The following is a 51917-nucleotide window of genomic DNA, read 5'->3' as shown; positions in this document are numbered from 1 at the left end:
CCAATTCAGCCTTCTCACCCAGACCTTCGTAAATTTTAATAATGATAATTGACATTCCCATCATAATGGTTGCAATTAAAACTGCATAATAATCACCTGTTGCATTTTCCTGATGTATGTAAATACGATATACTCCCCAATCGACCATAACTGTAGCGAATGCTAAAAGTAATAAAACAATACCACTCCGGATTTTTATATTTTGATATTTTTTGTCAGAAATAATTTTATTAATAAATAATGTCAAAAAAACAAATAAACATTCTGATACTATTTGCGCCATGCTATAATAACCTGGTTTCAATATTGTCTCTTCTGTATAAGATATTGTCATTATAAATAAAATCACATATTCACAAAGGCATCCCATTACTTCCCATAACATACCATGAAAAAATATTTTTCCTATTTTTCCCTGATACATCCAACTCCCACATATCCCCGCTAATAGACTCATTATTATTATATTTCTTATAAGTCCTAGGTTAGGCAAAAAAGAAAGTAAGATATATAGAAATATAAAAATACATTTATTAATCCTTTGATTTTTATATTTTTTCCTTTCAAAAAAACTACCCATATAAAACTTATATGCACAAAACATAAAAACATAGTAACAAATGTTATTTACTTCAATTAACCTTCTCATTTTTTATAATCCCCCATGCTATTTGCATATAATAAGTAAAAATTACATTTTTATCTCTCTTTTTCAAAAATTATTACATTCTTACGTAAAGGAAGCAGTTGCACTTGGGGTTTCCAATATGGATGCTAAAATGATGTGTGCTAATTTCAGACATCAGGGAGGAGCCTCTGCTGTAAAAAGAATTTTGGCAAAAACAACAAAGCCTTACACTCTGGATCATCTCTACGCAGCCTGCCAGACAGATACCGGAAATCAGGTAGGAGCATATAAGAGTCGTCAGAAGATGGTATATAACGCTCTTAAAACTTACATCACCAATTATAAGGTTACCGCTGCCGAGGCCATTCAGGCTGCTGTAAAAATTGCCAAAGCTGAAATCGGATATCTGGAAAAAAAATCTAACGCAAACCTGAACAGCAAAACTGCCAATGCCGGAACTGCTAATTATACAAAATATTGGAGAGATGCAGATCCTGCTAATCAGGCCTCCCCATGGTGTGCATGTTTTATCAGCTGGGTCTTTATGAAAGCTTTTGGAAAAGCCACCGCAACCAAACTGTTAAAACACTGGCCATATATTTATGTTCCAACACTGGCAGGATTATTCACCAATTATGCTTCCCCCAAAGTCGGAGACATTTTCATGTATCATAATGGATCCGAATTTTCACATACAGGACTGGTAATTTCAGTAAGTGGTGATAAATTTGTAACCATTGAAGGTAATACCAATGATGGAAGCGGTGTCGTTGCTGAAGGAATTGGAGTTTACCAGAAAACAAGGTACAACAGCCAGCTTCCAGGCTCAAAATTTGCCCGTCCAAATTACAGCATCGTAACCTCAATTAATGGTTCCGGAGGAGACATCACACCACCATCTACATGGGTAACAACCGGTACCGCTGTATGCACAGGCTCTTCCCCGATAAAAACAGCACAGAATGCGCTGAACAGCAAATTTAATGCTGGTCTGACGGTAGACGGTATTTGGGGATCTGCCTGCAAAACAGCATATATCAAGGCAATACAGTCTGCCCTGAACTCTGTATATGGTGCCGGACTTACAGCTGACGGCATCTGGGGAACAAACATATCCAATGCCTGCGCCGCCCATGTACTTTCTGAAGGAGCTAATAATCTCTATGTGGGTGTATTACAAATTGGCCTTTACGCACATAATATAACACTGAACAGTGGAATTGACAGTTCTTTTGGACCTTCTACAAAACAGGGAGTTATTAAATTCCAGACTTCTCAGGGGTTATCTGCTGACGGAATTGCAGGCCGTGACACTTTTGCCAGACTTGCAGGTGTCTGATTTTCTGTTTCTCAAAAGGAGTCGCTGCATATGCAGCGGCTCCTTTTTAATATCTGTTTTATTCCTCTGTTTTTCCCTCCATAGTCTGCTGTTCATGATTATAAATCCAGCTGGGCGTCATACTTTCGCTTCCATCTCCGTATACAGAAACAGCAATGTACTTTCCGTCTTTCACATAATATCCAATTTCCAGTTTCAGATTCGCTGCCAGTGGTCCACCTTGTTTCCGGCTTTCTCCTATCTGAATATCGGCATTGCTGATATCAAAGGTGGTCTGTGTAAAATTGCCTTCCGAACCACATTCCATCGTTACGCTGTCCTCATCAGATTCTGTAAGGACTCCGTTTATATATATGATTTCCGATTCTGGTTCGTCGGCAGCATTGCTCTCAGAAGAGGAAGTCTCTTTATTATTCGGGAACTGTCCACATCCCGGAAGACCTGCCAGCAATATCCCAAGCATTATGAATCCTGCTGTTATTCTTTTGTATCTCATTTTTCTCTTTCCCCTGTTGTAAATGATGATTTTCCTTTGATTCTGCCCTCCCTGTTAATAATCCTCAGAAGTTTCCTCTTCCTCGTCTATATAATCTGCATCCCCGGATTCTTCATACTCCTGCGTATCCTCTTCTGCCTGGGTATTTCTCTGTTCCATATTATACAGCTGACTGGGTGAAAAATATTCTGTCCCATCGCTGTATACATAAGTAGCAATGTTCACTCCATCTTTCACATAATAATTTACATCTACATTAAGGCTTGTTCTAAGACCACTGACTCCGATCACTTCATCTACCTGAATATCCAGCTCTGCACTGCTGATGTCAAAAGTCATTTCATAGAAATCTCCATCAGAGCCTGTTTCTATTGTCATGGTAGAGTCATCGTTATATCTTACATTTCCGCTGACGGACTTCATTTCATAATTATAAACCCAGCTTGGGGTCATACTTTCACTTCCGTCTCCATATACAGAAACAGCAATGTAATCTCCATTCTCCACATAATATCCAATTTTAAGATTCAGATTTGCCGCTAACGGTCCCCCCTGTTTCTTGTTTTCGCCTATCTGAATATCCGCATTACTGATATCAAAAGTTGTCTGATTAAAATCCCCGTCAGATCCATACTCGATTGTTACACTGTCCTCATCGGAATCTGTTAAAACTCCGTTTATATATGTAATTTCTTTTTCCGCTTCTGAAGATGTGTTTCCTGTATTGCCGGCCTGAGACCCTGAGCCTGTCTGCGCAGCTGCTTTCGTAGGTTTTGGTGCTGCTGTGGCTTTTGGAGTTGGCGTAGCTGTAGCCTTCGGTGCTGCTGTGGCCGCCGCCTTGGTCGGTTCCGAAGCAGATGTTCCTCCATTCCCCTCTGTCAGTCCGCATCCGGAAAAACACGTTGCTGCTATTCCCAATGCCATAAATACTGCTGTCAATTTCTTGTAGTTCATTTTCTCTTCCTCCTGACATAATATTTTTCTTTCATTATACGCCTTTAACTTATCCATTTTGCAGAAACTGTCAAAATCACGTCTCTTATTGGAATAATTTCCTTTTTTTCTTTTTTATTTATTTTATATCTGCAAATTCATATTTTGTAAGACTTATTTTCCTGATATTCTGCTTTTATAAGCTTGTCCGATATGATAAAATATTGATAAGATGTAACTATTCAGAAGGTAGTATCCCGCGAGGTGTTTTGGCATGTTTTTTGCCAAAATCCCGAGACATACAAGGCAAAGTGCCATCACCGAAGGTGATTTGGAATGCATTTTGACTCGTAACTGTGAGGGTACTGAACAGTTACGATAAGATAAAGAAAAAGGAACTACACATTACACCTGGGTGTGACTTTTTTATTCAGGCAAATCTGGGAACTGACCCCTTTAATGTCCTTGTGGCAGGATGTATCATCCTTGCTCTTGGCATGACCATAGTGATCAAATCGGAAGCGGGAACAGGTCCCAATGATCTGGTTGCCATTGTCATCAGCGACAAAAGTCACAAACCTTTCGGTATCGTGCGCATCCTGACAGACTGCTTCTTTGTGATCGCAGGTTTTCTGCTTGGAGGAACCTTTGGACTGGGAACTATTATCTGTGCCTTTATCGTAGGTCCTGTCGCACAGATCTTTATGCCATATTCCCAACGCTTCTGCAAAAAAATAATCAGAAATTAAACTCATACCCGGCTGCCATGTTGTCACGGCTGCCGGGTACGGGTTTTTAAATAATAACTTCTTTAATTATTGATTCCTGCTTACTACAAAGATAAAAAGCTGGTACAACTGAAATCAGTCAAAACTCCAGTGTACCAACTTTTAATTAGTTATGATCATCTATAAATTATTGTTTTACAAACGACTATATAAAGAATTTATTTTAGCGCGTGTTGCCGGTCCGATGATACCATCCACTGACAGTCCATAAGTTCTTTGGAATCTACAAACCGCATCATAGGTTCCTTGTCCAAAAACACCATCTGCACCGGCCGATCCACAGCTATAACCTAAAGCAATAAGCTTCCTCTGCATATCTCTGACGTCAGTTCCGCTGGATCCCATAGATAAATTACCTCCGGTACTTCCACCATCGCTAGAACCATAAGCAGGTCTGCAAAATGACATTTTTCTCCCACCAATAGATCTCTTCGACGTTCTAACTGCATCTCCAGAATTGCCATCTATAGTAATAATTTCACTGCTGGTTACTGTTTTTACAATTCCTACATGCCCATACGTTCCTCCATTATTTGTACTAACTATAGCAAGATCTCCAACTTTCGGAGTATTATAAACGCATCCTAATGAATTATAATATCGCCATACTTCATAAACTGAAGCTGTTTTTGCACCGCCACAAAAAAGAGCAGAAGCTCCGGCATGTTTAAAAACCCACCATACAAATACTGCACACCATGGATAATTTTCACCATTTACAGCTCGTCCATAATATTCCGTATTATATTTGACATTGTTCACCCCCGTTTCTTTTACTCCAATCTCTTTACTTGCCATGTTAATAATCGTACTTGCTGTTGCCATATCTTTTTCTCCACTTTATTTTTTTAATAACCGGTTATCTGCTTTATATAAAGATAAAATGAAGAAAAACAGAAACTAAAATTAAAGAAAAATTTCAACTACATCCTCATGTTCTTATAATGATACAATATTGAAAACAAAGGAAAGCGAGGGAGCGATATGAAAGAAAAATTTTTTAAAGGCGCATGTATTGCATATATTCTGTTGGGAAGTGTATTTTTTCCAAAAAGCGCCTGGGCGGAAGAACCTCTGGGAACCATGGTCTACCATGATATCAAGGATTTCGGAGAATATTACGATTCGGAATCAGCTATTACCTATGCATTTATAAAAGGAACACTTTCTTCCTGTTCAGACAGTACTAATATTTGTACCGTAACCTCTGACAACGGTAAAGAGGTCGACATATCAGTCAAAAATCCGGAAGACATTCAGAAATACTGCGGTTCAGAGGTTCATGTCTGGTATTCCAAAAATAAACAGAATATCAATAAGCTTATTTCCTGCTCCCCGGAAACTTTCTGGAAAAAGCTCATTGATATTGAAGACAAACAATATTTAATCGAAACGGGAAAGCTTTCTGCTGACAGCTTAACCGAAGAGGAAAAAGCCTTTAAAGAAAACACAATCCAGATAAACGGCACTCTGACTAAATATGTTTCTTTCGCAATGGTCGACAATTTTGGTATCTGTTCTCTTATATTTGTCGAAACAGCAGACGGTGTCACTGAAATATTTCCTATAGATAATCCCTGCAGTCAGTGTGATTCCGTTGAGCGCCACAGGACTTTTGAAGATTATATAAAATTATATGAAGGAATGCAAATAAATGCTGACGTATTCAAAGGACTGAATGTCGCCTATCATTTCGGGGAAGCATAAACTAACAAGAACATATCCTCCAGCAAAACTCATACCCGGCTGCCATGTTGTCACGGCTGCCGGGTACGGGTTTTTATTTTACTTACTGCGGGACTCCCACAGAAGCAATCTTACGATTTAAATTTTTGGAATTCCATCAAATCCAGCCTGGAGTTCTGCATCTGTGGGAATATAATCACTCATTTCTCCATCATTATATCTTCCATAAGCAAACATATCAAAATATCCTGTTCCGGTAAGTCCAAACACAATAGTCTTTTCTTCTCCAGTCTCTTTACATTTCATTGCTTCATCCAGAGCTGCCCGGATCGCATGAGCGCTTTCAGGCGCCGGAAGAATTCCTTCCACGCGGGAAACATCTGAGCCGCCTCAAAAACAGAAGTCTGTTCAAACATCACAATATTTTTCTGCCGATATCACGGCATTTGCACCGTCAGCAACCGCTGTTACAACCTGACGAAGCTGTTTGGTCCTGATATCTCCTGCTGCAAAAATGCCCGGTGTACTTGTTACACAGTCTTCTCCTGCAATGATATATCCTCCCTCGTCCAGAGCCACCAGATTTTTAAATTTCTCTGTATTCGGAAGAATGCCAACGGCAATAAAGACTCCGTCAACGGCAATCGTTTTTTCTTCATCGGTTCTGACATTGCGGATTTTTAAGCTTTCTACCTTTTCTGTTCCTTCGATAGAAACCGGCACATTGTCCCAGACCATTTCCACGTTAGGGCATCTGAACAGCCGGTCCTGAAGCACCTTATCCGCCCGAAGTTCTCCTCTTCTGTGAACAAGATACACTTTTCTGCAGGTTCTGGAAAGAAGAATCGCATCCTCGACAGCCACATTTCCGCCGCCGACAACTGCGACCGTTCCTCCCTGGAAAAAAGCTCCATCACAGGTTGCACAGTAGGACACACCCATTCCGCTCAGCTCTTCCTCTCCCGGAATCCCAAGCTGACGATGCACCGCACCACAGGCAAGGATCACACTCTTCGTTCTGTAATGATTTTTCTTTGTGCGGATCACCTTGATCTCACCCTCATCTTCTATAGAGAGAACAGGCTCCCTTTTCGGACTGATTCCGAGTTTTTCTGCATGGTTTACCATAGCCTCTCCAAGGTCCAGCCCTGTGATTCCCGGAAGTCCCGGATAGTTGTCCACCTCATAAGTATCTACGATCTGTCCACCCTGTACGAATTTTTTCTCAAGCCACAGAGTATTCAGTTTACCTCTTGTCGCATAGATTGCTGCACAGATTCCTGCCGGACCTGCACCCAAAATTACAAGATCATATATTTCTTCCATCAAATCGACCTCTCTTTCTTAACTCCTGCCACTCAGTTTAGCATACAATCCTGCGTTTTCCAATAAGATAGTAAAAACCTTTCTTTTGAGAGGCCTCTATGAAATTTTCTCTTCGCAGACCCCGTTCTCCGCTCATGATTGCACTTTTTCTGAGTTTTGTCCTGCTCTTCGGACTTTTTATGGGCTGGATCTCCGGCCATGTAATCTCTGATGACAATGCATTCAGATCCCTGACCGATAACATCTTTCAGGAAGAGGTTTCCGGAAGTATGCTGACCCTCCATTACTCTCTTGCCTATCCTGAAAAGAAACAAATTTCCCGCCCTTCTCCTTCTCTCGGAACAATTTCTGCCGACATGGACCGTACATATCAGAAATATGAACAATATCTTCAGAAGCTGAAAGGCTTTTCCGCCTCCCGACTGAATCGCGAAAATCAGATCACCCGGGATATGCTGCTCCTTTATTATCAAACACAGCTCTCATCCAGAGATTATCCTCTTCTGGATGAACCCTTAAGCCCCAGTCTTGGCATCCAGGCACAGCTGCCTGTCCTTCTGGCAGAATATGCTTTTTATGAAGATCAGGATATCGCGGACTACCTGAATCTTCTGACCTCCATAAAACCATATTTTCAGAGTCTCCTCGCCTATGAACGCCAAAAATCCGAAGCAGGATATTTTATGAGTGATACAACTCTCAACCGTATTCTGGAGCAGTGCAGTGCCTTCATCAAAGATCCCGAGAACAATTACATGCTGGATGTTTTTTCCCGGAAACTTACAGCCTATGGCAGGTTTTCCAAAAAGGAACAGACAAAACTGATCAACTGTCACAAAAAAATCCTGCTCACCGGTGTCATCCCCGCTTATCAGGAACTGATGACCGGATTAAGCGAACTCAAAAACAGTGGCAGCACAAGCCGCGGGCTGAAGCATTTTGAAGGAGGAACTGAATATTACCGTTATCTTCTGCAGTCTCAGACCGGATGTTATCTTTCTGTGGAAAAAATCCAGCAGCGTCTTGCCGCTCAGCTTTCCGAGGATATGGACACCGTTCAGAAGATGCTGAAGGAGCAGCCTTCACTTCTCCCAAAACTGACAAAGGGTGTTGAGTTCAATGATTTTAAGCCAAAATCTGCCCTTCAGTATCTGGGTCGGGCTATGCAGAAGGATTTTCCACCGCTTAGTACCACTGATTATGAAGTCCGCTATGTCCACAAATCTATGGAAGATTTCCTGAGTCCGGCATTTTATCTTACCCCGCCGCTTGATACAGGCAGTCCCAATGTAATTTATATCAACCGTGCCAACAGCCACTCCAACCTGGAGCTTTTTACAACTCTTTCTCACGAGGGATTTCCGGGGCACCTGTATCAGACTGTTTTTTTCGGAAGGACACAGCCTGCTGATATCCGCTACCTGATCACTTCCGGCGGCTATGTCGAAGGCTGGGCAACTTATGTCGAATCCTACGGATATCAGTATGCTGCTTCTCTTCTCACAGACAAAGCGGCTTCCGACCTCACCGCCCTGATGTGGAAAAACCGCTGTATCAATCTCTGTATCTATTCTCTGCTTGATACGGGCATTCATTATCAGGGTTGGAATCAGACTGCCGCTTTGCGATTTCTGCAGGTCTTCGGAATCCGAGATACAAAGATCGCCGGTGAGATCTATCAGTATATTGTTGAAACTCCCTGTAACTATCTTAAATATTATCTCGGTTATCTGAACTTCCTTGATCTGAAAAAGAAACAGCAGGAAAAATCCGGCAGCTCCTTTGACATCCGGGAATTTCACCGCAAGGTTCTGACAATCGGTCCGGTGCAGTTTCCTGTTCTGGAAAAATATATGCAGTAGAATGACAAAAGAGCAGGCATATCCTCTGTCCATCTGATATGTCTGCTCTCGTTTTATTTTTCATTTCCGTAAGTGCGGAAAAATTTCTGAAGCTTTGTCAGTGCCCCTGTAAGCACTTCAGTTTCTTTCTCATCCATGCCGTCCAGAATCTCCATGACCATCTTCTCGTGGAACATTCTGTGATGAAAATATGCCTTTTCACCCTTCTCAGAAAGAGATACCAGCACGACCCTTCGATCCTCTTCACTTCGGCTACGTTCTACATAACCTTTCTTGACCAGATGGTTGATCGCGATCGTCAGAGTTCCCACTGTCACAGAAACTGCACGTGCCACCGTGGACATATTCTTGGGTTCCCGAATTCCGATCGCCTCTATGACATGCATATCATTCACGGAAATATCTTTGTATTCTGATGTGATCAGTGCACGTTCTTCCACATCCATAATCTCATTAAACAGTTTTACCAGAACATCATTTACAGTTTCGTATGAGTTCATCAGCCTTCTCCTCTCCCTCTTTGTTTTTTATTATAACGTAAAGCATTTTGAAACACAAAGTAATTTTTTTAACAATCTCTTTTTTTACTGGTTTTTATTTGCTATAATGAAAAAATGAAAGGAATCCAGTTATGAAAAAAAATAAGAATATACCATTAAATCTAAGAGAACAGATGAATTCCCGTATTGGTCTTACCTGTTCCATTATCCTGCTGGTACTGCTTGTCATTGCATTCCGGCAGCTTGATTACAACTTAATCGAGAAACCCAAAATAGAAGCACAGAAAGCCGCCGAAGAAAAGAAGGCGGATGAAAAAAAGGCGGCTGAAAAACCAGAGATTTCCACAGCAAGCGTTATCGCTGTCGGTGATAATCTCTACCATGGAAGCCTCATCGAGTCCGGCGAGAATGATTCCGGAACCTGGAACTACGACAAGATCTACGAAAAGGTCACGGATGAGATCCAGGCAGCGGATGTCGCAATGGTAGATCAGGAAACTGTCTTTACCACAGAACACGATGCTGTCAGCTCCTATCCGTCTTTCGCCACACCTACCGAAGTCGGAGATGCTCTGATCAAAGCAGGCTTCGATGTCATTGAATCCGCAACCAACCACATCGATGATTACGGCTCTGATTTCATGGAAGAAACCTTTAACTTCTGGAGTACTAACTATCCGGACATTCCGGTTCTCGGCATTCATCCTACAGAGGAAGATGCCAATAACGTCAAAACACTTGAAGTAAACGGAATCAAGATTTCCTTCCTGGATTATACATACGGAACCAACAACGGTGGTGCCGGTGAAGGCAAGGAATATATGATCGATCTCTTTGATAAGGCCAAAGTTTCCAGCATGATCCAGAAAGCCAAGGCCAGCAGTGATGTGCTGATCTTTGTTGCACACTGGGGTAAGGAAGAAGAAGCTATGCCTACCGAATATGAGAAAGAATGGGCGACTTTCCTCATGCAGCAGGGCGTTGATATTGTGATCGGCGGTCATCCGCACATTCTCCAGCCATATGGCCGTATGTCTGATGACCAGGGACACAATATGCTGATCTTCTATTCCCTTGGAAACTTTGTTTCCACCCAGCAGACTCTTACCGGACTTCTGGAGGGAATGGCAAGCTTCACCATTCAGAAATCTGTCAAAAACGGTGTGACCACCATCGACATCCTTGATCCGACCGTCAAGCCAATGGTCATGCACTACAACAAAGATGAGGGCGTCTTTAACCCATATATGCTTGAAGATTACACTGAGGAGCTTGCCTCCCAGCACGGCGTCAAAGAAATCATCGGTGATGAATTTACCCTTGCAAACCTTCAGGCCAAGTTCAAAGAGATTATGTCCATGAATGTTGAACCATCTACCAGAACAGATCTCCTTGATGTATCCTTTGACTACGAACTCAATATGATCGATTCTAATGGAAATGTCGTAGAGGATACCTGGTCTGTCAGCGCAGAAGACTATCTTGCGGGACAGGGAAATTCCTCCGGCAGCGACAGCTCGGACGATTCTTCTGACAGTTCCGATGATGGATCCTATGATGATTCTTCTTATGATGATTCTTCCTATGACGATTCATACGACGACTCTTATGATGACTCCTATGACGATTCATATGACGACTCCTATGATGAGGATTACTGATCATCCATAAGCTGATTTATCCCCAAATACAATATCCCGAAAAACGACACTGTCTGATCAATAAACAGATTTGTCATTTTCCGGGGTATTTTTATCTCAGCAGCAACTTCTCTGCATTCTCTTCTGTTACGGCAATAACCTCTTCTTCTGTTATTCCCTTGATCTGTGCAATCTCCCTTGCCACAAATATCAGATTTCGTGAGTCATTTCGTTTCCCTCGATTCGGCTCCGGACTTAAGTACGGACTGTCTGTCTCCAGAACGATCTGACTGAGTGGGGCATACTCCACAACTTCCTTCAGCTTCTTCGCATTCTTGAATGTGATCACACCGCCAATTCCCAGATAAAGTCCCATATCCAGATACTCCCGTGCCATTTCCTTTGCATAGGAAAAACAATGGATGATCCCACCATACATTCCGCCTCGCACATAATCTTTCACAATGTCCAGAGTGTCCTTTGCGGCCTCCCTGCTGTGGATCATAAACGGCATTTTTTCTTCCCTTGCAATCTCCATCTGCGCACGAAACATTTTCTTCTGAAGCTCATGCTCTGCTTCTTCCTTGTGCCAGTAATAATCAAGCCCAATCTCTCCGACAGCCACTGCCTTCGGAAGCTGACAAAGCTTTCGGATCTCATCGAGAGTCTCCTTTGTCATCTTGTCTGCATCATCCGGATGAATTCCAAATGCTCCGTAAACAAACGGATATTTCTCCATAAGAAGTTCTGTGTCCTTCAGACTTTCTATTGAAGCACAGGCATTGACAATCCTGCCAATCCCACATTCCTGCATAGAGTTCAGAATTTCCTCCTGATCTGCCTCAAACGCTTCATCATCATAATGAGCATGTGTTTCAAAAATCATATGCGTTTCCATTCACTACTCCTCGATTATCAACTCGTCACCTTCATGGATGATCCCTCCATGGAGTACCCTCGTAAAAACGCCCTCTCTCGGCATGATGCAGTCACCCATCTTCTGGAAGATCGCACAGCCCTGGTGGCATTTCTTTCCAATCTGCGTCATCTCAAGAACCACATCGTTGCAGCGGAATCTGGTTCCTACCGGAAGGTTTGCAAAATCAAAACCTTCCACTACCAGATTTTCCCCAAAGGCTCCATCCTCAACTTCCGCACCTCTTGCACGAAACTCCTGGATCTTATCATAAGATAACAGACTGACCTGACGATGCCATTTTCCTGCATGTGCATCATCTTTGAGTCCCCATTCTTCTATGAACTCTCCTTCCGGTATACGATATTTCTGTGTTCCTTTTTCCTTGCTGATACATACTGCAATTACTTTCCCCATTGTAAAAACCTCCTGTTTTGTATATTGCTGTTCACCGTACTCTGGCCAAAACACCAATTACCCCGGTATTTTCTTCTTATTTCCGTGCACAGTTTCCTGCTTCCCCCGTCAGGATCTCAATCCCATGTCCCAGAGCATCAATGATATAGTCCAGGCTTTCTCTGACTGCCTTCGGACTTCCCGGAAGATTGATGATCAGTGTCTTTCCTCGAATACCTGCCGTCGCACGGCTGAGCACGGCTCTTTTTGTGATCGTCATGCTGTATGCCCGCATTGCCTCCGGAATTCCCGGAACTCTGCGCTCGATTACTTCTTCTGTCGCCTCCGGAGTGACATCTCTTTCTGAGAAACCTGTTCCTCCTGTTGTCAGGATCAGCTCTGCAAACTCTTTATCTGCGATTTCCTGCATTTTGCCTGCAAGCATTACCTGATCATCCGGAAGGATATCCATAGATACTACTTCATATCCCTCACGTTCTACGATTTCCTTAATCACAGGTCCGCTTAAGTCTTCTCTCTCGCCGCGGTATCCTGTATCACTGGATGTGATGATCGCTACTCGTTTCATTTCTTCCTTCCTTTCTATCTGTTCTCAAAACGGAAATCTCCGCTTTTTCCTCCTGTTTTTTCGACCAGATGAATCTCTGACATAACCATATGTTTATCAATTGCCTTGCACATATCATAGATTGTCAGAAGAGTTACCTGAACCCCTGTGAGGGCCTCCATTTCCACGCCTGTTTTTCCCTCTGTTTTTACCGTACAGAAGACATGGATCTGATTTTTTTCCTGATCCAGTTCATAATCAACAGAACATTTCTGTATCGGAAGCGGATGGCACATCGGAATCAGCTCGGAAGTTTTTTTGACTCCCATGATTCCCGCTACTCTTGCTACTCCGAGAACATCGCCCTTCTTTACATTTCCTGCCGTTACTGCTTCCATGATCTCCGGTCCTACCGAAATATACCCTGTTGCCAGAGCTGTCCTGTATGTGACCTGTTTCCCGGAAACATCGACCATGACTGCATTTCCATTCTGGTCAAAATGTGTAAAACCCTTTTCCATATTTTTTGCTGCCCTTTCTGTCATTGATTTACAGAATTCTGTTTAAGCTATAACTATAGTATACAAATCCCCCGAAGTTCCGTCAAGAAAGCCGGCTTTTTCTGTCAAAAAACTCCAGGAAATCGTATCATGATTCCTGGAGTTCTCAGTCTTATTTATAACCGAATAACCTGTTTCACAATTTTATCCAGCCAAATCAGCAGATTTCTGCTCCTGCCGGCATTTCTTTTTCCGGTACCATAAGGGACAGGTTTCCATCTGCATCTTCCGCACAGAGAATCATTCCTTCACTGAGGATTCCTGCAAGTTTGGCAGGTTTGAGGTTGGTAACAACCATAACCTTCTTTCCTACCATTTCTTCCGCACTGTAATGAGCTTTGATTCCGGATACAATCTGACGCACCTGGCTTCCAATCTTAACCTGAGAGCAGAGAAGTTTACGGGATTTCTTAACTTCTTCACAGGCAATGATCTCACCAACCTGGAACTGAAGTTTCTCAAAATCGTCAAAGGTGATCTCTGGTTTTGCTTCAATATCGATCACGTTTTCTTCTTTTACTTCCTCTGCAGGCTCTTCTTTTTTCGGATGAAGTTCTTCTACTTTGGCAAGTACTTCCTTGAGATCAAGACGTGCAAAAAGAATCTCCGGTTTCTCTGTTACCTTGTTTCCTGACGGATACAGTCCAAATGTCTTAAGGTCTTCCAGAGTACGTTTTTCTGCATTTAACTGTGCAAGAATACGTTCTGTTGTCTCCGGCATGAAGGATTCCAGAAGAGTTGCTCCCATCGTGATTCCCTCAACCAGGTTGTAGAGAACTGTTGCCAGACGATCTTTCTTTGCCTCGTCTTTTGCAAGTGCCCATGGCATTGTCTCATCAATATATTTATTCAGACGCTTGAACAGGGTAAATACTTCTGTCATTGCATCTGCAACACGCAGTTTGCTCATTTTCTCTGCAACTTTGCCCGGAACGGCCAGTACAAAGGATTTGAGGTCATCGTCAACCGGCTCAACAACACCTTTATTCTCTACAAGTCCGCCAAAATATTTATTTGACATGGAAATTGTACGGTTTACAAGGTTTCCAAGTGTATTTGCAAGCTCGGAGTTCAGTCTTTCTACCATCAGTTCCCATGTGATAACACCATCGTTTTCGAACGGCATTTCGTGAAGTACGAAGTAACGGACAGCATCTACGCCGAAGAAATCTACGAGTTCATCTGCATAGAGAACATTTCCTTTGGATTTACTCATCTTGCCATCACCCTGGAGCAGCCACGGATGTCCGAATACCTGTTTCGGAAGCGGCAGATCCAGTGACATCAGGAAGATTGGCCAGTAAATAGTATGGAAACGGATGATGTCTTTACCGATCAGGTGAAGGTCTGCCGGCCACAGTTTGTTGAACTGTTCAGAGCTTTCACCCTCACAGTCATAACCAATTCCTGTGATATAGTTTGTCAGGGCATCCAGCCATACATAAACAACGTGTTTCGGATCGAAATCTACCGGAATTCCCCATTTGAAGGAGGTTCTGGATACGCAGAGATCCTGAAGTCCCGGGAGAAGGAAGTTATTCATCATTTCGTTCTTACGAGATTCCGGCTGAATGAAATCCGGATGTGTTTTGATATGCTCGATCAGACGGTCTGCATATTTGCTCATTTTGAAGAAGTATGCTTCTTCTTTTGCAGGAACGCATGGGCGTCCGCAGTCCGGACATTTGCCGTCTACAAGCTGTGATTCTGTGAAGAAAGATTCACAAGGTGTACAGTACATTCCTTCATAATGTCCCTTGTAGATGTCTCCTTTTGCGTACATTTTCTTGAATATTTTCTGAACCTGTTTTTCGTGGTCAGCGTCTGTAGTACGGATGAATTTATCATAGGATGTATTCATCAGATCCCAGATTTTCTTGATCTCGCCGGATACATTATCTACGAATTCCTTCGGTGTAATTCCTGCTTCTTCTGCTTTAAGTTCGATCTTCTGGCCATGCTCGTCAGTTCCTGTCTGGAAAAATACATCGTAGCCTTCCTGTCTTTTATAGCGTGCGATTGCATCTGCCAGCACGACTTCGTAAGTGTTTCCGATATGTGGTTTACCGGATGTGTAAGCGATCGCGGTTGTAATATAATACTTCTGCTTGTCCATTTTATCTCCTCCTGAATCTGAAATTTAATAATACTCAACGGATTGCTGTGCAGCATGCTGCTCCCGCAGTCCTTGGGTATAAAAAAAGACCCCTTCTCATAGAGAAGACGAGTCCTGCCCGTGTTACCACTTCTGTTCGTTCCTGCCTCGCGGTCAGAAACCTCATCGGGTGCGATTCCAGTCTGACGTTCCAATCATTTCTGTGATGATCTGTCGCTGTCCTGATACCCTTCCGCTGTAACAGGCGGTCCTGTTGCAGTCTGAACAGTAACTGAAATCTCCATTCCAGTATGCCGTATAGTTTGACCGGCATCAATACTCATCTCGACTGCACCTCTCCCAAGCCATCTTCCATCTGCACCTGCACTTCCCTCTCAGCCACGGAAATCTAAGATTTCCTCCGGGGAATTCTCTGTAATGTGGTCAGCAAATGTACTCTCTTGTTCGTTGAGTTTGCTTATATTCTGCGAAAACTATAATTTCGCTCCTTTCAAAATAGTAGCATATTTGTGGATGTTTGTAAATGAGAAAACAATAGAAAAATAAAACCATCGTATATATCATCGCAGCTGGATGAATATATGCCCCAGGCAACAGGGCTTCGGATTTGGTAAGTCCTAAAATGCTTTGTCACTGCTAGAAGCATAAATAAAAATTGTGAACTCGCTGACGCTCAGACAGCACAATTTTTATTTATAACGCAGCTCCAAACCATTAAGAACTTGCACAAATCCTGCAGAAGGTTGCCATGAGCATATATTCACCAGCTGCCTGCTATTTACAGAAATTTCTATAGAATCTATTGTTTTGAATCATTAGGGTGATGGTGCGGCCCGGGCCCTGACGGGCCGTGGCCGCATACCGGCGGCTGCGCCGCCGCTTTTCTACTACTGATAAAATCAACGTGAATTAATGTGTAAAGATAATAATAAAGTACGATGAAGTACAATGTCTGTGTATTGAAATAACCCTTTCAGACTTTCTGCAGGAGTTCTGGAAGTTCTTAGATATGATCTGGCTGTGTTGCTTATAAAAATCGTTCTGTTCGAGTGAAACGAGTTAACGATTTTTATGAGCGCCTTTAACAGTCAGGAATATCTCTAGAACTTCCGAACGACGAAGCCTGTCTGGAAGGGTATTTCATATATCACAGACATGTGAGTTCATATCGTATCTACATTTTACTATACATTTAATTCACGTTATTTTATTTCCTATTTCACCTCAAATTCTATGGTTACTTTGAACAAATCTCCGTCAAGATACAGGTTGAACTCTCCTCCCTGCAGCTGAACGAGATCTTTGGCGATCGACAGCCCCAGACCGCTGCCCTCGGTATTTCGGGAGACGTCTCCGCGGATAAATCGTTCTGTAAGCTCGTCTGCGGAGATGTTGAGCGGCTGTGCAGAGATGTTTTTGAGGGAAAGCTGCACGTTTGGTCGTTCAACTTTGACATCAACGTAAACTCTTGTATTTTCCATTGCGTATTTTGATACGTTTCCGAAAACATTTTCGAGGACTCTCCAGAGTCTGCGTCCGTCTGCACAGATGATTGCTTCTTCTTCGTCGAAATTGATTACCATCTTCAGGTTTCTTTCTTCAAATTTTTCTTCAAATTCTCCGATTACCTGATTCACAAGTTCGATGAAATTGAGTTCTGTCATTTCCAGGGAGATATTTCCGGTACTTGCCTTGGAAGCTTCTACGACATCTTCTGTCAGTACTTTGAGGCGCTGTGCTTTATTCTCTAAAACATCCAGATATCCTCTGATTTTAGGATCTTCAGGATTTTCGCGTTTGAGGAGATCGATGTAATTTATGATCGAAGTCAGCGGGGTTTTGATATCGTGGGAGACATTTGTGATCAGTTCTGTCTTCATACGCTCGTTTTTGAGGCTGTTCTCCACTGCTGCGTCCAGGCCTTCGCCTATATGATTGATGTAATCTGCTGCCTCAGCCTGTTCACCTGTCAGTTTCTCTGTCGGGATCTTGTACTGAAGTTCTCCGTCTGTGATTTTTTTCAGGCCTTCAAGAATCTGTTCTCTTCCCCAGGCTTTTTTGAGAAGATAACAGAGAACTATGCAGTCCAGCACAAACAGCAGAAGAAGGGAAACTACTGAGCCACCTCCATCTAATACAGTTCCGGTAAGCATAAACTGCAGAAAGAGAAATCCGCCAAACAACACGATTGTTTTTATTCTGCTGATCGTGTTGCTACTGAGAAACACAAGTATATCACCAAACTTCGAGAATATCTTTCTGATCCATATCAGAATATGTCTCAGCAGGCTGTCTCTCCAGAGAGATTTTGCTTTGATCCGGCGCACCAGACTGAGCCATCCGGTCAGGAACCATATGCCTCCCCAGCATCCAAGAAATCCGATTCCCACCAGAAAGCCAACCATTCGCATATCCGCAGAGCCCAGTGCCTCTATTATGATTGAAGTTCCTGACAGCCAGATAACGACTACTAAAACAGCTGCAATCTCTGTGTACCATCTGTCAAAAAAGTTTAATTGCACTTCCTGATCTTCATTGTTTCGACCTGCTGCAAGCGTCAGAATCACCAGACCTGCCAGCACCAGAACCAGTGCCACTGCTGCAATAACGATCATTGGAATAAGCAACGGTGCAAATTTATCGTAGTATATTTTTTCCTGTGCTATACTGTCTAATATTGGAAAATCTTCATCTACAGAAACAGCATAGATATAATTCGAATCCGCCAGTCCGACATTTGCGATCATGGTCTGCCAGTAGTTCACTGCCTGATCAGTAATACCTGTAAATCCCGTCTCACAGTCCTGTTCCTCTGGATATATGATCATATACGGATCAGGTAAATTTCTTATTTTTTTATCAAGGATCTTTTCATAGTTGTCAGCAGTAACTGATTTTATATTGCTGTATACTTTACCAGACTTTTTATCTACAAACAGATAACTGAGATTTGTTTTGCCCTGTGCATATGTTTCCAGACTCTTCTCTGCATCTGCTGCATTGTTATATTTCACAAGAGCTGCATATAAATACTGATATGCACTACTGATATCTCCTTTCCACTTAGTGCCGTCATTTACAATATCAAGAATGCTGTCCGCTCCATCCGGTTTGTATTTTTCTACCAGTGCAGCGTCATTATATTCTCTGGATTCATAATTCCAGACATTTGTATATGCGATATTTCCATCTGCATCTGCAACATATTCTACTGAATCTCTTCGGATTCCTGTATCACTATAAGAACTATCATAATACGAATATTCTTCCCCTGAAAGCATAGAAAGTACATCTTTTGTGTATTCCTGGTTCATTTCAGCATCACTGCCAAACACCAGCTTCAGTTCTCCGGTAATGATCTTATCCGCGAAATCACTGTAATACATATAATAATTGCTTCCATCTGGTTTTCTGCATACCAGAAGATTTGTGCTTTGATCCCAGGCACCCTGAGACCAGTTGATCAGATCCTCTGCCTTATATGCAAGACCGGAGGTATTTTTGTGAGTGAGCGTTTTTCCTTCTTTCAACTCCGCCAGATCGATCAGGTCATCCTCGCTGCTTTCATCGAGAATTTCCCGCTCTTTCAGTGATTCCAGAATTGTATGTGACATGCTGTAAACACTGTCTGTAAAACTCTCCGAATCCACATATTTTCTGCTATCCAATGGCTGAACTCCCTTGCTCATGACATATACAGATGCTCCTGCACTGACGCAGGCCGTCACCAGAAACACTATTGTCAGACAGATAAAAAGTGCTTTTATTCCGCTTTTTCTGTACCATTTTTTCTTCATTTTACCCCATTTCCTTTCCATGTTTTCCACAGGTTTCTGTGAAATTTTAAATCTTTTCCACTTTATACCCAAGTCCCCACACAACCTTGAGATAACGTGGTTCTTTCGGATTGATCTCAATTTTTTCTCTGATGTGGCGGATATGAACCGCTACGGTATTATCCGCCGCGATTGCTTCCTCTTCCCAGATACTTTCGTAAATCTGATTGATAGAAAAAACTCTGCCCTGATTTCTGACCAGAAAAAGAAGAATCCTGTATTCGATTGGTGTGAGTTTAACCACATCTCCATCCACACTGACTTCTTTGCGGTCATCATCAATCATGAGCCCGCCGGTCTGATAAATATTTTCTCTTTTTTCTGCCACCGCACCAAGCTGTGTGTATCTTCGAAGCTGTGATTTGACCCTTGCCATCAGCTCCAGTGGGTTAAAAGGTTTCGTCACATAATCATCTGCCCCGACATTTAATCCGAGGATCTTATCTGTATCTTCGGATTTCGCTGATAAAATTATAATAGGAAGAGCGTTTTTTTCACGGATCTTCAATGTTGCCCGGATTCCGTCCAGCTTCGGCATCATCACATCGATGATCAGAAGATCCACCGGATTATTCTGCAGAACCCGGATCGCCTGCTCACCGTCGTATGCTTTGAGAATGTGATGCCCTTCCTGTGCCAGATAGATTTCTATCGCCTCCACAATATCCTTATCGTCATCACATACCAGTATCTCTGCCATTTCCCCTGCCTCCTGTATTTTTGTTTACTGCTCACTTTGGCCACGGTAAATCATCTGCCGTAACCTTACATTTACTATATCTGCCAAGAATTAATATCCATGGGGTAAAGTATTAAGATTTTCTTAATTACTCAGAAGATAGTATCCCGCGAGGTGTTTTGGCATGTTCTTTGCCAAAATCATTTTTTCGCTGTCTCATTTCCTTATTGTAACAGAAACAGTGTTTTTTGGCTATTGTCTGAAAAAAGCAAAATTCCCTATTGACATTTCTATATCATTATGGTACATTATAGTCACAGCAAGAAATTAATAACAATTACTATTATTAATAAAATCAATCTAACCAAGAAAAGGAGATTAAGACTATGGCAAAATGGGTATGTAGTGTATGTGGATATGTTCATGAAGGTGATGAAGCTCCGGAGGTCTGTCCGGTTTGCAAGGCTCCTGCTTCCAAATTTATCAAACAGGATGCTGAGATGACATGGGCTGCTGAGCACGTTGTTGGTGTTGCCAAGGGTGTCAGCGAAGACATTCTTGAAGATCTGAGAGCTAACTTCCAGGGCGAATGCTCTGAGGTAGGTATGTATCTTGCTATGGCAAGAGTTGCTCACAGAGAAGGATATCCGGAGATCGGTCTCTACTGGGAGAAAGCAGCTTACGAAGAAGCTGAGCATGCTGCAAAATTCGCTGAACTTCTTGGCGAAGTTGTTACTGACAGCACAAAGAAAAACCTCGAGATGCGTGTAGAAGCTGAGAACGGTGCTACTGCCGGTAAATTTGACCTGGCTAAACGTGCCAAAGCAGCTAACCTTGACGCTATCCATGATACTGTACATGAGATGGCAAGAGACGAGGCAAGACACGGCAAAGCATTCGCTGGTCTGCTTAAGAGATATTTCGGTTAATATATGAATTTATTGGCAGGTAAAGATTACGGAATACTGTCTATACTATCAAAGAAAGGAGTTTCCAATGGCTGGATTAAAATATAGCCGTCAGAGAGAATCTATCAAAGAGTTTCTCATGACCCGCAGGGATCATCCGACAGCAGATGTTGTCTATGACAATATGAAGATTATTTATCCCAATATCAGTCTGGGAACTGTTTACCGCAATCTTTCCCTGTTATCTGATATCGGCGAGATCAGGAAATTGTCGAATTTCGGCGGTGCTGATCACTTTGATGGAAATACCGAACCGCACTGCCACTTTATGTGTACGGAATGTGGCTGTGTACAGGATCTGGAAACTGATGGATTTGATGATGTGATCCATCACGCAGGCAGGAACTTCGCTGGCAGGATTACCGGCTGCAACGTTCGTTTCTTCGGTCTCTGCGAGGACTGCCTGAAACAATCTGAAAAATAAACGTAACTGTTCTCAGATAACAGTTACCATCGAGTAAATGATAAAGGAGAATACGATTATGGCAAAATGGGTATGTAGTGTATGTGGATATGTTCATGAAGGTGATGAAGCTCCGGAGGTATGTCCGGTTTGCAAGGCTCCTGCTTCCAAATTTATCAAACAGGACGCTGAGATGACATGGGCTGCTGAGCACGTTGTTGGTGTTGCCAAAGGTGTCAGCGAAGACATTCTTGAAGATCTGAGAGCTAACTTCCAGGGTGAATGCTCTGAGGTAGGTATGTATCTTGCTATGGCCAGAGTTGCTCACAGAGAAGGATATCCGGAGATCGGTCTCTACTGGGAGAAAGCAGCTTATGAAGAGGCTGAGCATGCTGCAAAATTCGCTGAACTTCTCGGTGAAGTTGTTACTGACAGCACAAAGAAAAACCTTGAAATGCGTGTAGAAGCTGAGAACGGTGCTACTGCCGGTAAATTTGACCTGGCTAAACGTGCCAAAGCAGCTGACCTTGACGCTATTCATGACACTGTACATGAAATGGCAAGAGATGAAGCAAGACACGGCAAAGCATTCGCTGGTCTGCTTAAGAGATACTTCGGAGAATAAGAATATATCTTCGGGGATTACAAAGGGAGCGGATTTATCCGCTCCCTTATCTTTTTATTCTTCTCATGGGATTCTTTTACGAAAAACCACTTTATAATCATATTTTTTATATGATATTCCGTAATATTTTTTTATTCCTCTTCTCTTTCCAAAGTAGGAATCATAGACACGTCCGTTGATTTCTGTCCATGTGTGATGGTTTCTTGCCCTTGTGTCTCTTGAACACACATTGACATTATTGTATCCTATCACTTTTGCCATATATGCCATTGCACACGCATAGGAAATACAATCACCTCGTCTGTGGTCAAAAAGATCATTCGCATTTATCGCATACCAGTAATTTCCTCCATCACTGAGCCTGCGCCAGCCGCCATATCCATTTGATCGAATGAGCCACTTATAACAGACTTTCAGTTTTTCAGACTTACTCATATGCGAATTTGTGATTCCGTTTACAATCCGACGTGCTCTCTGATACGCTCTAAGGTCACTCCTTTGACCCGAACTGAGTTTCTTACTATTCGGTGCCCTGTAACGGCAGTCCTTTACAGCTTTACTATTTTTCCGGTATTTCCTCTGACCACCAGATGTGATAACCCATCCTTTTGATGACTTTCCCGTTGTGCTGCCAGCACTTACCGTTACCGTCATTGCAGGTGAAACCGCCAGAAGCATACACATAACTGCTATCAACAATTTCTTTAATTTTCTCATTTTAATCTTATCCTCTTGCGATTCTATTTCCTGACCTTCTCAATCTTTAACAGACTTGCTTCTTTATATATTTATTGTTCAGGCAAGTTTTTTTCTTGTGACCGGAGACAAAGTATACACTCCATATCTGACACCATAGTTTCTGCTGTAGCTTTTGGCTTCTGCAAAAAGCGGATCATATACTCGTCCGTTAATTTCTGTCCATGCGTGAGAATTATCGTCTCTTCTCGATCCATCTGCACAGATATAGACGTTTTTATATCCAAGTGCTTTTGCAAGATATGCAAATGCAGAAGCATCCGCAATACAGTCACCACAGCCACGCTCAAAGTGATCATTTGCCTGCACGGCATACCACATGGATCCTCCCTGATCAAACCGTCTCCAGGTAAAATAGTACTTACTCATAACCCAGCGGAAACATGCCTCCAGCTTCTGGCTTTTTGACATTTTTTTATTGGTGACTTTGTTTATTACATCTCTTGCATTCTGATACGCTCTGCAATCTAAGGCTTTATTCTTTGACATACGTTTCCCGTTATTATAATAGAAAGTGGAACCCTTTCTCCAGCCTGTTACGTGTTCACGATCATCTATAAAGTACCGAACGCCTTTGTAAGTTGTGTTTTTCTGCTGTTTGACACCATAGCGATCAAACAGATAGACATATTTTCCAAGCTTATGGCAGCCTGTGAGATACTTTCCATCTTTAAAGTACCTTTTTTTGCCATTTGAACATCTGTACCAGCCTTTGATCTGTGTCTTTTTCTTTTTTGCTGCTGACGAAGTCTTCTTCGCCTCTGATGAAGCTGTTTTTGCTGCTGCGGATGCTGTTTCTGTAAATACCGGTGCGGTTACAAGTATCGCACAGAGAAACAGTATCAGGATCTTTTTCATTTTTTTCATGGTGTCCATGTCCTCCCTTAATTTGTTTATCTTCCATACAATACCGAGGAAGCCTCTCCAAGGCGATTGTATAGTTTTACTGCATCATCTATATGCGGCGTTCCCGCCTGATACGCACCTGCTGTCACCAGGATATATTCTATACCATCGATCTCAGCAAAGCTTGCCAGACAGCAGCCGGCCTCACTGGTAAATCCGGTCTTGCCACCCATGATCTTGCCATCGATCACAGTTGTATCTGACAGATTCTTGAACATTGTACTGTAAAAGGTAATCCCATCCGGATGTACATTCGTTCCAGGTGTAGAATGATACGGACTTTCGATGATCTCACGGAAAGTACTGTTCTTAAGTGCATAGCGCAGAAGCTCTGCGATGTCTTTTGCCGTACTGTAATGATCATCTGCATGAAGACCTGTTGTATTACAGAAATGTGTATTTTCAAGCCCCAGTTTCTCTGCCTTCTGGTTCATCAGCTCCACAAATCCCTCTTCAGATCCCGCAATTGTATCTGCCAGTGCAATACAGCAATCTGCTCCTGATGGCAACATCACCCCATAGAGAAGATCGATCGCCTGCACTGTTTCACCTGGCTGAAATCCAGCCTGTGTGGCATCCTGTGCATAAAGATTTGCTATCATGTCATTTGTCACAGTAATCTCCTGGTTCAGGTCACTGAGATTCTCGATTGCTACGATCGTTGTCATAATCTTTGTCATAGAAGCCGGATACATCGGTGTTTCTCCATTTATATCTCCGACAACCCTGCCGCTCCCGGCCTGCATAAGAACCGCATAGGAGCTGTTAATTCCGGTAATATCCAGTTCCTTAACTGCCGGCTTTATAAGCTGATTCACCCAGACCGTGATCTGATATCCAAAGCCAAAGTTCTGCGAAAGCACCAGAAGCAGAGCAATCACAGCAAGTATCTCTGCCACCAGACATATAATCCTGTTTCTCCAGGAATTCTTTTTCTTTTTTCCAGCCAAAACTATTCCCTCATTTCCAAACTATATCGTAACTGTTCCGCATCCTCACTGTTACAAGTAAACATGCATTCCAGATCACCTAGATATCATTCTATCATAACTGTTCAGTACCCTCACAGTTACGAGTCAAAATGCATTCCAAATCACCTTCGGTGATGGCATTTTGCCTTGTATGTCTCGGGATTTTGGCAAAAAACATGCCAAAACGCCTCGCGGGATACTACCTTCTGAATAGTTACATTCTATCATAATATCACAGAATACCGTAAAATACATTTAATTATATATTAAGATTTTTGGCAGCCTCAGGCATAGCTAAAACGGACAGCAATGATTTTATTTTTGAAAATATGTTATAAACTGAAAAAAGACACCCCTGTGCTCATGCACGGGATGTCCTTCTTTCATATATTTAGGCAAATTTTACCGGGTTAACCTTTACACCAGGTCCCATAGTTGGGGTCAGAACAACGCTTCTTAAGTACTGTCCTTTAAGTGTGCTTGGTCTAGCCTTTACAATAGCCTCCATGAGCGTCTGGAAGTTGTCGCTTAACTGTTCCTCAGTAAAGGAAGCTTTACCGATCGGAACATGGATGATATTGGTTTTGTCAAGACGATATTCAATCTTACCTGCTTTAATATCATTGATTGCTTTTGTAACGTCCATAGTTACTGTTCCAGCTTTCGGGTTCGGCATAAGACCTTTTGGTCCAAGTACACGACCAAGACGTCCTACAACACCCATCATGTCTGGTGTAGCAACAACAACGTCGAAATCAAGCCATCCTTCATTCTGAATTCTCGGAATGAGATCATCAGCGCCTACGTAATCTGCTCCAGCTGCTTTTGCTTCTTCTGCTTTTGCATCTTTAGCAAATACAAGAACGCGAACCTTTTTACCAGTTCCGTGTGGCAGAACTACTGCACCACGAATCTGCTGGTCTGCATGACGTCCATCGCAGCCTGTACGGATATGAGCTTCGATAGTTTCATCAAATTTAGCAACTGCTGATTTTTTTACAAGGCTGATAGCTTCAGCGGTATCATATAATGTTGCGCGGTCTACTGCTTTAACAGCTTCCACGTATTTCTTTCCTCGTTTCATTTCTATAACCTCCTGTGGTAATTGCGGGAATTTCCCTCCCACTCACTTCAATTTGTAATTTCTCAGTCTACGACTTCGATTCCCATGCTTCTAGCAGTACCAGCGATCATGCTCATAGCTGCTTCAAGGGATGCTGCATTCAGATCTTTCATTTTCAGTTCAGCGATTTCCTGAACCTGAGCTTTTGTTACTTTTGCAACTTTTGTTTTGTTCGGTACGCCGGAACCGGATTTGATGTTAGCTGCTTTCTTAAGAAGAACTGCTGCCGGCGGAGTTTTGGTTATGAAGCTGAAACTTCTGTCTGCATAAACAGTGATAACAACCGGGATGATAAGATCTCCCTGATCTGCTGTTCTTGCATTAAACTCTTTTGTGAACTGTACAATGTTTACACCGTGCTGTCCAAGAGCAGGACCAACCGGTGGTGCTGGAGTTGCTTTACCAGCAGGAATCTGTAATTTAATATAGCCTGTTACTTTTTTTGCCATTTTTCGGCACCTCCTATGTGGTATTGGCGGGGGTTGTTCCCTCCCACTTGAATGTGTTTACGCTTTCTTAATATCTGCGAAACTTATTTCTACCGGCGTTTCGCGGCCAAACAATTCAACATTGATAGTAACCGTCTGCTTCTGAGTGCTGAGCGCAGAAATAACGCCTGTGGTGTCCTTCCAGGCTCCGCCTGTTACGACAACCATGTCACCCTCTGCAAAATCTACCTGAATGTCTTCGTTCTTGATTCCTAACGGAAGCATTTCTTCTTCTGTAAGCGGAACCGGTTTAGATCCCGGTCCTACGAAACCTGTAACACCTCTGGTGTTACGAACAACATACCAGGTATCATCATTCATGACCATGTTGAGAAGCACATAGCCCGGAAACATTTTTTTCTGGACCTGCTTTGCAGCACCGTTTCGCATTTCCACTACATCCTGCAGAGGAACACGAACTTCCAGAATCTGGTCTTCCAGGTGTCTGTTTTCGATTGTTTTTTCAATGTTGGCTTTTACCTTGTTTTCATACCCTGAATAGGTATGAACAACATACCATTTTGCTTCTGACATACAATCACCGTTATCCTTATTTCATTAAAAGATTTACACCTTCCAGAATGGCAGAATCCATAATACTGATAATCACAGCAAGAACTACTGTAATGGCAACAACCGCAATGGTCTGTTTAACCAGTGTAGGTCTGTCCACCCAGACAATCTTTTTGAATTCCGATTGAAGTCCCTGAAACCATTTTTTCTTCTGACCAGTGCCAGCAGATTTTTCTTTCTCTTGCATAGTCTAACCTCACAAAACTCACAATACTTTGTGATTACTTTGTTTCCTTGTGCAGAGTATGGGTACGGCAGAACTTACAATATTTCTTTGTTTCAAGACGCTCAGGATGATTCTTTTTCTCCTTGGTCATATTGTAGTTACGCTGCTTGCACTCCGTACATGCCAATGTAATCTTAACGCGCACAACTTCCACCTCCAGTGTTTTCATTTGCGTGAGTCTTCTTTTTATTTTTTGCATAAAAAAAAGACCTAACTTCCATGTCGCCCGTCTAGTTTAGCACACATTACATATAGAAGTCAAGAGTTTTGCATTCATTTTTATAGAAGTATTTCTTATAAAACAAGTTTACTCTTGTCAATGTTCTTTTCGTAGTGTATGATAAAAAAGTCGAATGCCCTCAGTTTTCTGGGGGTCTATAATTTTTATATTAATATAGGAGCGGATTTTATGTTTAATCGATTCAAGGATGACTTGAAGAAGTATTGGAAATATGCTATCTATTCTTCCAATGCTCAGTTAAAATCCGAAATAGCCAATTCCTATCTGAACTGGCTCTGGTGGATACTGGATCCTCTTTGCTTTATGCTGATCTATGTATTCATGTTCGGATATGTGTTCAAGTCCAAGGAACAGTACTTTGCAATTTTCGTCTTTATCGGTATCACTTTGTGGGATTTCTTTAATAAGAGTCTTCTCCAGAGTGTCAAGGTAATTAAGGCCAATAAACCGATCGTATCCAAAGTATATATACCTAAATTCATCCTTCTCTTCGTCAAGATGGGCGTCAACGGTTTTAAGATGTGTATTTCCCTTCTTATCATTGTTGCCATGATGATCGTATGGAGAGTTCCGGTAACCTGGAATGTTCTGTATTTCATTCCGATCCTGATGACTTTGATCGTCCTGGTTTTTGGATTTTCCTGTTTTCTCCTTCACTACGGAGTATTTGTAGAAGACCTTTCCAATGTACTGAACATTGTACTGCGTTTTCTGTTTTATCTTACCGGTGTATTCTGGAATATTATGGACAGACTTCCTGCCCCGTATAACAGCTATGTCGGAAGGGGAAATCCTATCGCATTCTTGCTGACTGCTTCCCGTGACTGTCTGATCTACGGCCGGACGCCACACAGAAAGCTTCTGCTTCTCTGGTTTGTGATCGGTCTCATTATCAGTATCTTAGGTGTACGCAAGATCTACAAAAATGAAAACAGTTATGTAAAGGTGATATAATATGGAAGAGAAACATGCTATTGAAGTCACAGATCTGGTGATCAGTTATCAGAATCTCAAGAAGACTTCTATCAAGAAAAACCTGCTGCACTTCCGTCGCCAGAAGGCTGACCGTTTTGTAGCTGTAAAGGGAATCTCCTTCTATGTACGTGAAGGCGAGATCCTCGGAATCATCGGCAAGAACGGAAGTGGTAAATCCACCACTCTGAATGCCCTGGCCGGAATCTTTTCCCCGGACAGCGGAACAATTGATCTGAAGGGACATTCCATTTCCCTTCTGTCCATCGGTGTTGGTTTCCAGCGTGAAATGACCGGAAGAGAAAACATCGTCCTCTCTGGTATGCTTCTCGGTTTCTCCGAGGAAGAAGTTCGTGCCAAAGAAGAAGAAATCGTTGAATTTGCCGAACTTGGTGAGTTTATCGATATGCCTGTAAGGACATACTCCAGTGGTATGTATTCCAAACTGGCATTCTCCATTACTGCTATCCTGGAAACCGACATTATGCTTATCGATGAGGTATTGAGTGTCGGAGACCAGAAATTCAAGAAAAAAAGTTACAACAAAATGAAGAGTCTTATTTCCAACAAAGATCGTACAGTTGTCATCGTATCTCACAGCATTGATACGCTTCAGGAGCTGTGTGACACAGTTATGTGGATGCACGACGGACAGATCAAACGGATCGGAGATCCTAAACCGGTTCTTGCAGAATATGTAGATTTCATGGAAAACAACTAAAAAACTGTGCTGATCAGATGATCAGCACAGTTTTTATATTTAACGCTATTTTCCATTTCTGAGAAATACATGATAAAACTTCTCTCTGGCTCCACCCGGAATCGCACCAACAGTTGTACGGACCAGACAATTTTGGATGTATTCCTTCTTTGTAATGAAATTCTTACAGTAGAGATATCTCTGAAAACGCAGTACCCAGTACAGATAATCGCGTCCTCCTCTGCGGTCATACATGCCATTGCCAGTCCGCATATCAAGAATTACCTCCTGCACATTATACCCCTTACAGCCCTTGCGCAGCATACGTATCCAGAGATAATAATCCTCAAATCCGGGAAAATCCTGATAACTTCCGACGCGAAGAACCGATTCCTTACGGAACATCACACATGGATGATTGAAAGGGTTTCTCTTCTTCGCATACTGCAGGATTTCTTCAGAAGTACGCGGAAGCACTCTCAACCTGTCCATATCTCCCGGTTCTCTGACAAATTCCTGCAAAGTACCACTCACCAGATCATATCCGTCTCTCTCTATGATACGGAACTGTCTCTCACAACGATCTGGTCTGCTGATGTCATCACTGTCCATTCTTGCGATCACGGAACAGCGGCACCTTGGAACACCTGTCCGCAGGGCCTTTCCAAGTCCCTTATTTTCTTTCAGGCGAATGATCTGAAGTTTCTCGCCCATTTCTTCCTGTGCCCAGCTGATCACTTCATTTAATTCATGTGTCAGTGCTCCATCACAGACAAGAACAAAATCCGAAAAAGGCAGTGTCTGTGCAAGCATACTCTCAATACTCTGACGAAAAAACTCCGGTTTTTCTTTTCCGTAAACTGCCATCAGAACAGAATAGGTCTTCTCTGCATCTGTTCCCATACTATCACTCCTTAATTCTGGTATTGTGATGGTTCATCTCCTGTACAGACGGAGGATTCCAGTATTCTCCATACATCTGTCGGAGAACAAAATCATAATCCTTCGGTCCTCTCAGCGAAATATCTTCAAAAGGATAATCGGCTCCTCTGCCGTAATGCTTCCTGTGAAACATTTCTTTGAGCTTATGGATTCCCATAAAGTTTACCAGGTATGGAGAACTGTCATAGGAATATTTCTGCATCATCCGGTCGAGGCGCTTCAGTTCTCTGTCCGTACGGAAGATCTTTTCGACCGGAAGCACCTTGCCCGCAGAAATCAACAGCTGCTCATGCAACGGTCTTTTGCGCTTAAGATCAACATTTGTTGAAAACAGCGAGTAATTCACTCTTGCTCTCGCGATCAGAAGGCGAAAACAGTGGATCTTGCGGATATATTTGTTTCCTGGCATTCCATCCAGCGGAAAGATGTCGATCCATGCTTCCTTCTCCGCATCAACAGCAGCAGATTCATCAATCACCTTGACACGGCTGTCTGTGATCCTTGGCACATAATGATTATAGCCCTTTGTTTTCTTGAAACTGCAGTAATGAAGATATTCCGGAAGTTCCTTCTCGACAATCTTTTCAAATCGTCTGAAGTCCGGTCTCGGCATTCCTACATCAATATCATCATCCCACGGAATAAATCCCTCATGTCTTACTGCACCCAGAAGTGTACCTCCCAGCGCATAGTAACGAAGATGATATTTCTCACATATTCTCAGAAACTCCTTCAGAATATCCAGTTCCACAAGCTGGAGCTTTCTGAGATCATTTTGGTTCTCTGTTTTCTGTTCCATCATGACGGATATCCTCCCTGGTAATTTCTTCCACCGAATCCTTCAGAGCATTTATCTGATCATCATCCACTCCCTCAGAAACTTCCTTCTGGAAAAAGATCTTTACTGTCATCAAAAGAAGCTTCAGATCGAGGAAAAACGAATAGTTTTCTATATAGAAAAGGTCCAGCTTCAGTTTATCGTATGGTGTCGTATTGTATTTGCCATAAACCTGAGCATAACCGGTAAGTCCGGCTTTCACCTTCAGTCTGTAATAAAACTCCGGTATCTCTTTCCGATACTCACGCATGATCGTCTGACGTTCCGGCCTCGGACCTACCAGCGACATATCTCCCATAAACACATTAAACAATTGCGGAAGCTCATCCAGATGAAGATTTCTCAGCACCTTTCCGACAGGAGTGATTCTGGAATCATGTTTTGATGCAAGGCGTGCTCCGTTTTTCTCCGAATCCACACACATACTGCGGAATTTACATATTTTGAATGGTCTGCCGCCAAGTGTAAGTCTCTCCTGAAAATAGAATACAGGACCGCCATCGTACAGCTTGACGCACAATGCCGCGATCAGCATGATCGGAGATGAAACAATGATTCCCAGTGCAGATACCACAATATCCAGAATTCTCTTGGCCGCTCTCTGTTCTATAGAAAGCCCCATATTCTTTGCAACCAGAAGCGGTGTATCAAACAGATGGATACGCTCACTTCCCATCAGGATCACATCCGAGATCTTTGGACTCAGATAGCAGCGAATAGAATGTGCAAAACAATGCTTCAGATAACGGTTACGGATCTGAGAAGGAAGATCCCAGATAATAACTCCGTCATACTCCTTCATCAGACGGTAAATCTCCTTCTCGCCCATATCAATATGGACTTTACCACTGATCTCATATTTGTCTTTACGGGAGTTCATCTTTTGTATCAGATCTCCCGGATCTCTGTCTCCGTAAATTACCAGAAGTTTACGTGCCTGATAAAGTCTGGAGTAAATATATCTGGATCCCCAGATCCAGATCAGAATGATCACAAACTGTACCAGTGTCATCTCAACCATCGGCCGCGGATCCAAGAACCAGCGGTTGATCAGTGTAATCTGGAAATACGTAAAAATATTCGTACAGATCGTTGCGATCGTCATCGAATAAAATACATCGATCCTCTTCAGATAACCAACCTTCAGTCCTCCATACAATCTGGAAAACAGGACATTGATCAGTGCATAGATTGCGATCAGCACCCAGTTACCCTTCCTCCAGAAAGGCTCAAAGATCAGGCCTCTGTAAAAATCGTACCAGATATACGCAAAAACAGCTGTCTGGGCAATCACCACAAGGCTTGCCAGACAGAAAACAACAAAGCGTTTAAAATCTTCTCGTCTTTTCACCAGAATACCTCTTATTCTACCATTAATTATGATATTTATTATTTCTTTTTCCTGACGTTGCTATTATAACGTATATCTTCTTTTCCGTCCAGTCATTGCACGATCTTTGCATTGTTCCATCTGTCCCGGCAGATTTTGTTGTGAATCTGAACAAAAACTTTTCTTATTTTGTAGAATTTTAGTACATTTTTTCGATTTTTTGTTGATTTTACACCTATTTATTATATTTTTTTCTTTTTTTTAATGCACTCTTTACAATTCATAAAATTTTTCTTCAATAAATTCACACTTTTTTGCTCAAAATTGTAGAAATATTTTTGTAAAAATTGTATAATGTAGGTTATACAAGGATTATTAAAGGAAAGTGAGGGTTCACTATGAAACAAAACAACATGTTAGCGATGATCCTGGCTGGCGGCCGTGGCAGTCGTCTCCATGAACTTACCAACAAAGTTGCCAAACCGGCAGTTTCATATGGCGGTAAATACCGCATCGTTGATTTCCCGTTAAGCAACTGCGCTAACAGCGGTGTCGACATCGTGGGTGTTCTTACCCAGTATGAATCTGTCCTTCTGAACAGTTATGTAGCAGCAGGCGGTCGTTGGGGGCTTGATGCAAGAGAGAGTGGCGTTTTTGTTCTCCCGCCTCGTGAAAAGGCCGACGCCGATCTGGATGTATACAGAGGTACTGCTGACGCAATTTCTCAGAATATCGATTTTATCGATAAATATTCACCGGAATATCTCTTAGTTCTCTCCGGTGACCATATCTACAAAATGAATTATGATAAGATGCTGGATTACCATAAAGAAATGAATGCCGATGCAACGATCGCAGTCATCGAAGTTCCGATGAAGGAAGCAAGCCGTTTCGGTATCATGAACACAGATGGCAACGGCCGCATCGTTGAATTTGAAGAGAAACCAGAACATCCAAAGAGCAATCTCGCATCTATGGGTATTTATATCTTTAATTGGAAGCTTCTCCGCAAGATCCTCCTTGCTGATATGAAGAATCTGGATTCCCATCATGACTTCGGTAAGGATATCATTCCATGTCTCCTTGACGATAACAAGACACTCGCTGCATACAAATTCAAAGGCTACTGGAAAGACGTAGGAACCATCGACTCCCTCTGGGAAGCAAACATGGATCTTATCGATTCCAGAAACGAACTGAACCTGAACGATCCGACATGGAAAATTTACACCGAGGACACTCCGGCTCTTCCTCAGTACATTGGACCAAATGCCAAGATCAACAAAGCATTCATTACACAGGGCTGTGTTGTAGAAGGCGAAGTAAGTCATTCCGTACTGTTTACCGGATGTACCGTTGGTGAAGGTGCAAAGGTTATCGACAGTGTGCTCATGCCAGGCGTAGAGGTAGCAGCCGGTGCTGTTGTACAGCGTGCACTTGTTGCTGACAATGTCAAAATCGGACAGGGTGCTGTTGTCGGCAGTGCTGACAACGAAAACATCGAGCTTGTGTCCAAACGTGTAAAGGGGGTAGAATAACATGGCAAGAGCATTTGGAATTGTTACATCTTCCGGAACCCATATTAAGATAGAAGGAATGCAGCAGTATCGTCCGATCGGTGCTTTCTCCTTCCTTGGAAGATATCGTGTCATTGACTTTCCTATTTCAAATATGAGCAACAGCGGCATTGACCGCATTCAGGTATATGTAAGAAATAAACCGCGTTCACTGGCAGAGCATCTGGGAACCGGACGCCATTACAACATCAACTCCAAGCGCGGCAAACTTCAGCTCATGTTTGCCCAGAACAGTTCTGAGAATGATGTATATAATACAGATATCGCTGCTTTTGCAGAAAATCTTGAATTCATAGAGCGTATGCATGAGCCATATGTTATCATTGCACCTTCCTATATGGTATATGCACAGAATTACAGTGAACTTCTGCAGGCACATATCGATTCTGAAGCAGATATTACTCTTCTGTATCATTCCGTTGATAATGCAAGAGAAGCGTTCATTAACTGTGATGTTCTGAACCTGAACAAACAGAAAGGCGTCGAGTCCATCGAGAAGAACCGCGGAAGTGCTCAGAAACGTAATATCTTCATGGACACTTACATTATGAAGAAAGAGCTTCTTATTGAGCTGATCAAGAAAGCCAAAAAGATTTCTTCCATGTACACTCTTGCCCAGATTGTAAACACCTGTGCTGGAGAGCTTGATATCCGTGGTGTTGCCCACAGAGGTTACTTTGCTTCTATCACAGATTTCAACAGCTACTACAACGCAAACATCTCTCTGATTGACTTCAAGACAGCAGATGCCCTGTTCAATCCGGAATGGCCGATTTATACCAGAACCAACGACTCCTGCCCGACTCAGTATCTTGAGGGAGCAGATGTTAAGAATTCTGTTATCTCCAACGGATGTCTGATCGAGGGAACTGTAGAGAATTCTGTTATCGGACGTGGCTGCCAGATCAAACCAGGTGCCGTGGTTAAGAACAGTGTTGTACTTGCTCATACTGTTGTCGGCGAGAATGCACATCTCGAGAATCAGGTTATGGATAAATGGGCCAAGGTTATTCACGGCAATGAGATTATTGCTGAGGAGGGACACCCTGGATATATCCGCAGAGATGACGTTCTCTGATTTCAACAAGTCTTCATGATGAATAGATGAATAGATAAATACATAAAGCAACCCCGATGAATGATTTTCCTGACAGTTCAGGACATCCACTCATCGGGGTTTTATTTCACCTTTCTTAGTAACCATATATCTTTTGAAATACTTTATTTTCGTTTCGATATATATACTATAAAGGTGGAACTTTAATTCTACTTTAAAGAAGCTGTGAAGATTCTGTGTTGCTGTTACCTTTTATCTGTAGTACTGATTTCCATTCACTGCTGCCACAATGCACTCGATTCCTTCAAGGATCAGATAGGCACCCACAAGTACTCCCATGGAAAAAATCGTGATCATCGGCCGGAATACCAGCAGGAATCCTACGATCAATCCGAGAATATTCAAAATCATCGAAATATAATAGTAGGTTGTTCCAAAATGCATTCTCATATACTGAAGATGGGAAAGTCTGGAGACACAGTGTGCAATAATCCAGATTGGAAGAATCATTGCGATCGCCCAGGTTCCTGCACCTGGATGAACGATCAGCATAAAACCTGCCATCACACTCAAAATTCCTGTTATCAGAGAAAGGATGGGACCGAATCCGGTAAAGCGTTCCATTCTGACATACAGAATAATATCTGCAATTCCTGTGAGTATCGCAAGAACTCCACATACGATTACGATCCAGGTAATGATTCCTACGGGCTGTCTCACAATAAAAAGTCCAAAGATAATCAGAATGATTCCTATGATCAGTTCTGTCCATCCGATATCAGACTGTCTTCTCATAGTGCTCATCCTCCTTTGCTTCAATCTTCTCTTCGTTTCCTTTGAGGATTGCCATAAACTCATCTCCTGTGATTGTCTCTTTTTCATAGAGATAATTTGACAGTTCATCAAGTTTCTGGCGATTATCCATAAGGATTTTCTTTGCTTTCTCGTGTTCTCTCTTGACCAGTTCAACTACCTGACGGTCAATTTCATTCTGTGTATCTGCGGAGCAGGCCAGAGATGCATCGCCTCCAAGGTACTGGTTCGTCACGGTTTCCATGGCTACCATATCAAAATCGTCGCTCATACCATATCGGGTGATCATAGAACGTGCAATCTTGGTCGCCTGTTCAATATCATTGGAAGCGCCGGTTGTCACTTCTCCAAAAACAACTTCTTCTGCGGCACGTCCGCCGGTAAAGGTTGCGATCTTGTTTTCCAGTTCTTTTTTGGTCAGAAGATATTTATCTCCCTGTTCTACTTGCATGGTATAACCAAGTGCTCCGGAGGTTCTCGGAATGATCGTGATCTTCTGCACTGGTGCGGAATGTGTCTGCATGGCCGCCACAAGTGCATGACCAATCTCATGATAAGCTACGACTTTCTTTTCCTGATCGGAAAGTACTGCATTTTTCTTCTGATATCCTGCGATAACGACTTCTATGCTTTCTTCCAGATCTGCTTCTGTTACAACTTCACGATTGTCTCTGACTGCACGCAGTGCTGCCTCATTTACGATGTTGGCAAGCTCTGCTCCGGAAGCTCCGGAAGCCATTCTTGCAATCGTGTGAAAATCAACATCATCTGAGAGCTGGACTTTCTTTGCATGTACCTTGAGAATTGCCTCACGGCCTTCGAGATCCGGAAGTTCGACTGGGACTCTTCGGTCAAAACGTCCCGGACGGGTCAGGGCGGGATCAAGGGATTCCGGGCGGTTGGTTGCCGCCAGAATGATCACTCCATTGTTTCCCTCAAAGCCATCCATCTCTGTAAGAAGCTGGTTCAGTGTCTGTTCTCGTTCATCATTGCCGCCTGCCATCTGTCCGTCTCGTTTCTTACCGATGGCATCGATCTCATCAATAAATACGATGCATGGTGCTTTTTCTTTTGCCTGTTTAAAAAGATCGCGGACTTTGGATGCGCCCATACCGACAAACATTTCCACGAATTCGGAGCCTGACATGGAGAAAAATGGAACATTGGACTCTCCGGCTACTGCTTTTGCCAGCATGGTTTTTCCGGTACCTGGAGGGCCTACAAGCAAAACTCCTTTTGGCATGGAAGCACCGACTCTGGTGTATTTTTCCGGGTTATGGAGATAATCTACGATTTCCTGGAGGTTTTCTTTTGCTTCTTCTTCACCGGCAACATCACTGAAGCGAATGCCCTCTGTTGATGGTACGTAAACTTTAGCGTTGCTCTTTCCCATACCGAAGGCCATGGAGTTTTTGCCGCCCATCTGGTTCATCAGTTTTCTGCTCAGATACTGGCCGAGTGCGATAAAGATCACCAGGGGCAGAATTCCTGTCAGCAGGAAGCTGGCTATCGGTGACAGCTGTTGATCGATTTCTTTGGAGAATTTTGCTCCTGCTTTGTAAAGGCGTTCTGTCAGTGTAGGATCTTCCATCACGCCTGTTTTATAAATGGTGTCTGGATCATCTTTGTCTGTAAAAAGGATCTGATTGTCCTCGATCTGAACGTCTTCGATTTTTTTCTGTTCGATCTTGGTCATAAAGGTTCCATAGTCTACTTCTCTGACCATGCTTTTTGCGAACATCGGTGTGATGACTACGTTAAAGATGACCAATATCAGAAGTACGATCCCATAATAGTAAAGCAATGGCTTTTTGGGTGATTTTACTTCTTTCATTCGTGTCTCCTCCGTTTCTTATTTTTACTATGTATTATAGTACTATAAGAAACGCTTTAACATAGACAAAATCGGGAATGTGGGGAAAAGAAATGAAGTGGGTTGTGGGGATGGATTACGGCAGAGGACTTCCCGTGTAGGGACATAGAATACCGCTGCGTCTGCTGCTTGATGCATGCGTCTGTTATCCGCCAGTCGCCCTGACTCGCTAACGCTCAGACAGAGGGCTTGATGGCGGAAACTAGCCTGCATCGCGCTACGCAGGCCTCACGAGTATTCCTGTCCTTACACGGGAATCCTTCTGCCTGTAAACCGACCCCAAATGCACCGAGGGAAGGAGTAACTAAAGTGGCTGTCCAGTAACTGTTCACAGGTAATATCCCGAGACATACGGGGCAAAATGCCATCACCGAAGGTGATTTGGAATGCATTTTGACCAAGTTACTGCGAACGGAGTGAACAGTAACGCTGTCCAGGCTGATTCCTATTAAACGAAGTGATGCCTTGACAGCTGCTTTTGGAAATGATAGTTTGTCAAAAGAGAGCGTAAATTAGCCTCTTATGTTTCACGATGCATAGACAGAGTAAGCCCCATATCCAGAGTGAAATACTCGCGAGTACTGCGTTATGAGATGCATGCTTAGCTTCCACCACCAAGCCCACTGTCTGAGCGAAGCGAGTTTGGGCGACTGGTGGATAATAAGCGCATGCATCGAATAGCAGACACAGCGGTATTTCTTATTCTGGATATGGGGCTTACTCTGTCGTATACATTAAAACACTCAAAAAATCAAAAATCAGAATTTACGGAAACGTGCATACCTGTGCTCCAGGAGTTCCTCCTCAGATAAAGCAGTGTACTTCTGCAGAAACTCTCCGATCCTGTCATTCAGTCTTTCTGTCACCTGCCACAGGCTTTCAGAAGTCAGGTTTTCCGGTTCCGGGATCACCTGCTCAATGATGCCCTTCTTATAGAGATCCGCGGCCGTCAGCTGCATAACCCCTGCAGCCTCCTTCGCCCTTGCACTGTCCTTCCAGAGAATACTTGCAAAACCTTCCGGCGAAAGAATCGAATACACAGAATTTTCCAGCATCCATACCTGGTCACCTGCTGCAAGTGCAAGCGCACCGCCACTTCCACCTTCCCCTGTCACAACAGACAGCACCGGCGTCTTAAGACCTGCAAGCTCCCAGAGATTACGGGCGATCGCCTCACCCTGTCCCCGTTCCTCTGCCTCGATACCGCAGAATGCTCCCGGAGTATCAACAAAACAAAGAACCGGACGATGGAACTTCTCCGCCTGCTTCATCAGACGAAGTGCCTTACGATAGCCCTCCGGCATCGGCATACCGAAATTATGCGCGATATTTTCTTTTGTGTTAGTTCCTTTTTCCTGCACGATCACAGTGACAGGTCTGCCGTGGAATTTTGCGATTCCACCAACAATGGCCTTGTCATCACCGTAGTTGCGGTCTCCATGGAATTCCATAAAATCTGTAAAAAGTGCTTCTATATAATCACTGCCGGATGGACGGTCCACCTTACGTGAAATCTGGACACGATCCCAGGCAGTGAGATAAGGATTGATGCCAACAGGTGATCCTGTATCTCCCTTATCACTTCCATCTGTCTTCTCGGCCTGGATCTCAGCAGCTGCATTTGCATGAAGCTCCAGAATCTTTCCAAGCGTCTCCTTCAGATTCTCACGTCTTACAATATCATCTACAAAACCATGCTCCACAAGAAACTCCGCTCTCTGAAATCCCTTTGGAAGCTTCTGACGGATTGTCTGCTCGATCACACGAGGTCCGGCAAAACCGATCAACGCTCCCGGTTCTGCCAGGATAATATCTCCCAGCATTGCAAAGCTTGCCGTCACACCACCGGTCGTCGGTTCTGTCAGGACAGATACATACAGAAGTCCGGCTTTACTGTGACGCTCCAGTGCCGCAGAAGTCTTTGCCATCTGCATCAGAGATGTGATCCCCTCCTGCATTCTGGCACCTCCCGAACAGGCAAAGATAATAACCGGGAGTTTTTCCTCAGTAGCACGCTCCACCGCTCTGGTAATCTTTTCACCGACAGCCCAGCCCATACTCGCCATCAGAAATCTTCCGTCGCAGACCGCGATCACGGTATCTCTGCCGCCTATCTTGCCTTTTCCTGTTACTACAGCTTCTCTGAGTCCGGTTTTCTCCTGAAGTGCCTGCACCTTTTCCGGATAACCTTTGTAATCAACAGGATTTCCACCGACCAGCTCGTGATCCCACTCTTCAAACGTTCCCTCATCAATTACCATCTGGATTCTGCGGTATGCATGCACACGGAAATATCCTCCACACTTCGGACAGATATAGTATCCTTTTTTTACATCCTCTGTGATAATAGCTGCTCCACATTTGTTGCATTTACGCAAAAGCCCTTCCGGTACCTCCGGTCTGGGGACACGGGCCGCATTATGGCTCTGTATTCTGGAAATAATCCTTGTCTTTTTGAACATGTTATCCAACTTCATGATCACTAACTCCTGTTAATACCAAAACTTTACTTGTCTGCTTCCATTCTTTCGATGAACTCTACATCTGTATTGCCAGACTGAAAATCCGGGTGATCCAGAATCTCATACTGATAATCCACATTCGTATCGATGCCCTCAATGATCACTTCTCCAAGTGCACTCTGCATCTTTCGGATAGCTTCCGTACGATTCTTTGCCCACACGATCACTTTTGCGATCATGGAATCATAATATGGTGGAATCGTATATCCACTGTACACCGCGGAATCAATACGAATTCCCTTACCACCCGGAAAATACATATCTGTGATCGTTCCCGGTGACGGACGGAAGCCCCTGGATGGGTTTTCTGCATTGATCCTGCACTCAATCGCATGACCTGTCAGATGAATATCCTCCTGACGGCAGGAAAGCGGAAGCCCTGATGCAATACGGATCTGCTCCTTGACAAGATCCACACCTGTCACCCACTCTGTGACCGGATGCTCTACCTGGATTCTGGTGTTCATTTCCATGAAATAAAATCTGCCGTCTTTATCAAGAAGAAACTCTATTGTTCCCGCATTTTCGTATCTGGCAGCCTTCGCTGCTTTTACAGCAGCCTCGCCCATCTTTGTACGAAGTTCATCCGAGATTACCTCACATGGAGATTCCTCGATCATCTTCTGATGATTTCGCTGGATAGAGCAGTCACGCTCGCCGAGATGAATGACATTTCCAAATTTGTCTGCCATGATCTGAAACTCAATATGTCTCGGATGACGCACAAAATGTTCCACATACATTGTAGAATCTCCAAACGCCATCTGCGTTTCCTTCTGTGCAGTACGGAAGCTTTCTTCAAAATCCTCCGGCGTATCTGCAACACGCATTCCTTTGCCGCCACCGCCAAGAGCCGCTTTGATAATGACCGGATAACCGATCGTTTCCGCTTCCTTCATTCCTTCTTCTACTGTATAGATCGGATTTTTTCCACCAGGAATGATCGGGACACCGGCATTTGCCATCGTATTTTTGGCTGCCTGCTTATTTCCAAGACTTGCAATTACGCTGGACGGTGGTCCGATAAAAGTAATATTACACTGTTCACAAAGCTCGGCAAAACGACTGTTCTCCGAAAGAAAACCAAATCCCGGATGAATTGCATCGGCTCCTGTAACAATTGTCGCACTGATGATATTTTCCATGCTGAGATAGCTCTGGGATGACGGTGCCGGTCCAATACAGACTGCCTCATCCGCAAGCTGTGTATGAAGTGCATCTTTGTCTGCCTCCGAATAAACAGCCACTGTCTCTATTCCCATTTCTCTGCATGCACGGATGATCCGCACCGCAATCTCCCCTCTGTTCGCAATCAGCACTTTTTTTATCATAGTGTTTCACCTATCCAATCATAAAAGTCAGTTCTGCATCAACCACAACTTTACCATCAACACTTGCAACTGCATGACCAACCCCTACAGGTCCTTTACATTTGATGATCGTTGTCTCCAGACGAAGCTTATCTCCCGGAACAACCTTTCCACGGAATCTGCAGTTTTTGATTCCTCCAAAATATGCAATCTTGCCTTTGTTCTCCTCCAGGCTTAGGATTGCCACTGCACCTGTCTGTGCAAGTGCTTCCACCATCAGGACACCCGGCATCACCGGCTCCTGCGGGAAATGTCCCTTAAAAAAATCCTCGCGGAAAGTTACGCATTTATATCCAACCGCAAATTTTCCCGGCTCATAATCCTCAATATAATCCACAAGAAGAAACGGATGTCTATGAGGAAGAATCTGCTCAATTTCTTTTACACCTAATCTGTTCATGGCATATACTCCCATTTATACAATCCGGAACAATGGCTGTCCGTACTCTACAGCCTGTCCGTTTTCTACATAAACTTCTGCAACCTTACCATCAAAGTCACTTTCGATCTCGTTCATCAGCTTCATTGCTTCCACAATGGCAAGTGTCTGACCTTTCTTTACCAGGTCGCCGACCGAAACAAACGGAGCGGCATCCTCGGCAGGTGCTGCATAAAAAGTTCCGACAAGGGGAGATTTTACGATCATCCCCTCCGGTTCGCTGTCTGCATCAGCCACAGTTTCGCTGTTCTGGATCGCAGCCTGTGCTGCTGCAAGGGGTGCGGTCGGAACATCAGCAGAAGCTCCCGCAACCACTACTGTCTCTTTTTTCTTTTTCAGTCGGATTCGAGTGCCATTTTCTTCATAATCAAAATCCGTCAGTTCAGAATCTGACACTGTTTTTATTAATGTAAGAAGATTTTCAAATTCCATAATTATCAACCCTCATATTTCTTTACAAGAAGTGTTGCGTTATGTCCGCCAAATCCAAGAGAATTACTCATTGCATAGTGAATCTCTTTTTCTACCGGAGCTCCGATCGCATAATTCAGATCACACTCTTCATCTGCCTGCGTTGTTCCGACTGTCTGATGGATAAATCCCTCTTCCAGAGATTTTACACAGGTAACAAATTCCACGCCGCCGGCTGCACCAAGAAGATGGCCGATCATGGATTTGGTTGAGTTTACGACAAGATCCTTTGCTGCATCTCCAAAAGCCTTATGGATCGCTCTTGTCTCAAACAGATCATTGTGATGCGTACTTGTTCCATGTGCATTGATGTATTCCACCTCTGACGGCTGAACACCCGCTTCTTCCATTGCAAGCTCCATCGCTCTGGCCGCACCAGCTCCATCCTCTGCAGGAGAAGTGATATGGAATGCATCGGCTGTTGCACCATAGCCAACCAGTTCCGCATAGATTCTTGCGCCTCTCGCCTTTGCATGCTCCAGTTCCTCGAGAACTACGATTCCGGCACCCTCACCAAGCACGAAGCCACTTCTGTCTTTGTCAAAAGGAATGGATGCCCTGGAAGCATCTTCTGTTTTGGTCAGTGCTGTAAGTGCTGTAAAACCAGCCACTCCTGTCGGACAGATACAGCTCTCAGTTCCTCCTGCCAGCATCACCTCTGCATCACCATACTGAATTGCACGGAATGCATCACCAATGCTGTGCGTTCCGGATGCACAGGCAGTCACAACATCCGTACATTTGCCGCGCAGTCCAAGCTGAATAGAAATATTTCCGGCGGCCATATTGGAGATCATCAGAGGCACCATCAGCGGGTTTACCTTACCTGGTCCTTTTGTGAGGATTTTTTCATAATTGCTCTCTACCTGCGGAAGGCTTCCGATCCCGGATCCTACAATAACACCCACGCGGAAAGAATCCTCTTTTTCCATATCAAGCCCCGCGTCCTCAAAAGCTTCTTTTGCTGCCGCTACCGCATACTGACAGAACGAATCCATACGTCTTGCAGCTCTCGGATCCATACGGTCCTTCGCATTAAAATCCTTTACTTCTGCAGCGATCTTTACTTTATAATCTGTAGTATCAAACTTTGTGATCGGTCCGATGCCAACCTTGCCTTCACGGATTCCAGCCCAGAAATCCTCTACAGTATTTCCAATAGGGGTAACTGCCCCAAGTCCGGTGACAACTACTCTTCTTTTACTCATATGACCATTCCTCCGTCAACCTGAATCACCTGTCCGGTAATGTATGCAGCATCATCAGATGCCAGAAAAGCTACTGTTTTTGCAATATCCTCCGGTTTGCCGAAATGTCCCAGCGGGATCTGTGCGGCAGATGCTTTTTTTACTTCCTCGGATAACACTGCTGTCATCTCTGTCTCAATAAATCCCGGTGCAACTGCATTGACCGTAATTCCACGGGATGCAAGCTCTCTCGCTGCACTCTTTGTCATTCCTATGATCCCGGCTTTGGATGCTGCATAATTTGCCTGTCCTGCGTTTCCGGCAATTCCTACCACAGATGCCATGCTGATAATGTGACCACTTCGCTGGCGGAGCATCTGTCTGGAAACAAAACGCATCATATTGAAGCTTCCCTTGAGATTGACATCGATCACTTTGTCAAAATCTTCCTCTGACATTCCCATCAGAAGCCCATCCTTTGTAATTCCGGCATTATTCACCAGAATATCAATACTTCCATAAGTTTTTACGATGTCTTTAACCGCGCTTTCACAGGCTTTGTAATCCGCAACATTCCACTGCATGATCATTGCCTCGCCGCCTTTTTTCTCAATCTCTTTCTGTACTTCTTTTGCCCGTTCCTCAGAACCATTATAATTAATCACAACTGCTGCGCCTCTAAAAGCAAGTTCCAAGGCAATGGCTCTTCCGATTCCTCTGGAAGCACCTGTCACAACAGCCACTTTCTTCTTATTCTGCTCTGCCACTTATTTCTCTCCTCTCGGCATCTGCTGCGACCAGATGATTTCTCGTCACTGTGAACAGTTACGATTTCCCATCCGATCTTTTTTATTTCAGTTCCTCACATACCTGAACAGCCTCTTCCCAGCTTCCGATATGATAAGATTTGACATTTTTATCTATTTTTCGAAGAAATCCTGTCAGCGTTTTGCCAGGTCCGATTTCTATAAAGGTATCCACACCTTCACGGATCATGGTCTCCACGCTCTGCTGCCAGCGGACAGATCCACTGACCTGGGCAACAAGAAGTTCTTCTATTTTACCGCAGTCGGTAATGACCTCTGCATTGATGTTCGCCACATATGGCAGTTTCAGCGGATTCATGCTGACTCCTGCAAAAACCTTCGCCAGTTCTTCCCCCGCCGGTCTCATCATCGGTGAATGAAATGGTCCACTTACCTTAAGCGGAAGCACCCTTCTCGCACCGGCTTCTTTCAAAGCCTCTCCTGCCTTCGCAACTGCTTCTGCCTGTCCCGTGATCACGATCTGACCCGGACAGTTATAATTGGCAATGGAAACTCCCTCTCTGCCGTCTAAGACCTCTTCGATCACTGACGCATCAAGTCCCAGCACCGCAGACATTGCACCCGTTCCTTCCGGTGCTGCATGTTCCATAAAAATTCCTCTGGAACGTACCGTACGGACTGCATCCATGTCGCACATACCGCCTGCTGCCGCGATCGCACAGTACTCACCAAGACTCAGACCTGCCGTCATATCTGCATGAAGTCCCATAGCTTCCACAGCTCTTGTCATGGCAATACAGGCTGTTACCATCGCCACCTGTGTATATTCTGTCTTATTCAGAAGATCGTTTTCCTCAAAACAGAGTTTCTTAAGGTCAAGGCCGACAGCCTCTGACGCCTGATCAAATACAGCTTTGGACAACGGACTATTTTCATAAAAATCCTGTCCCATTCCAACTGTCTGTGCCCCCTGTCCGGGATAAATAAAAGCAATCTTACTCATCTGCACTTACCCCGTTCATCAGTCTGGATGCCCCACAGACAACAGATTTAATAATGTCCTCACAGGAACGTTCCTCTTTGATCATGCCCGCGATCTGTCCGGCCATCAGACTTCCGCTCTTTACGTCACCTTCCTGCACTGCTCTTCTGAGACTTCCCAGAGTCATTTTTTCCAGTTCCTCAAATGGTGCCCCTTCTTTTTCCAGTTCCAGATATTTACGTGCCATATCATTACGAAGAACACGGATCGGATGACCGGTGCTTCTTCCTGTCACACGGCTGTCGATGTCTTTTGCCTTAAAAATACTGTTTTTATAATTCTCATGGATCACAGATTCTTTGGATGCCGCAAAAACAGTTCCCATCTGAATACCCTTTGCGCCAAGCATAAACGCTGCTGCCATTCCTCTGCCGTCCGCAATACCACCGGCTGCGATCACCGGGATGTTCACTGCATCAACTACCTGCGGAACCAGAACCATTGTGGTAAGCTCTCCGATATGTCCGCCTGCCTCTGTTCCCTCTGCAACCACTGCATCTGCACCGCAGCGTTCCATACGCTTCGCAAGTGCCACAGACGCAACAACAGGAATAACCTTAACTCCGGCTGCTTTCCAGTCAGCCATATATTTCTCCGGGCTTCCGGCTCCTGTGGTCACGACTTTAACGCCCTCTTCCACGATCACCTTTGCAACCTTCTCTGACTCCGGATTCATCAGCATAATGTTGACACCAAATGGTTTATCCGTCAGCTTCTTTGTCTCCCGGATCTGCTCTCTCACCCACTCTGCCGGCGCTCCGCCTGCTGCGATCAGACCAAGACCTCCTGCATTGGATACAGCTGCTGCCAGATGACATTCAGCAACCCATGCCATACCGCCCTGGATCACCGGATACTCAATTCCTAATAATTCTGTGATCTCTGTTTTCATAAAATTACATCCTCTCGATCGTCATAGGTTTATGATCATGCCTGATGCTCTGTCAGGTAATTCATTGCATCTCCTACGGTTGTGATCTGTGTAAGATCTTCACTCGGGATCTCTACAGAAAATTCTTCCTCAAGTGCCATTGCCAGCTCAAAAAGATCCAGAGAATCTGCATGAAGATCATCCATAAAAGAAGTCTCTGCTGTGATCTCTGCTGCGTTTGCTCCTAAAGTGTCTGCTGTAAGTTCAATGATTTTTTCTAACATTTTTGTTTTCTCCTGTTCTCTTTATTATTTAAATTTATAGTTTAAGTTCCAGGCTTCTTTTGTCGAAGTCTGTTCCTTTTTTACTGTATTATTTTGTTTTGCTACCAGACTTCCATTCCAGGATACTGGCTCCCCAGGAAAGCCCTGCTCCGAATCCCGCCAGAACCAGCTTCTGTCCTTCTCTGAGAACCCCCTTACGGTTCAGCTCATTCAGAAGAATCGGAATACTGGCGGAAGATGTGTTTCCATATTCCTGAAGATTCATTGGAAACTTCTCGATATCAAGACGAAGCCGCCTTGCAACCGAATCCACAATTCTCGCATTCGCCTGATGAAGAACAAACCAGTCTATATCCTCTGCGGAAAGTTCATTTTCATCAAGAACCTCCTGTATCACCTGCGGAACCTTGCGGACTGCAAACTGAAAGACATCCTTGCCATTCATGGTAATATATTCTGTTTTTGTCTCGCTGCTGTCTCCGTCAATACTGCGGATTCTGGTAACAGCTCCCGGTCCGGTAAGTGCCGGGCCACCTTTGCCGTCCGAATGTGCTGCCGGCCGATAATTTCTTCCCTGCTCTGCCCTGAGGAGAACCGCTCCGGCCCCATCTCCAAACAGAATGCAGGTTCCACGGTCCGTCCAGTCCACCAGCCGGGAAAGACTCTCACTTCCTATAACCAGGATCGTCCGATATATTCCGGCTGAGATATAAGCCTGGGCTGTATTATAAGCAAAAAGAAATCCACTGCATGCTGCGTTGAGATCAAATCCAACTGCCCCGACTGCACCAAGCGCCTCCTGTACCTGACAGGCTGTACATGGAAAAACCCGGTCAGCCGAACCGGTTGCCACCAGGATCATCTCCACCTCTTCCGGTAAGACTCCTGCCTCCTCAAGCGCCTGACGACCGGCCTCACTCGCCATAGAAACTGTCGTTTCACTCTCTACGATACGCCGCCGCTTCACACCTGTCCGTTCCCGGATCCATTCATCACTGGTATCTACGAAACCGGCAATTTCATTATTATCCAGAACCCTCTTCGGAACACAGGCTCCCGTTCCCCGGATAATACCGGTTATGGTCTGTTCTTTATTCATAATAACTGTTTCCTCATATTCCTGTTTTGTTTTGAGTTTAGAATATTTTGATTATCAAAGTATATATCCAAAAAAAACAATTGTCAAGAGAAAAAAACAACAAACCTGTTTTCCCTCTCCATCACTATTACCTGTGAACAGTTGCACGTCAATTACTGCCCTTAATCAGACATTGTTCAGCTTTTCCTCAATTCTCTCAGGAACCCTGATCAGGCCAAACTTCCAGAAAATACTATATATATAAGATATTCCGAAAATCTGCCCGATCGCCTTCGGTCCTTTATATTCCGGAAATCTCAGTTCTCTCCCATCCTTCATTTCTATCGCCCTAAACACTTTATGAAATGCCAGAAATATAGAACTTTTTGTCAACGTTTTACTACTTTCCTTACGAGATACCAGAAGCTCACCACTGTAGTCACCATTCTTTTTCTTTTTGACCGTATAAGAAAAAGGAAGACCAGAAGAAGTATAAAAAACGCAATCCTGATATGCCACAAAACAATCCCACAATAATTCCTCAAGATCATCCGACTGCTGTGCAATCCCCTGATGCAGCTCTGCTATTACTCTTTCCTGTTCATACTGAGTTTCCAGCATAATGAACCTCTCCCCTGGTCTTAGTCTTGTTTCAACTCACAGTCGGTAATTTCACAGAGTCTGACATGTCAGCAACATGCTGACTGTGATTTGCCTCATGTCAGTGGGGGATACCGATTTCTCTCCGCCCGCCACTGCCGTTCATTTTCTTGTTTGCAATTCGTCTCACCACCTATAGAGATGGGAGAATCCTTGTTATATCTCGTTGAATGTTTCTGTAAAGCCAATAATAGGTCATCAGTTGTAATATACCACTTCTTCTTTAATTTATATCCACAGGGAGCATAATGTTCTGTCGCATTCACATATACTGCTTATAAACTCAACTTGTCTCGGTATTTTGGCAAAAAACATGCCAAAACGCCTCGCGGGATACTACCTTTTGAATAGTTACAACTTTTCTTATATATTCTGTCATAATACAGACTTATTTGACGAACGCTTTTCCTTGGAATCATGCACTCAATATGTTACCCTGTAATTATCAGCACTTCCAAAATCATTTCTCACGACATCTTATAGTCTCTGTCATTTCCCCTTTTATACCACAAAAGAGAACCATACTTTGACCATAGAAAGGACCATCTTTTTGACAAATTCTAACAATACGATCTTTGACGATGTCTTCCGTACCATGCTTACAAAAATCCCCGAGCTCATCATCCCTCTGGTCAATGAGGTATTTGACACCTCATATCCCCCGGACATCTCCATCACACGCTATCAAAACGAACTCTACGATCACCATCAGAAAAAAATCACAGATTCACACTTCGGCATCGCACACATACATTACCATGCAGAATGCCAGAGTACCGGTGATCCTACCATGCATATCCGAATGCTTGAATACGACACCGCTATCGGACTGGAATATATCTCCTGCATAAATGGAGAATTTCACATTTCTCTTCCCCAGTCCTTCGTTCTTTATCTGTCCAGCACTTCCAGGACAGTACTCCCTTCGATAAACCTTCATTTTACAAACAACTGTAGTATTCTGTATCATCCCAAACCCGTTTACCTCCCAGACTATTCTCTGGAAAAAATCTTCCAGAAAGACTTGATTTTTCTCCTTCCATTTTATATCATTAGATATAGGAACAAGAACAGTTCGGGCTGTATTGTGCAGGACTCTGACGATTTCCAGCAGCTCATGGATGAATATCAGTCCATCAAGCAATACCTCACAGAGAAACTGTATAATGAAAAAAAGGAAAATCTCTACCTGACAATCATTGAGTTAAGCAACAAGATCATTGACTACATATTTGCCGACAACCTGCCGGCGAGGAAAGGATTAGGTGACATTATGGGCGGACAGGTTCTGGAACTGGCTACCGATCGATTGGTTGAAGAAAGCATTCAAAAGGGGATTCAGCAAGGTATTGAAACCGGCATGCAGCAGGGCATTCAAAAGGGCATGCAGCAAGGCATTGAAACCGGCATGCAGCAAGGCATTGAAAAAGGTGCTGCTCTGGAACGTGAAGCCAGCATTCGCACACTGATACACTTCTCACACAAAAACAACATCCCCAGGGATAACCTTATCCAGCAGCTTATTACGGAGTATCACTTATCCGATGATGACGTACAGCAGCTTATTGCAAGATACTGGGAGTAAGAAGGATAAAGGGCGTGAATGCCCTTTACCCCACAAAAGAGAACCATACTTTAACCATAGAAAGGACCATCTTTTTGACAAGTTCTAACAACACGATCTTTGACGATGTCTTTCGTACCATGCTTACAAAAATCCCCGAACTCATCATCCCTCTGGTCAATGAGGTATTTGACACCTCATATCCCCCGGACATCTCCATCACACGCTATCAGAATGAACTCTACGATCACCATCAGAAAAAAATCACAGATTCTCACTTCGGCATCGCACACATACATTACCATGCAGAATGTCAGAGTACCGGCGATCCTACCATGCATATCCGAATGCTTGAATACGACACTGCTATCGGACTGGAATATATCTCCTACATAAACGGAGAATTTCACATCTCCCTTCCCCAATCCTTTGTTCTTTATCTATCTAGCACCTCTAAAACAATACTCCCTTCGATAAACCTTCACTTCACTAACAACTGCAGTATTCTGTACCATCCCAAACCCGTTTACCTCCCAGACTATTCCCTGGAAAAAATCTTCCGGAAAGACTTGATTTTTCTCCTTCCATTTTATATCATTAGATATAGAAGCAGGAACAGTTCGGGCTGTATTGTGCAGGACTCTGACGATTTCCAACAGCTTATGAATGAATATCAGTCCATCAAGCAATATCTCACAGAAAAACTGTATAATGAAAAAAAGGAAAATCTCTACCTGACAATCATTGAATTAAGCAACAAGATCATTGACTACATATTCGCCGACAACCTGCCGGCGAGGAAAGGATTAGGTGACATTATGGGCGGACAGGTTCTGGAACTGGCTACTGATCGATTGGTTGAAGAAAGCATTCAAAAGGGCATTGTTCAAGGTGCTGCTCTAGAACGCGAATCCAGCATTCGTACACTAATACACTTCTCACACAAAAACAACATCCCCAGGGATAACCTTATCCAGCAGCTGACCACGGAATATCACTTATCCGATGATCAAGTACAGCAACTTATTGCAAGATACTGGGAGTAAGAAGAAATTAAACAACTCGACCCACTTGAAATCAGGTAATTTCAGATTTCAAGTGGGTCAATTTTACTTGACAATCAACACCATATTCATAATAAAACACCTCGCGGAATATTACCTGTGAACGGTTACGTAAACTTCAGGGAACCCAAATTACATCCTCCACTTCTTCCGGTATTCCCGGGGGCTACTGCCCTCCACCTTCCGGAACATCCGACTCAAATAATTTACTTCCCCATCCCCACAGCATTTCCAATCTCATCAGTCGTCAACTTCTTATTAATACGCATATCACGTATATAGTCAGAAGAAGCTGACAGATCATAAAGTTCCAACAAAAGATCCGTAAATAATCTTATATCATCCGGATGAAACACCAGTCTGCCACCCCTCTCCCTGTATTTCTCATACACGGCAGGCAGACACGGGGCATAAAAATGGCACCACTGAAGAAACCAGAGATTCTCTTTGGAATCATCATCCTCTGCACAATTATATCCCGTACTGTGACTATATTCCTTACGACAGTCAATAAACACACCGTCACCAGCTGTCAGCTGATACGTTTTTCCCTCATACGTGAATCTCACATGACTGAAGTCACATGCTCCTCAGTCGCTTTAAGCGACAAGGCTAAATATCGGCGGATACGCCTGTAACTTAGAATATGTACAGTCATGTACTTTTTCCCTGCCAGATATGGCAGGTTCCCACGCTGCAGGTAGTCCGCTGTATATCTGCCTGTGTTTATGCAGTTTTTAAGAGTTCCATTTCTGAAAATAATTCTCTTAAGTCCGCATATACACATAAGATCCTACGCTTTACCGAAGGGACTTTTGCCTCCAGCAAAGACCTTTCCGTTGCCGGAAGGGGTTTTAAGAGTTCACGGATAAAATATCTTGCTCCAATATTATAGGATGCCGAAAGATCACAGTTATATCTTTTTCCATTCTGGAATGTACAGAGAC

At 43.5% G+C, this 51917-nt stretch carries 54 protein-coding genes and 2 pseudogenes; 14 read left to right on the top strand and 42 right to left on the bottom strand.

Translation table 11 applies throughout. The features are described from left to right. Positions 1–649, bottom strand: a 649-nt coding sequence (locus LIR34_RS14680) for a hypothetical protein (protein WP_173903088.1), incomplete at its 3' end; no start/stop codon positions are given. A 184-nt stretch (positions 650–833) separates the two neighbouring features. Between LIR34_RS14680 and LIR34_RS14675 the strand changes: the two genes are divergently transcribed. Beyond that, positions 834–1967, top strand: coding sequence for a peptidoglycan-binding protein (locus LIR34_RS14675; RefSeq protein WP_227239951.1), 1134 nt, complete (start codon positions 834–836; stop codon positions 1965–1967). Between the two features lie 58 nt (positions 1968–2025). Here the strand turns inward: LIR34_RS14675 and LIR34_RS14670 are convergent, their stop codons facing one another. Both LIR34_RS14670 and LIR34_RS14665 read right to left on the bottom strand, forming a co-directional pair. Next, positions 2026–2463 (bottom strand): hypothetical protein, encoded by a 438-nt coding sequence (locus LIR34_RS14670; RefSeq protein ID WP_173903086.1) that lies wholly within the window; start codon positions 2461–2463, stop codon positions 2026–2028. A gap of 54 nt (positions 2464–2517) precedes the next feature. Then, a complete protein-coding gene (locus LIR34_RS14665; protein WP_173903085.1) occupies positions 2518–3417 on the bottom strand; it encodes a hypothetical protein in 900 nt (299 codons plus the stop codon). 335 nt (positions 3418–3752) lie between these two features. Here LIR34_RS14665 and LIR34_RS14660 point away from each other — a divergent pair, with 335 nt between their 5' ends. Then, positions 3753–4145 (top strand): YczE/YyaS/YitT family protein, encoded by a 393-nt coding sequence (locus LIR34_RS14660; protein WP_173903084.1) that lies wholly within the window; start codon positions 3753–3755, stop codon positions 4143–4145. A gap of 174 nt (positions 4146–4319) precedes the next feature. Here LIR34_RS14660 and LIR34_RS14655 read toward each other — a convergent pair whose 3' ends face one another. Further along, positions 4320–5009 carry a peptidoglycan-binding protein gene (locus tag LIR34_RS14655; protein WP_173903083.1) on the bottom strand — a complete coding sequence of 230 codons (690 nt, stop codon included), beginning with the start codon at positions 5007–5009 and terminating at the stop codon, positions 4320–4322. Between the two features lie 159 nt (positions 5010–5168). On the opposite strand from LIR34_RS14655, the gene LIR34_RS14650 reads away from it, so the two are divergent. Then, positions 5169–5891, top strand: coding sequence for a hypothetical protein (locus LIR34_RS14650; RefSeq protein ID WP_173903082.1), 723 nt, complete (start codon positions 5169–5171; stop codon positions 5889–5891). 117 nt (positions 5892–6008) lie between these two features. Here the strand turns inward: LIR34_RS14650 and LIR34_RS14645 are convergent. Both LIR34_RS14645 and trxB read right to left on the bottom strand, forming a co-directional pair. Further along, positions 6009–6280 (bottom strand): annotated as a pseudogene (locus tag LIR34_RS14645) (TrpB-like pyridoxal phosphate-dependent enzyme); the annotation flags it as partial. Further along, a complete protein-coding gene (gene trxB / locus LIR34_RS14640; RefSeq protein ID WP_173903081.1) occupies positions 6279–7196 on the bottom strand; it encodes a thioredoxin-disulfide reductase in 918 nt (305 codons plus the stop codon). The gene trxB and the pseudogene LIR34_RS14645, both read right to left, overlap by 2 nt. 98 nt (positions 7197–7294) lie before the next feature. On the opposite strand from trxB, the gene LIR34_RS14635 reads away from it, so the two are divergent. Beyond that, positions 7295–9058 carry a DUF885 domain-containing protein gene (locus LIR34_RS14635; protein ID WP_244092333.1) on the top strand — a complete coding sequence of 588 codons (1764 nt, stop codon included), beginning with the start codon at positions 7295–7297 and terminating at the stop codon, positions 9056–9058. Between the two features lie 53 nt (positions 9059–9111). Here LIR34_RS14635 and LIR34_RS14630 read toward each other — a convergent pair whose 3' ends face one another. Beyond that, a complete protein-coding gene (locus tag LIR34_RS14630) occupies positions 9112–9558 on the bottom strand; it encodes a MarR family winged helix-turn-helix transcriptional regulator (protein WP_161285681.1) in 447 nt (148 codons plus the stop codon). Between the two features lie 131 nt (positions 9559–9689). On the opposite strand from LIR34_RS14630, the gene LIR34_RS14625 reads away from it, so the two are divergent. Beyond that, entirely contained in the window at positions 9690–11219 is a 1530-nt protein-coding gene (locus tag LIR34_RS14625; RefSeq protein WP_173903080.1) for a CapA family protein, read from the top strand. Positions 11220–11310: 91 nt separating this feature from the next. Here LIR34_RS14625 and LIR34_RS14620 read toward each other — a convergent pair whose 3' ends face one another. The 7 genes from LIR34_RS14620 to LIR34_RS14590 all read right to left on the bottom strand — a co-directional run bounded on the left by LIR34_RS14620 (position 11311) and on the right by LIR34_RS14590 (position 20290). After that, the gene (locus tag LIR34_RS14620; RefSeq protein WP_334297689.1) at positions 11311–12084 is read right to left on the bottom strand and encodes a TatD family hydrolase; all 774 of its coding nucleotides are present in this window, start codon (positions 12082–12084) and stop codon (positions 11311–11313) included. 15 nt (positions 12085–12099) lie between these two features. Continuing rightward, the gene (locus tag LIR34_RS14615) at positions 12100–12531 is read right to left on the bottom strand and encodes an MOSC domain-containing protein (RefSeq protein ID WP_173903078.1); all 432 of its coding nucleotides are present in this window, start codon (positions 12529–12531) and stop codon (positions 12100–12102) included. A 76-nt stretch (positions 12532–12607) separates the two neighbouring features. Next, positions 12608–13099, bottom strand: a complete 492-nt coding sequence (locus LIR34_RS14610) for a MogA/MoaB family molybdenum cofactor biosynthesis protein (protein WP_173903077.1) — start codon at positions 13097–13099, stop codon at positions 12608–12610. A gap of 14 nt (positions 13100–13113) precedes the next feature. After that, positions 13114–13599 (bottom strand): cyclic pyranopterin monophosphate synthase MoaC, encoded by a 486-nt coding sequence (moaC, locus tag LIR34_RS14605; RefSeq protein WP_173903076.1) that lies wholly within the window; start codon positions 13597–13599, stop codon positions 13114–13116. Positions 13600–13795: 196 nt separating this feature from the next. After that, positions 13796–15754, bottom strand: a complete 1959-nt coding sequence (gene metG, locus LIR34_RS14600) for a methionine--tRNA ligase (protein ID WP_173903075.1) — start codon at positions 15752–15754, stop codon at positions 13796–13798. Between the two features lie 1214 nt (positions 15755–16968). After that, positions 16969–19551 (bottom strand): sensor histidine kinase, encoded by a 2583-nt coding sequence (locus LIR34_RS14595; protein ID WP_173903074.1) that lies wholly within the window; start codon positions 19549–19551, stop codon positions 16969–16971. Positions 19552–19597: 46 nt separating this feature from the next. Further along, a complete protein-coding gene (locus LIR34_RS14590; RefSeq protein ID WP_161285689.1) occupies positions 19598–20290 on the bottom strand; it encodes a response regulator transcription factor in 693 nt (230 codons plus the stop codon). 365 nt (positions 20291–20655) lie between these two features. Here LIR34_RS14590 and LIR34_RS14585 point away from each other — a divergent pair, with 365 nt between their 5' ends. The 3 genes from LIR34_RS14585 to LIR34_RS14575 all read left to right on the top strand — a co-directional run bounded on the left by LIR34_RS14585 (position 20656) and on the right by LIR34_RS14575 (position 22265). Then, positions 20656–21198 (top strand): NADH peroxidase, encoded by a 543-nt coding sequence (locus tag LIR34_RS14585; RefSeq protein WP_173903073.1) that lies wholly within the window; start codon positions 20656–20658, stop codon positions 21196–21198. A 67-nt stretch (positions 21199–21265) separates the two neighbouring features. Further along, positions 21266–21661, top strand: a complete 396-nt coding sequence (locus tag LIR34_RS14580) for a Fur family transcriptional regulator (protein ID WP_173903072.1) — start codon at positions 21266–21268, stop codon at positions 21659–21661. Between the two features lie 58 nt (positions 21662–21719). Continuing rightward, on the top strand, positions 21720–22265 hold the full coding sequence (locus LIR34_RS14575; RefSeq protein WP_161285692.1) for an NADH peroxidase: 546 nt from the start codon (positions 21720–21722) through the stop codon (positions 22263–22265). Positions 22266–22328: 63 nt separating this feature from the next. Here the strand turns inward: LIR34_RS14575 and LIR34_RS14570 are convergent, their stop codons facing one another. The 8 genes from LIR34_RS14570 to rpmG all read right to left on the bottom strand — a co-directional run bounded on the left by LIR34_RS14570 (position 22329) and on the right by rpmG (position 27453). Next, positions 22329–22982 (bottom strand): transglutaminase domain-containing protein, encoded by a 654-nt coding sequence (locus LIR34_RS14570; RefSeq protein WP_173903071.1) that lies wholly within the window; start codon positions 22980–22982, stop codon positions 22329–22331. A 78-nt stretch (positions 22983–23060) separates the two neighbouring features. Continuing rightward, entirely contained in the window at positions 23061–23888 is an 828-nt protein-coding gene (locus LIR34_RS14565) for a transglutaminase-like domain-containing protein (protein WP_173903070.1), read from the bottom strand. Between the two features lie 26 nt (positions 23889–23914). Next, a complete protein-coding gene (locus LIR34_RS14560; protein ID WP_244092332.1) occupies positions 23915–24877 on the bottom strand; it encodes a D-alanyl-D-alanine carboxypeptidase family protein in 963 nt (320 codons plus the stop codon). 412 nt (positions 24878–25289) lie between these two features. Then, positions 25290–25982 carry a 50S ribosomal protein L1 gene (gene rplA / locus LIR34_RS14555; RefSeq protein ID WP_173903069.1) on the bottom strand — a complete coding sequence of 231 codons (693 nt, stop codon included), beginning with the start codon at positions 25980–25982 and terminating at the stop codon, positions 25290–25292. Between the two features lie 62 nt (positions 25983–26044). Beyond that, positions 26045–26470, bottom strand: coding sequence for a 50S ribosomal protein L11 (rplK, locus tag LIR34_RS14550; protein WP_015540664.1), 426 nt, complete (start codon positions 26468–26470; stop codon positions 26045–26047). A gap of 57 nt (positions 26471–26527) precedes the next feature. After that, complete coding sequence (gene nusG / locus LIR34_RS14545; RefSeq protein ID WP_161285696.1) at positions 26528–27043, bottom strand: transcription termination/antitermination protein NusG; 516 nt, start codon at positions 27041–27043, stop codon at positions 26528–26530. Positions 27044–27059: 16 nt separating this feature from the next. Then, positions 27060–27269, bottom strand: coding sequence for a preprotein translocase subunit SecE (gene secE, locus LIR34_RS14540; protein WP_022215466.1), 210 nt, complete (start codon positions 27267–27269; stop codon positions 27060–27062). A 34-nt stretch (positions 27270–27303) separates the two neighbouring features. Further along, positions 27304–27453 (bottom strand): 50S ribosomal protein L33, encoded by a 150-nt coding sequence (rpmG, locus tag LIR34_RS14535; protein WP_044925727.1) that lies wholly within the window; start codon positions 27451–27453, stop codon positions 27304–27306. 264 nt (positions 27454–27717) lie between these two features. Between rpmG and LIR34_RS14530 the strand changes: the two genes are divergently transcribed. Both LIR34_RS14530 and LIR34_RS14525 read left to right on the top strand, forming a co-directional pair. Beyond that, the gene (locus tag LIR34_RS14530; RefSeq protein ID WP_173903068.1) at positions 27718–28503 is read left to right on the top strand and encodes an ABC transporter permease; all 786 of its coding nucleotides are present in this window, start codon (positions 27718–27720) and stop codon (positions 28501–28503) included. Between the two features lies 1 nt (position 28504). After that, on the top strand, positions 28505–29242 hold the full coding sequence (locus LIR34_RS14525) for an ABC transporter ATP-binding protein (protein ID WP_161285698.1): 738 nt from the start codon (positions 28505–28507) through the stop codon (positions 29240–29242). Positions 29243–29287: 45 nt separating this feature from the next. Here LIR34_RS14525 and LIR34_RS14520 read toward each other — a convergent pair whose 3' ends face one another. From LIR34_RS14520 to LIR34_RS14510, 3 genes are read right to left on the bottom strand one after another with little or no spacing between them, the layout of a single operon-like run. Continuing rightward, the gene (locus LIR34_RS14520) at positions 29288–30124 is read right to left on the bottom strand and encodes a glycosyltransferase (protein WP_173903067.1); all 837 of its coding nucleotides are present in this window, start codon (positions 30122–30124) and stop codon (positions 29288–29290) included. 4 nt (positions 30125–30128) lie between these two features. Continuing rightward, the gene (locus tag LIR34_RS14515) at positions 30129–30965 is read right to left on the bottom strand and encodes a LicD family protein (RefSeq protein ID WP_173903066.1); all 837 of its coding nucleotides are present in this window, start codon (positions 30963–30965) and stop codon (positions 30129–30131) included. Then, complete coding sequence (locus LIR34_RS14510; protein ID WP_161285701.1) at positions 30934–32352, bottom strand: sugar transferase; 1419 nt, start codon at positions 32350–32352, stop codon at positions 30934–30936. The genes LIR34_RS14515 and LIR34_RS14510 overlap by 32 nt, the downstream gene beginning before the upstream one ends. Before the next feature lie 377 nt (positions 32353–32729). Here LIR34_RS14510 and LIR34_RS14505 point away from each other — a divergent pair, with 377 nt between their 5' ends. Continuing rightward, positions 32730–33869, top strand: coding sequence for a glucose-1-phosphate adenylyltransferase (locus LIR34_RS14505; RefSeq protein WP_173903065.1), 1140 nt, complete (start codon positions 32730–32732; stop codon positions 33867–33869). Between the two features lies 1 nt (position 33870). Next, complete coding sequence (glgD, locus tag LIR34_RS14500) at positions 33871–34986, top strand: glucose-1-phosphate adenylyltransferase subunit GlgD (protein ID WP_161285703.1); 1116 nt, start codon at positions 33871–33873, stop codon at positions 34984–34986. 231 nt (positions 34987–35217) lie between these two features. On the opposite strand, the gene LIR34_RS14495 is transcribed toward glgD, so the two are convergent. The 14 genes from LIR34_RS14495 to LIR34_RS14430 all read right to left on the bottom strand — a co-directional run bounded on the left by LIR34_RS14495 (position 35218) and on the right by LIR34_RS14430 (position 49486). After that, positions 35218–35760 (bottom strand): HdeD family acid-resistance protein, encoded by a 543-nt coding sequence (locus tag LIR34_RS14495; protein ID WP_161285707.1) that lies wholly within the window; start codon positions 35758–35760, stop codon positions 35218–35220. Continuing rightward, a complete protein-coding gene (gene ftsH / locus LIR34_RS14490; protein ID WP_173903064.1) occupies positions 35744–37612 on the bottom strand; it encodes an ATP-dependent zinc metalloprotease FtsH in 1869 nt (622 codons plus the stop codon). Before ftsH ends, LIR34_RS14495 begins: the two co-directional genes overlap by 17 nt. Positions 37613–38409: 797 nt before the next feature. After that, on the bottom strand, positions 38410–40128 hold the full coding sequence (locus LIR34_RS14485; RefSeq protein ID WP_173903063.1) for an acetyl-CoA carboxylase carboxyltransferase subunit alpha: 1719 nt from the start codon (positions 40126–40128) through the stop codon (positions 38410–38412). Positions 40129–40157: 29 nt separating this feature from the next. Beyond that, positions 40158–41504, bottom strand: coding sequence for an acetyl-CoA carboxylase biotin carboxylase subunit (locus LIR34_RS14480; protein WP_161285710.1), 1347 nt, complete (start codon positions 41502–41504; stop codon positions 40158–40160). A gap of 10 nt (positions 41505–41514) precedes the next feature. Then, positions 41515–41943 carry a 3-hydroxyacyl-ACP dehydratase FabZ gene (gene fabZ / locus LIR34_RS14475; protein WP_161285711.1) on the bottom strand — a complete coding sequence of 143 codons (429 nt, stop codon included), beginning with the start codon at positions 41941–41943 and terminating at the stop codon, positions 41515–41517. Between the two features lie 15 nt (positions 41944–41958). Then, positions 41959–42414, bottom strand: a complete 456-nt coding sequence (accB, locus tag LIR34_RS14470) for an acetyl-CoA carboxylase biotin carboxyl carrier protein (protein WP_173903062.1) — start codon at positions 42412–42414, stop codon at positions 41959–41961. 5 nt (positions 42415–42419) lie between these two features. Beyond that, positions 42420–43661: a beta-ketoacyl-ACP synthase II gene (gene fabF, locus LIR34_RS14465; protein WP_173903061.1), complete on the bottom strand. Its 1242-nt coding sequence runs from the start codon at positions 43659–43661 to the stop codon at positions 42420–42422. Continuing rightward, the gene (fabG, locus tag LIR34_RS14460; protein ID WP_173903060.1) at positions 43658–44407 is read right to left on the bottom strand and encodes a 3-oxoacyl-[acyl-carrier-protein] reductase; all 750 of its coding nucleotides are present in this window, start codon (positions 44405–44407) and stop codon (positions 43658–43660) included. The genes fabF and fabG overlap by 4 nt, the downstream gene beginning before the upstream one ends. Before the next feature lie 82 nt (positions 44408–44489). After that, entirely contained in the window at positions 44490–45410 is a 921-nt protein-coding gene (fabD, locus tag LIR34_RS14455) for an ACP S-malonyltransferase (RefSeq protein WP_173903059.1), read from the bottom strand. Beyond that, positions 45403–46341 carry an enoyl-[acyl-carrier-protein] reductase FabK gene (gene fabK, locus LIR34_RS14450; protein ID WP_161285716.1) on the bottom strand — a complete coding sequence of 313 codons (939 nt, stop codon included), beginning with the start codon at positions 46339–46341 and terminating at the stop codon, positions 45403–45405. Before fabK ends, fabD begins: the two co-directional genes overlap by 8 nt. 35 nt (positions 46342–46376) lie before the next feature. Continuing rightward, positions 46377–46604 carry an acyl carrier protein gene (gene acpP / locus LIR34_RS14445; protein ID WP_161285717.1) on the bottom strand — a complete coding sequence of 76 codons (228 nt, stop codon included), beginning with the start codon at positions 46602–46604 and terminating at the stop codon, positions 46377–46379. Positions 46605–46692: 88 nt separating this feature from the next. Further along, entirely contained in the window at positions 46693–47703 is a 1011-nt protein-coding gene (locus tag LIR34_RS14440; RefSeq protein WP_173903058.1) for a beta-ketoacyl-ACP synthase III, read from the bottom strand. 165 nt (positions 47704–47868) lie between these two features. Next, a complete protein-coding gene (locus LIR34_RS14435) occupies positions 47869–48303 on the bottom strand; it encodes a hypothetical protein (protein WP_173903057.1) in 435 nt (144 codons plus the stop codon). 766 nt (positions 48304–49069) lie between these two features. Then, positions 49070–49486: a hypothetical protein gene (locus LIR34_RS14430; RefSeq protein WP_173903056.1), complete on the bottom strand. Its 417-nt coding sequence runs from the start codon at positions 49484–49486 to the stop codon at positions 49070–49072. Here LIR34_RS14430 and LIR34_RS14425 point away from each other — a divergent pair. Further along, positions 49460–49927: a hypothetical protein gene (locus LIR34_RS14425; protein ID WP_173903055.1), complete on the top strand. Its 468-nt coding sequence runs from the start codon at positions 49460–49462 to the stop codon at positions 49925–49927. The two genes, LIR34_RS14430 and LIR34_RS14425, sit on opposite strands and share 27 nt — an antisense overlap. Positions 49928–50103: 176 nt before the next feature. Here the strand turns inward: LIR34_RS14425 and LIR34_RS14420 are convergent, their stop codons facing one another. After that, entirely contained in the window at positions 50104–50247 is a 144-nt protein-coding gene (locus LIR34_RS14420; protein ID WP_173903054.1) for a hypothetical protein, read from the bottom strand. Between the two features lie 321 nt (positions 50248–50568). On the opposite strand from LIR34_RS14420, the gene LIR34_RS14415 reads away from it, so the two are divergent. After that, a complete protein-coding gene (locus tag LIR34_RS14415) occupies positions 50569–50952 on the top strand; it encodes a hypothetical protein (RefSeq protein WP_265107739.1) in 384 nt (127 codons plus the stop codon). Positions 50953–51176: 224 nt separating this feature from the next. Here the strand turns inward: LIR34_RS14415 and LIR34_RS14410 are convergent, their stop codons facing one another. Then, a complete protein-coding gene (locus LIR34_RS14410) occupies positions 51177–51539 on the bottom strand; it encodes a hypothetical protein (protein WP_173903052.1) in 363 nt (120 codons plus the stop codon). A 157-nt stretch (positions 51540–51696) separates the two neighbouring features. Then, positions 51697–51917, bottom strand: a pseudogene (locus LIR34_RS14405) (IS200/IS605 family accessory protein TnpB-related protein); the annotation flags it as partial.

It is taken from the genome of Blautia sp. MSK17_66, assembly GCF_020538025.1.
GTDB lineage: Bacteria > Bacillota > Clostridia > Lachnospirales > Lachnospiraceae > Blautia_A.
The sequence above is the reverse complement of the archived record's forward strand: the minus strand, read 5'-3'. Positions and strand labels throughout refer to the sequence as shown.

Excerpts from the sequence above, each read along its gene's own strand:
- LIR34_RS14670 (WP_173903086.1), bottom strand. The coding sequence starts at position 2,463 with ATGAGATACAAAAGAATAACAGCAGGATTCATAATGCTTGGGATATTG.
- LIR34_RS14665 (WP_173903085.1), bottom strand. The coding sequence starts at position 3,417 with ATGAACTACAAGAAATTGACAGCAGTATTTATGGCATTGGGAATAGCA.
- LIR34_RS14655 (WP_173903083.1), bottom strand. The coding sequence starts at position 5,009 with ATGGCAACAGCAAGTACGATTATTAACATGGCAAGTAAAGAGATTGGA.
- LIR34_RS14650 (WP_173903082.1), top strand. The coding sequence starts at position 5,169 with ATGAAAGAAAAATTTTTTAAAGGCGCATGTATTGCATATATTCTGTTG.
- trxB (WP_173903081.1), bottom strand. The coding sequence starts at position 7,196 with ATGGAAGAAATATATGATCTTGTAATTTTGGGTGCAGGTCCGGCAGGA.
- LIR34_RS14635 (WP_244092333.1), top strand. The coding sequence starts at position 7,295 with ATGAAATTTTCTCTTCGCAGACCCCGTTCTCCGCTCATGATTGCACTT.
- LIR34_RS14630 (WP_161285681.1), bottom strand. The coding sequence starts at position 9,558 with ATGAACTCATACGAAACTGTAAATGATGTTCTGGTAAAACTGTTTAAT.
- LIR34_RS14625 (WP_173903080.1), top strand. The coding sequence starts at position 9,690 with ATGAAAAAAAATAAGAATATACCATTAAATCTAAGAGAACAGATGAAT.
- LIR34_RS14620 (WP_334297689.1), bottom strand. The coding sequence starts at position 12,084 with ATGATTTTTGAAACACATGCTCATTATGATGATGAAGCGTTTGAGGCA.
- LIR34_RS14615 (WP_173903078.1), bottom strand. The coding sequence starts at position 12,531 with ATGGGGAAAGTAATTGCAGTATGTATCAGCAAGGAAAAAGGAACACAG.
- LIR34_RS14610 (WP_173903077.1), bottom strand. The coding sequence starts at position 13,099 with ATGAAACGAGTAGCGATCATCACATCCAGTGATACAGGATACCGCGGC.
- moaC (WP_173903076.1), bottom strand. The coding sequence starts at position 13,599 with ATGGAAAAGGGTTTTACACATTTTGACCAGAATGGAAATGCAGTCATG.
- metG (WP_173903075.1), bottom strand. The coding sequence starts at position 15,754 with ATGGACAAGCAGAAGTATTATATTACAACCGCGATCGCTTACACATCC.
- LIR34_RS14595 (WP_173903074.1), bottom strand. The coding sequence starts at position 19,551 with ATGAAGAAAAAATGGTACAGAAAAAGCGGAATAAAAGCACTTTTTATC.
- LIR34_RS14590 (WP_161285689.1), bottom strand. The coding sequence starts at position 20,290 with ATGGCAGAGATACTGGTATGTGATGACGATAAGGATATTGTGGAGGCG.
- LIR34_RS14585 (WP_173903073.1), top strand. The coding sequence starts at position 20,656 with ATGGCAAAATGGGTATGTAGTGTATGTGGATATGTTCATGAAGGTGAT.
- LIR34_RS14580 (WP_173903072.1), top strand. The coding sequence starts at position 21,266 with ATGGCTGGATTAAAATATAGCCGTCAGAGAGAATCTATCAAAGAGTTT.
- LIR34_RS14575 (WP_161285692.1), top strand. The coding sequence starts at position 21,720 with ATGGCAAAATGGGTATGTAGTGTATGTGGATATGTTCATGAAGGTGAT.
- LIR34_RS14570 (WP_173903071.1), bottom strand. The coding sequence starts at position 22,982 with ATGAGAAAATTAAAGAAATTGTTGATAGCAGTTATGTGTATGCTTCTG.
- LIR34_RS14565 (WP_173903070.1), bottom strand. The coding sequence starts at position 23,888 with ATGAAAAAAATGAAAAAGATCCTGATACTGTTTCTCTGTGCGATACTT.
- rplA (WP_173903069.1), bottom strand. The coding sequence starts at position 25,982 with ATGAAACGAGGAAAGAAATACGTGGAAGCTGTTAAAGCAGTAGACCGC.
- rplK (WP_015540664.1), bottom strand. The coding sequence starts at position 26,470 with ATGGCAAAAAAAGTAACAGGCTATATTAAATTACAGATTCCTGCTGGT.
- nusG (WP_161285696.1), bottom strand. The coding sequence starts at position 27,043 with ATGTCAGAAGCAAAATGGTATGTTGTTCATACCTATTCAGGGTATGAA.
- secE (WP_022215466.1), bottom strand. The coding sequence starts at position 27,269 with ATGCAAGAGAAAGAAAAATCTGCTGGCACTGGTCAGAAGAAAAAATGG.
- LIR34_RS14530 (WP_173903068.1), top strand. The coding sequence starts at position 27,718 with ATGTTTAATCGATTCAAGGATGACTTGAAGAAGTATTGGAAATATGCT.
- LIR34_RS14525 (WP_161285698.1), top strand. The coding sequence starts at position 28,505 with ATGGAAGAGAAACATGCTATTGAAGTCACAGATCTGGTGATCAGTTAT.
- LIR34_RS14520 (WP_173903067.1), bottom strand. The coding sequence starts at position 30,124 with ATGGGAACAGATGCAGAGAAGACCTATTCTGTTCTGATGGCAGTTTAC.
- LIR34_RS14515 (WP_173903066.1), bottom strand. The coding sequence starts at position 30,965 with ATGATGGAACAGAAAACAGAGAACCAAAATGATCTCAGAAAGCTCCAG.
- LIR34_RS14505 (WP_173903065.1), top strand. The coding sequence starts at position 32,730 with ATGAAACAAAACAACATGTTAGCGATGATCCTGGCTGGCGGCCGTGGC.
- glgD (WP_161285703.1), top strand. The coding sequence starts at position 33,871 with ATGGCAAGAGCATTTGGAATTGTTACATCTTCCGGAACCCATATTAAG.
- LIR34_RS14495 (WP_161285707.1), bottom strand. The coding sequence starts at position 35,760 with ATGAGAAGACAGTCTGATATCGGATGGACAGAACTGATCATAGGAATC.
- ftsH (WP_173903064.1), bottom strand. The coding sequence starts at position 37,612 with ATGAAAGAAGTAAAATCACCCAAAAAGCCATTGCTTTACTATTATGGG.
- LIR34_RS14485 (WP_173903063.1), bottom strand. The coding sequence starts at position 40,128 with ATGAAGTTGGATAACATGTTCAAAAAGACAAGGATTATTTCCAGAATA.
- LIR34_RS14480 (WP_161285710.1), bottom strand. The coding sequence starts at position 41,504 with ATGATAAAAAAAGTGCTGATTGCGAACAGAGGGGAGATTGCGGTGCGG.
- fabZ (WP_161285711.1), bottom strand. The coding sequence starts at position 41,943 with ATGAACAGATTAGGTGTAAAAGAAATTGAGCAGATTCTTCCTCATAGA.
- accB (WP_173903062.1), bottom strand. The coding sequence starts at position 42,414 with ATGGAATTTGAAAATCTTCTTACATTAATAAAAACAGTGTCAGATTCT.
- fabF (WP_173903061.1), bottom strand. The coding sequence starts at position 43,661 with ATGAGTAAAAGAAGAGTAGTTGTCACCGGACTTGGGGCAGTTACCCCT.
- fabD (WP_173903059.1), bottom strand. The coding sequence starts at position 45,410 with ATGAGTAAGATTGCTTTTATTTATCCCGGACAGGGGGCACAGACAGTT.
- fabK (WP_161285716.1), bottom strand. The coding sequence starts at position 46,341 with ATGAAAACAGAGATCACAGAATTATTAGGAATTGAGTATCCGGTGATC.
- acpP (WP_161285717.1), bottom strand. The coding sequence starts at position 46,604 with ATGTTAGAAAAAATCATTGAACTTACAGCAGACACTTTAGGAGCAAAC.
- LIR34_RS14440 (WP_173903058.1), bottom strand. The coding sequence starts at position 47,703 with ATGAATAAAGAACAGACCATAACCGGTATTATCCGGGGAACGGGAGCC.
- LIR34_RS14435 (WP_173903057.1), bottom strand. The coding sequence starts at position 48,303 with ATGCTGGAAACTCAGTATGAACAGGAAAGAGTAATAGCAGAGCTGCAT.
- LIR34_RS14425 (WP_173903055.1), top strand. The coding sequence starts at position 49,460 with ATGGATGAATATCAGTCCATCAAGCAATACCTCACAGAGAAACTGTAT.
- LIR34_RS14420 (WP_173903054.1), bottom strand. The coding sequence starts at position 50,247 with ATGCATGGTAGGATCGCCGGTACTCTGACATTCTGCATGGTAATGTAT.
- LIR34_RS14415 (WP_265107739.1), top strand. The coding sequence starts at position 50,569 with ATGAATGAATATCAGTCCATCAAGCAATATCTCACAGAAAAACTGTAT.